The following is a 55,985-nucleotide window of genomic DNA, read 5'->3' on the forward strand; positions in this document are numbered from 1 at the left end:
CCTGCTCGGCCGCGCTGCGCTCGCTGGGCCGTGCGCGCGGCGCCCGCCGCAGCAAGGCCAGGCCCAGCAACAGGCCCAGTGCCAGCGCCGCGCTGGTCCAGGCCATGCCGAGCAGCGAGGGCAGCAGGCTGGCGCTGATCACACCGACCAGCGCCAGGCCCTCGCGCCAGGCGACGACGCGGGTCTGCTGCAGGCCGTCGCCGCCCAGCCGCGCGCCCCAGGCCTGGTGCATCACGGCCAGCACGCTATAGCCCAGATAGCTCAGCACCAGCGTCGCCGCGCACCAGCCCAGATAGCCGGCCTGGCTCAGCGTCGGCGGAAAGAACAGCAGCACGAAACCCAGAGCCAGCAGCAGGGCCGCCACCGCCATTGGCGCCAGCGCGCTGCGCCGATTCAGCCAGCGGTCGGCCAGCCGGCCTATCCAGGGGTCGACCAGGGCATCGAACAGCCGGGCGCCCAAGAGCACCGCGCCCAGCGCGGCCAGCGCCACGCCGTACTGCTGCGCATAGTGGGCCGGCAGGGTCACGTACAGCGGCAGCGCGACAAAGGCCAGCGGGAAGCCCAGCGCCCCGTAGCGCAGGCCGTCGAGCGGCTTCATGAGCCGGGCCCTAGCAACCGGCTGCGCAGCGCCGGCTCCGAGGTCTGCGGCGCCAGCCAGATGCCGAAGAACAGGCGGCTGAACAGCGGGTCGGCGATGCGCCGCGACAGCGCGCCGTTGACGAAGAAGTCGGCCCCGACCTCGGGCTCGTGCCGGCCGCTGATGCGGTCGCCGGCCTTGACATCGGGGAAGGCGGCCTCCATCTCGGTCAGCCAGCGCTGGGCCGTGGTGTCGTCGATCGTCTGCTGGCGGCGCATCTCGAGCAGCGAGCGTTTGGCGATCTCGGCACCCTTCAGGCTGCGCGCGTATTGCAGCTCCAGCGCCAGCGGCGCGGTCCACCACTGCGGCCCCGGCCGGCTCGTGGCCCAGAGCCGGATGTCATAGACCAGCAGGCCGAAGAAGCGCATCTGCCCCTGGCCTTGTAGCTTCCAGCCGGGCAGCTCGGCGGGCTGGGCCTGGGCGGCCAGCGGCAGCGCGATCAGGGCCAGTGAGGCAAGGCGGCGGTCCATCTCAGTCCCTGATCAGGGTGAACTGCATCACATCGGTGCTGCCGGTCGCAAAAGCCGCCTCGCAATAGGCGAGGTAGAACTCCCACAAGCGTATGAAGCGGGTGTCGAAGCCCTGCTTGCGCACCTCGGCATCGCGCTGCATGAAGTCTTCGCGCCAGCGCCGCAGCGTCTCGGCATAGTCGGCGCCGAAGGCCAGCTCGTTGACGACGCGCAGCCCCGCCTTGGCCGCCTGGGCGCGGAACTGGCTCGGGCTGGGCAGCATGCCGCCGGGGAAGATGTACTGCTGGATGAAGTCGCTGGAGCGGGTGTAGCGCTCGAACAGATCGTCGCGGATCGTGATGCTCTGGATGCAGGCGCGGCCGCCGGGCTTGAGCTTGTCGTGCACGCATCTGAAGTAGCCCTCCCAGTACTCGCGGCCGACCGCCTCGAACATCTCGATCGAGACGATGGCATCGAAGGCCGGGTCGGCGATGTCGCGATAGTCCTGGAAGCGCAGCTCGGCGGCCAGGCCGGCGCGCTGCAGCCTGTCCTGTCCCCAGGCCAGCTGTTCGCTGGACAGCGTGACGCCGGTCAGCTTCGCGCCGAAGTCACGCGCCGCACACTCGGCCAGCGCGCCCCAGCCGCAGCCGATCTCCAGCACGCGCTGGCCGGACAAGACCTGGCACTCATTGAGCGCGCGGCGCATCTTGGCCTGCTGCGCCTCGGGCAGCGGCCGGCGCCGGTCGCCCTCGAACCAGGCGCTCGAGTAGTTCATCGTCGGGTCCAGCCAGAGCCGGTAGAAATCGTTGCCGAGGTCGTAGTGGGCGTGGATGTTCTTGCGGCTGCCGGCGCGGTTGTTGCGGTTGAGCCAGTGCTTGAGCCGGTAGGCCAGCGCGCCCCACCAGCGACCATAGACCACGGCCTCCAGCGCCTCGCGGTTGCGGATGAAGAGTTCCATCAGCGCGCACAGATCGGGCGTGCTCCAGTGGCCGGCCACATAGCTCTCGGCGAAGCCGATGTCGCCGCTCTTCAGCGCGGCGCCGCAGACGGCCCAGTTGCGGATGCGCAGCGCGGCGCGCGGGCCCTCGGCGCCGCCGAAGTGCGCCGAGCTGCCGTCGGGCAGTTGCACATCCAGGCTGCCGTGCTGCAGCCGGGCCAGCAGCTTGAACACGGTGCGTGCGGCTGCGGGTGCGCTGCCCGGCAGGCTGAACGAGGAGGTGAGCGTGGAGGAGTTCATGGACGGGCTGCTTAGCGGGTCAGAAACCGGGTCGGTGCGGCGGGTTTGCCGAAGAAAGGGGTGCGCTTGAGCCACAGGCGCAAGGCCTGCCAGTGGATGCGGGCCATCAGCATCAGGCTGAAGGCCGGGTGGGCGAAGAAGGCCGCGCGCGCGCTGCAGCGGGTCAGCGGCTGCAGCTGGCCGGAGATGCTGGTTGTCAGCAGCGGCCCCTGCTCGTCCTCATGCGCGATGCGTGCAACCGTGCGCATGCCGGTGTGCAGGAAGCGGAAGCGGTAGCGGCCCGCGACCCGGCAAAAGGGCGAGACATGGAAGACCTTGGCGGCGCTCAGCTCGCGGCCATAGGCCAGCTCGGGCCCGGCCAGCAGATAGCAGTGGCGCTCGCCAAAGGTGTTGTTGACCTCGACGACGATGGCGGCCAGGCTCTCGTCCGCACGGTGGCAGTACCAGAAGCTGACCGGCTTGAAGGCATAGCCCAGCACGCGCGGGAAGCAATGCAGCCAGACCTCGCCATCGGCATCCGTGATGCCCTCGCAGGCCAGCAGCCCATCGAGCCAGGCCAGCGCGTCGGGGCCACCGTCGCCGTGGTCGGCATCGTGAAAGCTCAGCCAGCCCCAGCTGTTGCGGTTCAGCGCCGCGCAGGCCTGCGCGCGCAGCGCGCGCATCGGCAGCATCAGGAAGTAGCTGGCATAGCTGAAGCGGTGCGGCCGCGGGCGCAGTCGGCCGTGGTGCACCGGGCCGTGTGCTATCAGGGCCTGGGTCGGCCAGGTCTTCATGTGCCTGCCCTGGTGGTGGCGGCCCAACTGGCCATCAGGCGCTGCGCCACCGTCAGGCCCGAGAGCAGGCCGTCCTCATGGAATCCGTAACGCGTCCAGGCGCCGCAGAACCACAGCCCGCCCTGACCCTGGATCTCGCCCAGGCGTTGCTGGGCCCGGGTGGCGGCATGGTCGAAGACCGGGTGCGCATAGTCATACTCGCCCAGCACCTGCTCGGCCCGGGGCTCGCGCACCGGATTCAGCGAGACGACCACCGGCTGCTGCCAGGGCAGGGGCTGCAATCGGTTGAGCAGATAGTGCAGGCAGACGGCCTGCTGCTCTTGCCGGCCGCCGCCGTGTTCGTAGTTCCAGGCCGCCCAGGCGCGGCGGCGGCGCGGCAGTAGCGCGGTGTCGGTATGCAGCACAGCGCGGTTGCGGTGATAGCCGATGGCGCCGAGGATCTGGCGCTCGGCCGGCGCGGCCTCGCTCAGCAGGCGCAGCGACTGATCGCTGTGCGTGGCCAGCACCACCGCGTCAAAGCGCTCGCTGCCATGCGCGGTGGCCAGCTGCACACCGCCGTCGGGCAGGCGGCGCACCGCAGTGACGGGCGTGTTGAGGCGGCGGTCGGCGATGCGCGGCAGCAGCCGGTCCACATAGTGGCGGGCGCCGCCGCGCACCGTGAACCATTGCGGCCGGTTCGTCACCTGCAGCAGGCCGTGGTTGTGGCAGAAACGGATCAGCGTGCTGATCGGGAAGCTCAGCATCTGCGCGGTCGGGCAGGACCAGATGCAGGCGACCATGGGCAGCAGATACCAGTCGCGGAACTCGGGGCCGAAACGCTGCTCGTCGAGAAAGGCCGCGATCGGCTGGGCCAGCGCGGCCTCGCTGCCTTGCTCGGCGAGTGCTGTCGTCAGCTGATTGAAGCGCAGCAGGTCCTTGAGCATGCGCCAGAAAGCTGGCCGCGCCAGATTGCGGCGCTGCGCGAACACGGTGTTCAGATTGCTGCCGCTCCACTCGAGATCCTGTTTCGGCAGCTGCACCGAGAAGGACATCTCGCTGGCCGCCGTCTGCACACCCAGCTGCGCGAACAGCTGGATCAGCAGCGGATAGGTGCGCTCGTTGAAGACCAGAAAACCGGTGTCGACCGCGCAGTGCTGCCCCTGCAGCTCGACGTCGACGCTGTGGGTGTGGCCGCCGAAGTAGTCGCCGGCCTCGAACAGGCTCACCTGGGCCTGGCTGCTCAGCGCCCAGGCGGCCGACAGCCCGCTGATGCCCGAGCCGACCACCGCGATGCGTCGCTGCGACCCGGCCGGCGCGGCGCCCGGCTGGCTCAGGCCGGCGAGAAAAGGGGCCAGCGTCTCGGCGTGGGCGGCCGCGCCCAGCGGTTGGCGCCGCAAATGAAGAGGGCTTCCGCCTGCGACGGAAGCCCCGGACATAAAAGAGGTTGCAAGACGCCCCGAAGCCAACGAGGGAGGGAGGGAGGAGGAGGAGAAGGGCTCCGGGATTTCGACCTCTTCGCAGAGGCGATCTTGCGACCTAAATTCTGGTTTGACTTTAGCGCTTTGACGCGCGGCTGAGAACAGTTGTTTTGCAGACTCCTCCAAGACCTGCGGCCACAACGGTGTTGCCAAGCTTTTGTAACCGCTGAACGAGGGCTTGGCGGCGAGTTCCGCTGCACTGTCCCCGGTAGTGGGTACAAGTGCTGCGGGCGATACAACAGTCATGGACATGGGGCGGGTTCCGGCCATTTCAAGGCTTGGCGAGCAGGCGTTCGAGCTCGAGCGTGAAGGGCCGGCTCAGCGGATCGGTGGCCGAGGCATAGCTCAGCACCTCGGCGCCATCACGGGCCACCAGGTATTTGTGGAAGTTCCACTTCGGCGCCTGGCCGCTGCGCTTGGCGAGGTCGAGGATCAGACCGTTGCTGTCGGACTTGCCGGCGCTCAGGCTGGTCTTGCTGAACATCGGGAACTTGACGTTGAAGGTGTTCTCGCAGAACTCGGCGATCTCCTTGTTGCTGCCACCCTCCTGATTGAAGTCATTGGACGGAAAGCCCAGCACCACCAGACCGCGCGGGCCATAGCGCTGCGACAAGGTCTCCAGCGCCTTGTACTGGCCGGTGAAGCCGCAGAAGCTGGCGGTGTTGACCACCAGCAGCACCTTGCCGGCGTACTGGCACAGCGGCTGCGGCTTCTCATCCTGCAGGCGCGGCATCTCGCGCTGCAGCAGGGCCGGGCAGCTCTGGCCCCAGGCGCTGCCCAGGCCCAGCAGCAGGCCGGTGGCGATGGACAATGCGAGTCGTCTGTTCATTGTTTGTCCTAGTCAAATCGACTTGTTACGTCCATACTAAGCCAATATTTTGGTTTTGTCTCATGTTTGTCCAAGACAAATTATTCAATCGCAAGCAAATCCTCGGGATCACGCATGGCTGAGTCGCCGGTCTTGCTGGGCATCACCGCCGTCGAGCGGGATACCGGCATCAGCAAGGACAGCCTGCGCATCTGGGAGCGTCGCTACCAGTTCCCGCAGCCGCTGCGCGATGCGCTGGGCGAGCGCGCCTACCCGCCCGAGCAGGTGGCGAAGCTGCGCCTGATCAAGCGCTTGCTGGACCTGGGCCACCGCGCCGGGCGCCTGGTGCCGGCCGATGTCCTCAGCCTGCAATCGCTGCTTGACCAGGCGCAGCAGCAGGCCCGGCTGGCCGGCCCGGCGGCGGCCGAGCTGCAGCCTTTCATCGATGCCTTGCGAGTTCATGATGTCGACGGCCTGCGCCGCATGCTGGCGCAGGCGCTGCTGCGCTCGGGGCTGGGGGAGGGGGTGGTGTCACTCATCGCCCCCTTGACTACGCAGGTGGGCGAGCTTTGGATGCGCGGCGAGCTGCAGGTGTTTGAGGAACACATCTACAGCGAGTCGGTGCAGCTGGTGCTGCGCCAGGCCATCCAGGCGGTGCCGCAGCTGGCGCGGGCCGAGCGGCCGCGGGTGCTCTTGACCACCTTGCCGGGCGAACAGCACGGCCTGGGCCTGCTGATGGCCGAGGCCCTGCTGGCGCTGGAGGGCTGCCAATGCCTGTCGCTGGGCGTGCAGACGCCGCTGGGCGACATCGTGCTGGCGGCCGCCGCCCACCGCTCGGATATCGTGGCCCTGAGCTTCAGCGGCTATTTGGCGGCCGGCCCGGTGGCCGAGGCGCTGGCCGAGCTGCGCGGGCGCCTGCCGGCCGCGCTCGAGCTCTGGGCCGGCGGCAATAGCGCCGCGCTGCAAAAGCGCAGCCCCCATACTGGGCTGCTGCATATCGCCGATCTCGCGGCCATCGGGCCGCAGGTGCAGCGCTGGCGGGCGGGCCGGGCATAAAATCGGCCCCGACCAACCGAGGACGGATCATGCTTTATCCCGAACTTTTCAAGCAGTTGGAAGCGGTGCGCTGGAATATGGACACGGACATCCCCTGGGACAAGTTCGACACCGAGCGACTCAGCGACGATCAGGCGCGCACCATCAAGATGAACGCGATCACCGAGTGGGCGGCGCTGCCGGCCACCGAGATGTTTCTGCGCGACAACCGTGATGACAGCGACTTCTCGGCCTTCATGAGCGTCTGGTTCTTCGAGGAGCAGAAGCACTCGCTGGTGCTGATGGAGTATCTGCGGCGCTTCCGTCCCGATATGGTGCCCACCGAGGATGAGCTGCACGAGGTGCGCTTCGACTTCGACCCGGCGCCGGCGCTGGAGACGCTGATGCTGCATTTCTGCGGCGAGATCCGGCTGAACCACTGGTACCGGCGCGCGGCCGAGTGGCATACCGAGCCGGTCATCAAGGCGATCTATGAAACCCTGGCGCGTGACGAGGCCCGCCATGGCGGCGCCTATCTGCGCTATATGAAGCGGGCGATGAGCAAGTTCGGCGACGAGGCCCGGGCCGCGTTTGCCAAGGTGGGGGTGTTGATGGCCAGCGCGCGCCGCACGGCCCAGGCCCTGCACCCCTCCAATCTGCGGGTCAACGCCGCGCTGTTCCCGCGCGACACCATTCAGAGCCGCGTGCCCGACCCCGAGTGGCTGGAGCACTGGCTGGACAAGCAGATCCAGTTCGACGCGGTCTGGGAGAACAAGGTGGTGGAGCGCATCCTCCACAATATGAGCCTGCTGATGGAGCGCAGCTTCGCTAGCGTGCAGGAGCTCAACCGCTTCCGCAAGGAGATGGCGGCCAAGGTGGCCGCCGCAGCGGCCGGGCCGCAGACGGCCTGAACTCAGAAAGCCCGCAGCAGCGGGCTTTGTTTTTTTCGCGAGCCGTTCTTGATCAGGGCCGGCTGCGGCGCAGCACCAGCAGCCCGAAGCAGGCCGCCGCCACCAGCAGGCCGCCCAGCAGATGGGGCGACGCCAGGTTCTGCAGCGCCGCCAGCGAGTCCTGCAGCGCCCAGCGGGCCACGCCGCCGCCGAACTCGGCGACGCCGCCGCTCGAGTGGCGCAGCGCGTCGAGTTCGCCCTCGTGGTTGGTGAAGGCCGTCCCCGCACCCTCCGCCTGCGCGCCCAGCAGATTCCAGACGATGGGGTTGCCGTAGACCTTGTTCAGCACATTGCCGCCGATCACGACCGCGGCGATCACCACCGGCACCCCCCAGCGCTTGAGCCAGGCCGAGGCCGCCATCAGGATCATGAACAGCGGGGATAACCACAAGCTCATCAGCACCAGGCCCAGGGCCAGGCGCGCCAGGCCGGCCAGGCCGGCCGCCAGCAGGGCTACCCAGGACACATCGGCCAGCGCAGCGAGGCCGCCCAGCTTGACGACGACGCCGGCCGCAATCACCAGGCCCAGCACGCTGCCCACCAGCAGGGCCAGCAGCGGCAGCAGCAACACATGCATCACCAGGGTCGCGCCTATGCTCTCGCCATGGCCGGCCGGCAGCGAGAGCCAGAACTCGATCGAGCGGTCCTGCCTGTCGCGCCGCGCCAGGCCGGGCAGCTGCAGCATCACCGCGCCCCAGCTGAGGCCGGTGACGGCCACGGCGCACAGGGCGGTGGCCACGGCGGCCAGGGCCAGCGGTGAGAGCTCGGCCATCTCGAGCTCGACCTGGCCGAAGGGCAGCAGGGCCAGAAAGATCGCCGGCGGCAGCAGCATCACCAGCAGCCAGCCCTGGCGGTGCTGCATCCACTCGCGCAGCATCAGGGTTTGAAAGCGTGTCCACATGATTCTTGCTCCTCAGGCTTGGCTGCTGGATGACTGCATTTCGGGCTTGCGCGTCAGCGCCATGAACAGGTCGACCAGGCTGGGCCGAAAGCGCTGGCCCATCGCTTCGAGCTGAGGGGGCGGCGCGCCGTCGAACAGCGCCGCCGGCCGGCCCTGCTGGCGGTAGCGCAGCAGCGGATGGGCGGCGGCCACCGCGTCGGCGGCGGCCGGGTCATGGCTCAGCGCGACAAAGCGCGAGTCCATCTCCTCCAGGCTGATGTTCAGCACCAGCCGGCCCATGTCCAGCATCATCACATCGCTCAGCAGGGTTTCGATCTCCTCGACCTGGTGGGTCGAGATCAGCACGCTGCGCTCGCCGTCACACCACTCGTCGATCAGCATCTCGTAGAAGCTCTTGCGCGACATCACATCCAGGCCCAGCGTCGGCTCGTCGAGGATCATCAGCTTCGTGTCGATCGCCGCGATCAGCGCCAGATGGGCCTGGGTCACCATGCCCTTGGACAGGCTCTTGACCTTGTCGTTCAGGCCCACGCTGGTGCGCTTGAGCAGGGCGCGGGCGCGCTCGGCCGAGAAGCGCGGCTGCAGCCCGCTCATCAAGGTGATCAGCTCGGACACCTTGGCCCAGCGCGGCAGCACGGCCACGTCGGGGATGTAACTCATGTTCTGCAGCAAGGTCTCGCGCTGCCGGCCCGGGTTCAGGCCCAGCACCGTCAGCTCACCTTGCGCCGGCAGCAGGCCCACCAGGGCCTTCATCAGCGAGGTCTTGCCGGCGCCGTTATGGCCCAGCAGGCCGACGACGCGCCCCTTGGGGATCGTGAAGCTGATGTCGTCGATGGCGGTCTTGCTGCCATAGCGCAGGCTCAGTCCGCGCGCCTCGACGAGGGGGTTGTTGTGATCGCTCATTGCTGTTCTTCCCAGTTCAGATCCTTGGCGCTCAGGCCCAGGCGGCGCAGTTTGGCACGCAGAGCCGGCCACTCCTGCTGCAGAAACTGCTCGCGCTCGCTTTTCAGCAGGCGTGACCGGGCTCCGGGCTGCACATACATGCCCAGGCCGCGGCGCGGCTCGACCAGGCCGTTGTCCACCAACGCCTGCAAGGCCCGGCTGACGGTCAGCGGATTGATCAGGTACTGGCTGGCCAGCGCCCTCACCGAGGGCAGGGCCTCACCCTCGGGCGGGCTGCCGTCCAGCAGCTGCACCGCCAGACGGTCGGCGAGCTGTTGGTAAATCGGGCTTGAATCGTTCCAGCGCTGCATGGCGTGGGCCTTGTGTGTTGCTGATGTAGCACACCATAACAAGAGCCCAGCTGTCGCCCTAGTGCGGGCCGACAGACTGCAGCAGCGGCAGGATGAACTGCAGGGCCCGGCGACCTCCCGGTGCCGGGTGTCGGTTTGCGCTGAGTTTGGAACTGTTTGCGCTTAAGTTGGCGCTCCGCAGAAGACCGCTTTGGGCCGCGTGCGGCCTTCTGGATTGTGCTGTCGGGGCTTTCTACGATGAGCGATGCCCCTTTGACTGTGGCAGGCGTAAGTCGGTACCGCAATGAGCCAAGCGTAGGCCGCCAGGCTCTTCGGGGTGACTCAGCCGCGTATCTCTGAACTGATGCTCGGCAGGATCCACCTGTTTGGCCTCGATGCGTTGGTCAACATGGCTACGGCGGCGTGATTTCGCATCGAGATGCGAGTGCTCGAAGCGACCTGATTTCTCGAAGCTCGCAATCCATGGCCGTTTGAACTGAATTGCCCTGGTTCAGTAGATAGCCGAGGCGCGATACCCGACGAGAGGCGCGGACAGAGGGCGGTATGATTCCAATGCGGCTATGGGGGTCCTTCCTTCTAAAACCTCTGAACCTAGGGCCCCCGCTTCCCGCTCATCGCCTGCCTTTGAGCAGGCGATCTTGTTTCCAGGGACGGAACGATGAACGAAATCTACCTGCGCCGCCGCTCGCGGCTGCATGTGCGCCCCGGTACGGGCGGCGCCACACTGCAACAGATTGCCACGATGCTCAAGGAGATCGAGGTGCTGGGATTTGTGTTGGCCGATGAAGTGGTCTCGCGCCTGTCTACCCTTTCGCCCGAGGAAGCGGCGCGAATGTTGCGTGGTATCACTCAGGATATCCGTAAGCTCCTGGGGGCGCACCGTCAGCACGAGCCGTTGTATCCCGGGTTCCCCGCGCAGGTGATGGCGATGACAGAAGCCGAGCTCTATTTGAGCGCGCTGAGTCACTACGTGAGCCTGCGACGCATGCCAGCAACGGACGGACAACGCCCGCCGCTGCTGCACAACCGCGCCCCGCTGATCGTTGAACTGGGATCGGTGGAGGACTTCGAAGCCATCTGTACGCGGCTGGCGGGAGCGGGTGCATCGCTGTCCGCGCAAGATCAAGCTGACCTGACTTGGTTTGTGCGACAGTACCGCGCCGACGTGTTCCGCCTTCTGCCGGCCAAGTTCCCGTTCAAGGAGAATCTGGCGCTCATTGGTGCCCAACTGATGCTGCATGTGGGCGACGACGAGCGCACACAGCATTTTGTCGAAACACATTTCCGCACGGGAACGGACGTGCTGCGCCTGGCCGTGGGCCTGTCGGGTGGTGATGTGTCGCTGGCTGCATCTACGCGCTTCGCCCGGTTCCCGCGTCGCCAGCGCCGGCTGCTGCTGGCTTTGATGGAGGGCTGTGTTGGCCTGACAGAAGACATGCGCCGTCGGGCGGAGCCATTCAAGCGCCTAGGCGAGCGACTGCACCCGGGGGAGCATGCCGAGCGCTACCCGAAGACTGCCGCTGCGTTTGCCGTGATTCGCGATGGTCAGCCCTTCACGAGCTTCAACAGCCGTGTGGAACAGGCCTTGGCCGTGGGCGATGTTGCCGGCGCGGCGCAGGCCTTGCAGGCGCGTCCCGGCGAGTACGCCCGCCGGCTGGATTTGCTGTTGCGCAAGAGCGGCCATCCCGAGGCGTTGCTGAGCCGCTTTGCCGAGTTGGCGCCACGCGTATCAACCGCCGTGCTGCTGCAAGTGCTGGCGCACTTCAAGGCGCGCGCTGAGCAAGGGCGGCTGCGTGTCTTCTTTCCGAAGGGCGAAATTGCTAACGTGTTCGCCCTTAGTGACCATCGCGTTGCCATCGACGCGCGCGTCGCACAACAGGTGGTGCAGGGCTGCGAAGCAGCGTTGCTGGCACGCTTCGCGCAGTTGCCATCGCTGGGGCGCTGCTACGTGGACCCCGCATTGGCGAGCTACGTGGTGCCGCTGGCGCAGCGTGCTGCGTCCAAGACGCTGCGCACCTTCGCGCGTGGCAGCCGCATCCCGATGCCCGAGGTTGGCTTCGTCAGGCTCTTCCTTTGGTGGATGAACGGCCGTTCGCGGGTGGACATCGACCTCTCCGTGGTGCTGTACGGTGATGACTACCGCTACGTTGACACCATCGCGTTCTACAACCTGCGCAGCTGGGGGGCTTACCACAGCGGCGATATCGTCGATGCGCCGAAGGGCGCGGCTGAGTTCATCGATCTGGACCTGCAAATGCTACGTGCCCGTGGCGTGCGGTTCGTGATGATGAGCGTCAACAGCTACTCGGGCCAAGCCTATTGCGACCTGCCGGAATGCTTCGCTGGCTGGATGTCGCGTACGGACCTGAACTCAGGCGAGCCCTTCGAGGCTCGTACCGTGGTGGACCGGGTAGACCTAGCTTCCGACGCTCACATCAGTCTGCCGCTGGTGCTGGACCTGCAGCGTCGCGAAGTGCTTTGGGCAGATATAGCGCTGAGGGAGCACCCGCGCTTTGCCAATAGCGTTGCGGGCAACCTGGCTGGGGTGTCGCTGATGCTGCGCGCGCTGCATGAAATGGTGAAGCCCGACTTGCACACGCTCATGTCGCTGCACGCGCGTGCCCGCGGCTCGCTGGTGGACGACCCGACGAAGGCCGAAACGCGCTTCGGCACAGCTCGCGACTCCACAGTTACGCCGCTGGATGGTGATGCGATACGCGCCTACTACCTGCAGTAGCGGTAGCCATTGCGGTGGACCACACTACTCGTATCCAGAATTCAGTGGCCAAGGCTACGCAAACCAGGGTGTACTGTCAGTCGGGCAACCCATAGACGACCTTTGTGCCATCGACGGCTAGTACTCCGTGCTCGGCCAGCACGCCAATCAGGGTCATCACTTCCGACTCGTCCAATTTAGGCTGGAAGAGCGCGCTGATCGAGCCCCTGAGCGTCTTCAGCGAGGCAGGACGCTGAACGCCACGATTGATCAGGTACTCCATAGCGCGCGAAAGCTTCTCCTCTTTGGGGACATGCGGCGACGGCTTGATGAGGGGGATGTCGGCGACTGACTTGTGACGTTGGACCTTCATCCCGCGGTCCCGTAGGTGCTCCAGCAGCCTATCCATGCCGCCGTCGCCGGTCACCACGTGCAAGAAACTCTCTGGATCCTTGGCGACGAGCTCGCCCAGGTAGAACGACATGTGGAAGTCCAGCACATTGGGCCCGCTGGCGCTCATCTTGATGACCTTCGCGTCGGAGCCCTTCTTCTGAACTAGCTCAATCAGGTCGAACTTGACCTTGTTTTGCTGGGCACCGACAAATATCCAGACCTTGAAGACGGGTTGTGCGAGAAGGCGGGCTACATCGGGCTGGATGTTCTCGTAGTCAATCAGGACGTGGTTGTTCTTCATCATGACCATCATTGCACCGCCGGTGCGCTCCCTGAAGTTGTAGCTCGTTACCGACGCCCCTGGACTTTCGCCGGTCCAAGGTCATTCTCGTCTGGGGAGGGAGCACATCGTTGCGGCGCAACTCCGAGGCCATGTGTGGCTGGATGCACGGCCCGAGGCTGTTGCCGTCGTTCCGAGGGGCATGCTGGTCTGCGCCGACGTTCCGAACTCGCCAGCAACGCCGATCGAAAGTTCAAACTACAGCGAGACAAGAGCCCGTGAATTCAAACTTCAGTGAGACACGGATTCAGACTGCGGCGAGATAAACCGCGCCAAGCGATTGATGGTCAACAGGGCCCGGTTCAACATTCAGCGCAACCCGACAGCTGCGGCGTGTTTAGGCTTGGCGCTTTCTGCGCCGCTGAGCCGCGCCGACGATGAGCAGCAATCCTGCGCTCATCAGACCCCAGGTGGAAGGTTCTGGCACAGCGGTGACGGTGCGCACGAAGGCGCAATCCGGCTGGGCTGCTGGGCAGATGGAGGTCAATGGGACCGTAGCGCGCAGAGCGTTACCGCCTTGGTCGTACCCGGCGACATGCAGTCGGATATCAGCGCTGCTCAGTCGATACTGCCCTGGAGTCACTGCGCTGCCCGGGACGAATCGATAGCGATAGAAGTCAATGAACTCGACCTGCCGCAAAGACATTTGCGGCAGGTCGAGGATGCCAAGACGGGCAGGATCGCCGTCACCGCCAAAGTGCCATTCGGTCCGATACGGATTTGGTTCTCCAAGACCACAGGACGCATCGAAACTGTTGTAGCAGCGAAGGCTGGAACCGTACCGAGTCTGACTCCAGTCAATACTCGCGAATGCTGCCTGATGGCCCTGGCCGTCATCATCAATGTGCGTGCCCAGCGGCAGGTCGCTCAGACTCAGGTAATTCGCCGGATCTAGTGACATGCCCGCCTGCCCAGGTGCCAGCGACAGGCGCAAGCCGACATCGATGCTGTCCAGGGTGGTGGCCGTGCCGGTCCTCTGCACCCAGTCCAACTGGAAGCTGGGCAATTGCGCCACGGCGGTGGCGCTCGCCAGGAGCAGCCCGCAGGCTGCCAGCAGGCGCGTGAGCGCCTGGGTTTTTTGGATCATCGCTTTCCTCCCTGTTGTCGACGTGGTAGCGGCGCCCCTGGTTTTCTTGTCGGGCGCTGCGGCGGCAGTTTAGGGGGCGAAGATCGAGTGGCCGGCACCCTGAATGAGGGCCGTGCAAACCCTTGCCAGGTGGCGCAGGTTTGCACTGAAGCGCGTGTCAGCCGCGACGGCGGCGTGCGACGAAGCCGATCGCGCCCAGGCCGGCCAGCAGCAGCGCGTAGCTGCTTGGCTCGGGCACCGGGGCCAAGGTGGCGTTCAGGCTGAAGTTGTCGACGGCCAGGCCGTCGTCGGCGCCGCTGGCGTTGAAGTCGGTCCAGCGCAGCCACACGGTGGCACCCTGGGCCAGGCTCAGGCCGCTCAGGCTGCCGGAGACGGCGGCGCTGTTGCTGTTGCCGTTCAGGGCGCGGGCGCTGCCGGTGGTGACGACGGAGCCGAAGTCCAGCGCGCTGACGCTGGTCCAGTTGCCGGTGTTCAGCGAGCTGGCGTCGGTGCTGTACTGAAACTGCAGGCGGTCGGCGCGGCCGGTGGTGCCCAGGCGCCATTGCTCGCCGGTGTAGCTGATCGCCAGGCTGTCGATCGCGCGGCTGGCTTGGTTGGTGAAGGAGGCGCCGAACACCGTCAGCAGATTGCCGGATTGCAGGCTGCCCAGCGCGCGGTCGCTGCTGCCGGCGCTGCCGAAGCTGTAGGTGTTGCCGGCATTGCTGCCGCCATCACCGACGCCGTAGCTGGCATTGGCGTTGGCAAGGGTCTCGGCAAAGGCCCAGCCTGTCGGCAGTGCGGTGCCGGTGCTGCCGCTGCTGGCCAGGCTGTCGAAGTTCTGCTGATAGCTCAGAGCGCCTTCGCCCAGCTCGATGGCTGCGTTGGCGGACAGGCTGGCGGCGCCCAGGGCGACGATGGCGAGGAATTGTTTGGACACTGTGGGTTCTCCCGGATTGGATGGGCTGATGGATGCTGTCTGGCAGCATGGCGCCATCCTTCAGCAAGACCGTGAATCCTGCGTGTCACCGGGGCATGGCCGAACGGACTCCCCCGCGATTGCAGGGGGAGGGCAGGTTTCAGGCCTTGGCGAAGCGATCCTGGTCGGCCTTGCGGTCGGCCGCCACTTTCTGCGCGCTGGGGCGCTCGCCGATCCGCTTGATATAGGGCTTCCAGTCGACGCCGCCGGCCGCCAGCAGGTCCTCGCCCAGCACCGCCTTGGAGGCCATCGCGACCAGGGGCAGGCTGACCCAGGCGGCGCAGTCGGCCTGCGTGAAGCTTTCGCCGGCGATAAAGGGCGAGAACTTCGCCAGGCGCTTGAAACCGGCGATGTTCTTTTCCAGCAGCTTGCGGGCACGGGTCTGCGTGCCCTCGCTGACCGTGCCGCCGAAAAAGGCTTGCGGGTAGAGCTCGCGCGCCACCAGCTCCAGATGCAGCTCGACAAAGGTCACCAGCTCGCGCACCTTGGCCGCCTCGAAGGGGTCGGCCGGCAGCAGGGCCGGGGTCGGCTGGAGGGCTTCAAGATAGTCCATGATGACCTGGCTCTCGCACAGCGCGCCCTGCGGCGTGCGGATGAAGGGCACCTTGCCCAGCGGCGTGCAGCTCAGCACCGCCTCATCGGCCGAGTTGGTCATTACCAGCTCTTCCTCGAAGGGGATGCCTTTCTCCAGCAGGGCCAGCTTGACCTTGTTGTAATAGTTGGACAGCGAGAAGCCGCACAGCGTGATCGTCATGGTTTGTCTCCGGCAGGTCTGGGGGTGGCGGCAGTCTAAGCGGGCCGCCGGGCAGCGACTGCCGCGCTGGAGACAGACGACTATTTTCTGTTGACCAGGGCCACGCCGGCCGTCAGCGCCACCAAGGCCACGCCCAGGCGCAGGCTGATGCTCTCGCCCAGCAAGAGCGCGCCGGCCAGCAGACCGAACAGCGGCGTCGACAGCGTGAAGCTGGCCAGCCGGGTGGCCGGATAGTGGCGCACCAGCCAGAACCACATCAGATAGCTGGCAAAGCTGACGACCACGGTCTGGAACAGCATCAGGCCCGAGAGCCGCATCGACCATTGCAGCGGCAGCGTCTCGCCGATCAATGCCGCCGCCGCGACCAGGCCCAGACCCGAGACGCCCAGCTGGTAGAACAAGGTCTTCTCGGCGCTGGCCGCCGACAGCTTGGTCGCCCGTATCGCCAGGGTCGTGCCGCCCCAGAGCAAGGCGGCCAGCAGGCCCAGCGCATCACCCAGCCATTGGCGGCCGGAGTCGCTGGTCTGGCCGAAGCCTTCCGCAAAAGCCCAGGCCACCGCCGCGAAGGCCAAGAGCAGGCCGGCGCTCTGGCGCAGGCTCAGCCGCTCCGACTTGGCGATGAAGGGCATGCCCAGCGCGACGACAAAGGGGCTCAGATAGATGAAGACCACCATGCGCGAGGCGCTGGTGTACTGCAGGCCGGCGAAGATGCAGGCGAACTCCAGGCCGAACAGCCCGCCGGCCAGCAGGCCGCCGGCCAGCGTGCCGTCGCGCTCGAACAGCTTGATGCCGCGCGTTGTCGCCCAGGCCCACACCAGCAGGGCCGCGCCCAGCGAGCGCAGCCCCGCCTGCCACAGCGGCGAGATCTCGCTCAGCGCCGCCTTCACCGCCACCTGGTTCAGCCCCCACAGCAGGCAGCAGACCAGCAGGCTGCTGACGGCCAGGGTGTCGAGATGGGTTTTGCGCTGTGTGGGGTTCATGCCTTCATCATGCCGCCGGCCGGGCGCGGCGCGGCGACGCAAGCGCGCTGATCGCACTGCTGACGGCGCCAATGACGGCACCACTGACCGCCCCGCTCAGATGCGCGACCGGCGCGATCAGGATGTCCCAGCCGGGCAGCGCGCGCAGTGCCGGCCCGAGCGGCTGCTCCAGGCTCAGCTTGACGATCAGGCCCAGCGCGATGGCCAGCGCGATCAGGCGCTCGCGCCCGGGCCGGCGCAGCAACTCCAGCACCGCGACCGCGACGCCGGCATGCAGCACGCCCGACAGGCCGCCGTAGTGCAGCAGATCGGGCCGCAGCAGCAGGCCGGCCTGGGTCAGCGGCCAGGCCAGGGCCCAGGCCAGCGCGGCCCGCGCCGGCAGCCGCGCCGCCCAGCCCAGCAGGGCCAGCACCGCGCAGCCGGCCAGATTGGCCAGCAGATGCTGAGCGCTCCAGTGCACAAAGGCGGCGCTCCAGAAGCGCCAGGGCTCGGCCCAGGCCCGCGCCGGCTGCCAGTCGAGCCCGGCCGTCGGGAAGCTTTGGGCCAGCAGGGCCCCGAGCGCGAGCAGGGCGGCCAGCGCCGCCCAGGGGCTCAGCCGAACACCGCTTGCCACAGGGCCAGCACGGCGTCGCGCTGCTTGTCCAGGCCCAGCTCGGCCAGGCTGGCGGCGTCGACGGCGGTAGGCTGCTCATCAAGCCGGGCCCGGTGCTGGATGCGGCGCAACTCGCGGTAGGCATCGCCGGCCGCCTGGCCGATGCCCTGCGGCAGCAGGCCCACGCCTTCAGCGCGCTGCAGCAGCGCGATCGTGCCGGCGTTGTCCAGCAGCGTCGGGTGCTGGCCGGAGAACATCAGCACCAGGTACTGCAGCGCGAATTCGGCGTCCATCATGCCGCCGGGGCTGTGCTTGACATCGAACTGGCCGGCCCGCACCGGCTTGGCCTGGCGCACCTTCTCGCGCATCGCCAGCACCTCCTGGCGCAGCGCGGCGGGGTCGCGCGGCGCGGTCAGCACCGCGCGGCGCACGCCCTCGAAGCGCTGGCCCAGCGCCTCGTTGCCGGCGCAGAAGCGCGCCCGCGTGATGGCCTGGTGCTCCCAGGTCCAGGCGGTGTTGCTGCCGCGGCCGGTCTGGTAGTTCTCGAAGGACTGGATGCTGGTCACCAGCAGGCCCGAGTTGCCATTCGGGCGCAGCGCGGTGTCGATATCGAACAGCTCACCGGCGGCGGTGCGCAGGGTTAGCCAGGTGATCAGCTTGCGCACGAAGGCGCCGTAGATCTCTCCGGCATTCTCGTCCGCGTCGTCGAACAGGAAGACCACGTCAAGATCGCCGCCATAGCCCAGCTCCTTGCCGCCCAGCTTGCCGTAGGCGATCACCGCGAAGCCGGGGGCCGGACGATGCGCCTGCTTGAGCCGGGCCCAGGCCCATTCGATCACGCATTGCAAGGTGGCATCGGCCAGGGCCGAGAGCTCGTCGGCCACCTGCTCCACGGTGATTTTGGCCTCGACATCGCGCACCAGGGTGCGGAACACCTCGGCATGGTGGGCGCGCCGCAAGGTGTCCAGCAGTGCCTCCTCGTCGGCCTCGCCGGAGCGGGCCCAGGCGGCATGGCGGTCCTGCAGATCGCCGATGAACTCGCTGCCGCTGAATCGTTCGCCCAGCAGGCGGTTGTCGGCCAGCTCATCGATCACGCCCGGATGCAGCATCAGATAGCGCATCGGCCAGCGCGCCAGGCCCAGCAGCCGCAGCAGCCGGGTCTGCACCGAGGGCCGCTCGACCAAGAGGGCCAGATAGCTCTCGCGCCGCAGCAGCGGCTCGATCCAGTCGACAAAGCGCAGCGCCGCGTCGAGGCTGCATTCGCCGTCGCGCACGCCCAGCGCCGCCCGGCCCACCAGCTTGGCCAGGCGCAGCCGCGATTCCTCGCGCAGCGCCTGCACACGCGGCTGCTGGGCCCAGCGGCGCACCGAGCTGGCCAGCGCGGGCGGCAGTTTCTCCAGAAACTCCTCGGCATCGACCGGCAGCGCCGGCCCGCCACAGCCGCCGCTCTTGCAGCCGCCGGGCTTGGGCGCCTGGCCGTCGTGCAAGAGCGCATCGAACTCGGTGGCCACCAGCTCGCGCACCTCGCAGAGCTTGTCGAAGAGCTCGCAAGTGTCGCTGCGGCAGATCAGGCCAAGGCTGCGGGCGATCCAGCCCAGGTCTTCGTCGGCACCGGGCAGGCAGTGGGTCTGCTGATCGTCGAGAAACTGGATGCGGTGCTCGACCCGGCGCAGAAAGACATAGGCCTCGATCAGCTTGTCGGCGGTGGCCGGCTTCATCAGCCCTCGCGCCGCCACTCGCGACAGCGCCTTGACGGTGGAGCGGGTGCGGATCTCGGGGAACTGGCCGCCGCGCACCACCTGCAGCAGCTGCACGATGAACTCGATCTCCCGGATGCCGCCGCGCGACAGCTTCACATCATTGGCCCGCTCGGGCCGGCCGGCCGCGCGCGTTTGCGCCTCGTCGCGGATCTTGCGGTGCAGGGTGCGCAGGCCTGCGAACACGCCGTAGTCCAGATAGCGGCGGTAGACAAAAGGTGTCACCAGCGCGCGCAGCGCCAGCGCCCGGCCATTGCTGCGGCTGGCCAGCGGCGCGACCACCCGGCTCTTCAGCCAGGCAAAGCGCTCCCATTCGCGGCCCTGCACCAGGAAGTATTCCTCCAGCATCGCCAGGCTGACCACCGGCGGTCCGGAATTGCCATTGGGCCGCAGCGCCAGGTCGACACGGAAGACCTGGCCGTCGTCGCCGACCTCGCCGATCAGCGTGTACAGGCGCTTGGCGACCAGGCTGAAGTACTCATGGGCGCTGATGGACAGGGCGCCGTCGGTGGCGCCCTCGTCCTCGTAGACATAGATCAGGTCGATATCGGACGAGACATTGAGCTCGCGCGCGCCCAGCTTGCCCATGCCGATGACCCAGAACTCGATCACCTGGCCCTCGGCATTGCGCGGCGCGCCGTGGATCGCGTCCTGGGCGCTGCGCGCCTCGGCCAGCGCCAGGTCCAGCGTGGTCTCGGCCAGCAGCGTCATCGCCAGCGTGATGTCCTCCATCGCCGCGCCGGTCTCGATGTCCAGCACCGCCAGGCGCTCCAGAACCAGATGGCGGGCCACCCGCAAGGCGCTGGGCAGCGCCCGGCCGCCGGCCTGCAAGGTGGCCACCAGGGCCTCGATCACCGCGCGGTCCGGCAGGCCCGGCGGCAGCAGCGCCAGCTCGGCCTCGTAGCGGCGCCGGATGCGCTGCACAAAGCGGCTGTGCGCGGCGCTGACTGTTTCAGACTGCAAAGAATGCCCGGCCGTCGTCATGGCAGCTGGCTCGCTGTGCTAGATTCGGCGCCAACCTGGGAGCGCCGGGCTGCGTCGCTGGCATGGGCATGCAGCACCCAAGGAGATGCAAGCACGGTCATATTGTTTTCCGCTCCATCGCGAGCTACTCCCTCGTACATGTCGTTCATCGCAAGCTTTTCAGCCGCCGCAAGACGTGTTGCACAGCGACCCACCCGCTGGCTGCTGCGGGGGACCCGCTGGGCTCTCGGTCTGGTCTTGCTCGCCTGGGGCTTGCTCCTGTCGGCCTGGCTGGTCTTGCACTGGGCAATTCTGCCCCACATCAATGATTGGCGCCCCGACCTGGAGCGCATGGCCTCGCAAAGCCTGGGGCTGACGCTGCGCATCGGCCAGATCGAGGTGCGCTCGGGCGGCTGGATCCCGGCGCTGGAGCTGCGCGATGTGCGTTTGCTGGACCCGGCCGGCCGCGAGGCGCTGCGCCTGCCCAGGGTCTCGGCGGCCCTGTCGGCGCGCTCGCTGCTGGCCTTGGAACTGCGCTTTTCGCAGCTGCTGATCGACGGCCCCGAGCTGGAGGTGCGCCGCGATGCCCGGGGCCGGCTGTTCGTGGCCGGCCTGAGCCTGGACGAGGGCGCCACGGCGGCCGGCACCGGCGACGACATGGCCGACTGGTTCTTCTCCCAGCCCGAGTTCGTGATCCGCCAGGGCCGGCTGCGCTGGGTCGACGAGGGCCGCGCCGCGCCGCCGCTGGAGCTCAGCGCGGTCGACCTGGTGCTGCGCAACGGCCTGCGCCGCCACGATCTGCGCCTGGATGCCACACCGCCGGCGGCCTGGGGCCAGCGCTTCAGCCTGCGCGGTCGCTTCACCCAGTCGCTGCTGAAGCGGCCCGCCGAGCTGCAGCACTGGAGCGGCCAGCTCTATGCCGACCTGCCGCATGCCGATCTGCGCCAGCTCAAGCGCCATCTGGACCTGCCTTTCGAGCTGGAGGAGGGCGACGGCGCGCTGCGCGCCTGGGCCGAGTTCAAGGACGGCCAGCCGAACAGCGTCAGTGCCGATGTGGGCTTGCGCGCCGTGCGCCTGCGCCTGGGGGCCGAGATGGAGCCGCTGGACCTGACCCGCATCCAGGGCCGGCTCGCGGTGCAGCGGCGCGCCGACGGCTATTCGCTGAGCGCCACCCAGCTGGGTTTCGAGGGCGCAGACGGCCTGGCCTGGCCGCGCTCGGACTGGTCGCTCTCGCTCAAGCGGGCCGCCGCCAAGCCCGGCCAGCCGCTGCCGCCGATCAGCGGCGGCGAGCTGCAGGCCCAGCGCCTGGATCTGGCCCTGATGAGCCAGATCGCGACCCGTCTGCCGCTGGGCCAGGCCCAGCGCGACTGGCTGGACGAGCTGGCGCCGCAGGGCGTGATCAGCGCGCTGACGGCGCGCTGGGACGGACCGCTGGATGCGCCCGCGAGCTACCGCGTCAAGGCCAGGGTCGACGGTCTGCAGCTGGCGGCCCAGTCGGCCGAGCAGGGCGTGGGCCGGCCGGGTGTGGCCGGCGCCAGCCTGCAGCTCGAAGCGCATGAGGGCGGCGGCCAGGCCCGGCTGAGCCTGCAGGACGGGCTGCTGGACCTGCCCGGCGTGTTCGAGGAACCGTTGCTGCCCTTGCAGCGCTTCAACGCGATGCTGAACTGGCGCATCCAGCCCCGTGCCGGCAAGCCGCCGGCGCTGGAACTGCGGCTCAGCGAGGCCAAGCTGGCCAATGACGATCTGCGCGGCGAGCTGGAGCTGCTGTGGCGCACCGGCGAGGGCGGCCCGGCGGGGCAGTCGGTCAACGGTCGCGGCGGCCGCTTCCCCGGCCAGCTGGAACTCAACGGCCGGCTCGACCAGGCCAAGGCGGCGCGGGTGGCGCGCTATCTGCCGCTGGGTGTCGGCGGCGAGGCGCGCGACTATGTGCGGCGCGCGGTGCGCGGCGGCGAGGGCCGCCAGGTGCAGTTCCGGGTGCGCGGCGATCTGTGGGACTTCCCTTTCGACAGCAGCCCGGCCGGCCAGTTCCGCATCGCGGTCCAGGCCCATGATGTCGATCTGGCCTATGTGCCCGATTCCAGCTGGCCGGCGATGGAGCAGGTCAACGGCGAGCTGGTGTTCGAGCGCGGCAGCATGCGCATCCGCAATGCCCGCGCCAAGGTGCTGGGCTATGAGCTCAGCGCGGTCAACGGCGGTATCAAGGACCTGGTGCAGCACCCGGTGCTGGCGCTGGAGGGCAGCGGGCGCGGGCCCATGGCCGAGCTGCTGCGCTTCATCAAGCTCTCGCCGGTGGGCGAGTGGATAGGCAAGGGCCTGCAGGACGCCACGGCCAGTGGTGCCGCCACGCTGAAGCTGGCGCTGCAGATCCCGCTCGACGATGTCGAGCGCAGCACGGTCAAGGGCAGCGTGACACTGGGCGGCAACGATGTGCGGCTGGGGCCGCAGCTGCCATTGCTGGCCGGGGCCCGGGCGCGCATCGAGTTCGACCGCCGCAGCGTCACGGTGCAGGGCGGCGCGGCCCGGGTGCTGGGCGGCGACGCCACTTTCGAGGGCGGCAGCCAGCGCGACGGCAGCCTGCGCTTTGCCGGCCAGGGTCTGGTCACGGCCGAAGGCCTGCGGCGCGCCGGCGAGCTGGGCCTGGCGGCGCGGCTGGCCCAGCAGATGGGCGGGCAGACCGCCTACCGCCTGCAGCTGGGCATCAAGGAGGGTCAGACCGAGTTCACGCTGACGAGCAGCCTGCAAGGCCTGTCGCTGGACCTGCCGGCGCCGCTGCGCAAGGAGGCGGACGCGGCGCTGCCGCTGCGCCTGCAGAGCACGCTGCTGGCCGGCAAGCGTGACGAGCTGCGGCTGGAGCTGGGCAGCCTGGTGCTGGCCCAGTACCAGCGCGACATCAGCGTCGATCCGCCCCGGGTGCTGGCCGGCGCGCTGGCGCTGCAGGACAAGCTGCCGGCGCTGCCGGCTCAGGGCGTGAGCCTGCAGGCGACGCTGGACCGGGTCGATCTCGACGCCTGGCAGGCGCGCGTGCAAAGCCTGCTGGGCGGTACGGCCGCCGCGTCGTCCGCCCTGGGCGGGACTGCAGAAATGGGCGGCTATGTGCCGACCCAGATCGCGCTGCGCGCCCGCGAGCTGCAGCTGGGCGGGCGCACGCTGACCCGGCTGGTGGCCGGCATCACCCATGCGCCCGAGCAGCACAGCTGGCGCATCAATCTGGACGCCGAGCAACTCAACGGCTATCTGGAGCTGCGCAGCGCCCACGACAAGCAGCCCGGTCGCGTCTACGCGCGGCTGGCGCGGTTGTCGCTGCCCAAGAGCGAGGCCGACGAGGTCAGCACCCTGCTGGAAAAACCCAGCGACAGCGTGCCGACCCTGGACATCGTGATCGAGGACTTCGAGCTGCGTGGCAAGCGCCTGGGCCGGGTCGAGGTCGAGGCCTCGCTGCACGGGGCGCAGCGCGAATGGCGGCTGAACAAGCTGCAGCTCAAGCACCCCGACGCGCTGCTCAATGCCAGCGGCCGCTGGCTGGCCGACGGCACGGGGCGGCGGCGCACGCTGCTGGACTGGAAGCTCGATGTGGCCGACGCCGGCAATCTGCTGGAGCGCCTCGGCCAGGGTCGGGTCTTGCGCGGCGGCAAGGGCGAGCTGACCGGTCAGCTCGCCTGGCTGGGCTCGCCGCTGAGCCCGGACTATCCCAGCATGGGGGGGCAGCTGAAGGTGGCGCTGGATGCCGGCCAGTTCCTGCAGGCCGAGCCGGGCGTGGGCCGGTTGCTGGGCATCCTGAGTCTGCAGTCGCTGCCGCGCCGGCTGACCCTGGACTTCCGCGATGTGTTCAGCGAGGGCTTTGCCTTCGACGGCTTCGGCGGCGACATCAAGATCGAGCGCGGCGTGGCCAGCAGCGAGAACCTGCGCATGAGCGGGGTGCAGGCGGTGGTCGTGATGGAGGGCCATGCCGACCTGGCGCGCGAGACCCAGGACCTGCGCGTCGTGGTCGTGCCCGAGATCAATGCCGGTGGCGCCTCGCTGGCCTATGCGGCCATCAATCCGGCCGTCGGCCTGGGCACCTTCCTGGCCCAGCTGGTGCTGCGCAAGCCGATGATGGCGGCCAACACCCGCGAGTTCCATGTCACCGGCAGCTGGGATGATCCCAAGGTCGAGAAAGTGGACCGCAAGGCCGGCGCCGAGGCGGCGGCGTCGGCGCCCTGAACGGAGATTTGACGATGATGAAGATTGCAGCGATCCAGATGGTGTCCGGGCCCGATGTGGCCCTGAACCTGGCGCGGGCGCGCCACTGGCTGGCCGAGGCGGCCGCGCAGGGCGCGCGGCTGGCGGCGCTGCCTGAGTATTTCTGCCTGATCGGGCTGAAGGACGAGGACAAGCTGGCGATTGCCGAGGCCCCGGGCGCCGGGCCCATCCAGCAGGCGCTGGCCGACGCGGCGCGCGAGCTGGGCCTGTGGATCATCGGCGGCACGCTGCCGCTGCGCACGGCCGATCCGGCGCGGGTGCGCAACAGCTGCATCGTCTGGGCGCCCGATGGCACGCAGGCCGCGCGCTACGACAAGATGCATCTGTTTTGCTACGACAACGGCCGCGAGCGCTATGACGAGGGCCGGGTGCTGCAGGCCGGCGAGGCGCCGGTGGCGGCCCAGGTCGAGGGCCTGCGCGTCGGGCTGTCGGTCTGCTACGACCTGCGCTTTCCCGAGCTCTACCGCGGCCTCGGGCCGCTGGACCTGATCAGCGTGCCCGCCGCCTTCACCCACACCACCGGCCAGGCCCATTGGGAGCTGCTGCTGCGCGCGCGAGCGGTCGAAAACCTCGCTTATCTCATCGCACCGGCCCAGGGCGGCACGCATCAGAATGGACGCCGGACCTGGGGCCACACGATGATCGTCGACCCCTGGGGCGAGGTGCTGGCATGCCTGCCCGAGGGCGAGGGCGTGGTGCTGGCAGAGATCGACACGGCACGGCTGGCCCGGCTGCGGCAGCAGCTGCCGGCCCTGCAACACAGGCGTTTGTGATGGTGACGAGCAGGCGGAGTTTGTTGATCGCGACCGGATGTCTGGCCGGGCTGGCCGCCTGCGGCACGGCCTCGCAATCGCACAAGATGGCGCTGGCCCCGGCCGATGCGCTGCAGCTGCGCGGCTTCATGCCCGAGGGTCTGCGCGGCCAGGTGGCGCTGGCCGATGTCAGCGGCGGCGCCGAGACCGGCCGCTGGTGGGGCTCCAAGGTCAGCAGCCTGGCGCTGGAGCATGCGCTGGAGGAGTCGCTGCGGGCCGTCGGCCTGTGGGCGCCGAGCCCGCCGGCGGCGCGCTACCGGCTCAAGGCCCAGCTGCTGGCACTGTCGCAGCCGCTGGTGTCGCTGGACACCGAGGTCGCCAGCGCGGTGCATTTCAGCCTGGTCGAGCAGAGCGGCGGGGCCGTGGTCTACCAGCGCAGCGTGCGCACGGTGCACAAGGCCGAGTTCAGCGAGGCCCTGCTTTCGCATCCGGAGCGCCTGCGCCTGGCCAACGAGGGCGCGGTCCGCCAGGCCATCCAGCTGATGCTGCGCGATCTGGCCAATCTGCGGCCCTGACTCAGCCCGGGGTGGAGTGGCCGCTTGTCTCGTCGGGGCGGCGGGCCTGAGAATGAGTCACCCTCCGTCCGCAGGTCCCTCATGAGCCATTTGCCTGATGTTTCCATCTTGGCTGAGCAACTTGTGCATCGACGCCAGACCCTGCTGGTCGTCGACATGGTGGAGTCGGTTCGGCTGATGCATGAAAACGAGGTTGATGTGGTGTGGCGCTGGCGGACCTTGGTCGGCCAAGTGCGCGAGACCCTGCTGCCGGTTTACGGCGGCCGTATGGTGAAGAGCCTCGGGGATGGCTTGCTGTTGGTGTTTGCTGATATTGCCCCGGCTGTGGAGGCGGCGCTCGCGATCCAGCGCCTGCCCGAAGCGCTGAACAGGGATCGCTCAGCGCATGAGCTCTTGCTGCTCCGGGTCGGAGTTCACACCGCCGATGTGATGATCGACGAACTGGATGTCTACGGCTCCGGTGTCAATGTTGCGGCGCGTCTTGCCGCAATGGCCGGACCCGGCGAAGTGATCGTTTCAGTCGAAGTACGCGATTCATTGGCCGATGGCTTGAACGCCGATATCCAAGACTTGGGGGACTGCTACCTGAAGAACCTGCCCGAACCTCTGCGTGCCTTCAGGCTACGGCCGCCCGATTCAAGCCGGCTACGCCTGATGCCCGATATGGTGAGCCATCAAGTGGGGCTGGCTGTCATTCCGCCCCGGGTGCCATTCGGCACCAAGGCATCGGACCAGGCGCTGGGTGATGCACTGGCCGATGACATCATCACCTCATTGTCACGGTGTCCCGGCTTGCGTCTGGTATCGCGTCTTTCCTGCTCGGCATTGAGGCTGGGCCACTACAGCCTAGACGACTATCGTCGTCTGCTCGGCGTCAACTATGTTTTGAGCGGCAGTCTAATCAGCCATGGCGACAAGGTTCGGGTTCATCTGGAGTTGGTGGAACTGCGCAGTGCCGCTGTGCTTTGGTCCGGCACCGAGTCGGCGCTTGTGGACGCGCTTTTTGCTGGGCAGGATGAGATGGTGCCGGCCATTGTTGCCCAAGTGAGCCGTGCCATCGCCAGCCAAGAAACGCAACGTACACGGAGGCTGCCTTTACCCAGTCTGGAGGCATTCACGCTCTACATCGGTGGCGTGACCCTGCTCCATCGGTTGAATGCAAGTGACTTTGAGGCCTCACATGCCTTGCTGGATCACCTGGCCCAGCGCGTACCACGCAGCGCCGCTCCGCTGGCCATGCTTGGGAAGTGGCATTTGATGAAATTGCTGCAAGGTTGGACGAATGACGCACGTCACGAGGGGCTGCAAGCCCAAGCGATGGCGCGGCGCGCCTTGGATCTGCAGCCAGATCATGCCTTTGCGTTGGCTACCGATGCCCTTATCACCGCTCATTTCGGAACCGATCTGCTGGCCGCCCGGCAGCGCGGCGAGTTGGCTATTCAGGTGGATCCGCAGGAACCGCATGGCTGGCGGGTCCTGGCCGGCATTCATAGCTATTTGGGTGACGGTAGTGCTGCGGAACGGTGTGCGCTGCATGCCATCATGCTCTCCCCTCTGGATCCGCTCCGTTTCCAGTTCGACACCATGGCTGGGGCTGCCATGCTCGCTAGCAAAAAGTACCAGGACGCCGAACAGTGGGCGCGGCTGTCATTGCAGCGTAATCGGATGCATGTTGCCTCCCACCGCTTGCTGACGATCTCTCTGGCCTTGGCCGGCAAACTTTCGCAGTCGAGGGCCGCCGCTGCCGACTTACTACGCATCAGCCCCGAGTTTCGGCTTCGGACCTATGCCCAACAGTACCCTGGCCGCGACCAGCCTCATGCCCGGGCCTATCTCGAAGCTCTGCGCGTTGCGGGCCTGCCAGAGTGAAGCCCCCAAACCTCTAGGACCTCGCAATGGACACAGAAGACCGGTCGTTTGAGTCAATCCACTGGCCGCCTTATGGGGAGATGCATGCCGAAATGCTGAGCTATCTGGCCAGCAACGCCCAACCGAAGGGGTTTCGGTTGACACCGCAGAGCAGCACCGATGCGACACCCCAGGAATGGCTGTCCTGGCTCGAAAATCTGACCAACACGATCGCCGGCTTTCTATGGCCGCGTTACGATGACAGGGGCTGGCATGGTGCATCACAGCAACACATGCTGGCACTGACTCGTGCTGACTTGCAGGTAATGGATGGTCTGCGTCCTTGTCTGACTCAGGCTATCAGCCATTGCCGCAGCGGTCATTGCACGGCCCAGCATCTGGCGCTGTTTGAACAAGAGGATCAAAACGCGCCTGTGGCAACTTTGGCGGAATACGACGCCAGCTTCTATGCGCACCACGGCAGTCGCTTTCGCGCGGCTGTGGTGACCGGCGGCGCGGACATCGCGCGACCTTTGTCGCTTCATTTGAAGAGACGCTTGCAGCGCCCACGTCCCTATCAGGCCAGTTGTTTGCTCGGGCAGGTCGGGTTTTCCTATCGTCTGGCCAAGTCAGGTGTGACACCTTCGATGGTCAGTGGTCACTGTCTACAAGGTGTGCTGGCTCTCTGCCAGGTGTTGATCAGTCTGTCATCTGAGTTGGCATCGGACTCGATAGCACAGGCCTGCGTGCGTCAGTTCCTGATTGACACCGGTGATCGACGCGTCTTTGCCGGTGTCCACTACCCCTCAGACAATCTGGGCTCCTGGTACGCAGCGCTCTGTCTGTGTCCGCATGTATTCGGTGTCGATGCCCAGCGGGTCAAATCGGCGTTGTGGGACGCGATCAATTCACACAGCCTGGTTCTCCGCGCCATGCGGGCGGCAGGGGATCCGGTCTACCTGCCCTTGCTGGCAGAACTGCAAGCAGAGGCGGCCCGTCAGGTGCCCAGTTGAAGTGCTGAATTTGCTTATTGCGATTCCGTTCTTGGAAATCTAGGGTTTTCCACTAGCATCGCGGGCTGCGAATTTGACGGGGCCAGGCCCCGCCGTCCCCGGTGATAGAACTCGACGACATCCACAAATCCTTCCGCCTTGGCGAGCGCCAGGTGCCGGCGCTGCGGGGCTTGAGCCTGCGGGTCGAGCCTGGCGAGGTGTTCGGCATCATCGGCGCCTCGGGCGCCGGCAAGAGCACCCTGCTGCGCGTGATCAATCTGCTGGAGCGGCCCGACAGCGGCGCCGTGCGGGTGGCCGGTGCCGAGCTGCTGGGCCTGGATGAGGCGGGTCTGCGTGCCGCGCGCCAGCGCATCGGCATGATCTTCCAGCACTTCAATCTGCTGTCCAGCAAGACCGTGGCCCAGAACGTGGCCTGGCCGCTGGTGATCGCCGGCCGGCCGGTTGCCGAGATCGTCCCGCGCGTGGCCGAGTTGCTGGCCCGCGTCGGCCTGAGCGCCCACGCCGACAAATACCCGACCCAGCTTTCCGGCGGGCAGAAGCAGCGTGTCGGCATCGCCCGCGCGCTGGCCACGAAACCGCAGGTGCTGCTGTGCGACGAAGCCACCAGCGCGCTGGACCCCGAGACCACCCGCGATGTGCTGGACCTGCTGGCCGAGATCAACCAGGAGCTGGGCCTGACCATCGTGTTGATCACCCATGAGATGGAGGTGGTGCGGCGGGTCTGCGACCGGGTCGCGGTGCTGGAGGCCGGCCGCATCGTCGAGCAGGGCGAGGTGGCGCGGGTCTTTCTTCATCCCCGCGAGGCGGTGACGCGGCGCTTTGTGCTGGAGGCCGAGCATGTCGACGAGCAGGCGCAATTGGATGATTACACCCATGTGCCGGGCCGGCTGCTGCGCCTGACCTTCCGGGGCGAGCGCACCTATGAGCCGCTGCTGGGCGAGGTGGCGCGGCGCGCCGGCATCGACTTCGGCATCCTGTCGGGCCGCATAGCCCGCATCAAGACCGTGCCCTATGGCCAGCTGACGATCTCGGTGACCGGCGGCGATCTGGCCGCCGCCGAGGCGCTGCTGAGCGAGCGCGGTGTCACGGTGGAGGTGCTGCGCTGATGTTGGATATCTTCATTGCGATGGACTGGGCCGAGATCGGCCTGGCCGGTGTCGACACCCTCTTGATGCTGGGCGGCGCGCTGCTGTTCACCTTGCTGCTGGGCCTACCGCTGGGCGTGCTGCTGTTCCTGCTGGATCGGGGCCAGCTGCTGGCCGCGCCGCGCGCCTATGCGCTGCTCTCGCTGGTGGTCAATGTGCTGCGCTCGCTGCCTTTTGTGATCCTGCTGATCGTGCTGATCCCCTTCACCTTGCTGGTGGCCGGCACATCTCTCGGCGTGGCCGGCGCGATCCCGCCGCTGGTGGTCGGGGCCGTGCCCTTCTTTGCCCGCCTGGTCGAGGGCGCGCTGCGCGGTGTCGATCGCGGCATCGTCGAGGCCGGCCAGGCCATGGGGGCCAAGACCTGGCAGATCGTCTGGCAGGCCCTCTTGCCCGAGGCCCGGCCGGCCATCGTCTCGGCCGCCACCGTCACCGCGATCACCCTGGTCGGCTACACGGCCATGTCGGGCGTGATCGGCGGCGGCGGCCTGGGCGACCTGGCGATCCGCTTCGGCTACCAGCGCTTCCAGACCGAGGTGATGGTGGTGACGGTGGTGTTGCTGCTGCTGCTGGTGCAGCTGCTGCAGATGCTGGGCGATTGGCTGGTGCATCGCTTCACCCGTCGTTGATTGCCCGCCGTTGATTTTTCTGTTGTACCTAGAGGAGTAGACCCATGAAGAAGATTGCAATTGCCCTGGCCGCCCTGGCCATCAGCGGTTTCGCCGCCGCCGAGAAGCTCAGCGTGGCCGCCACCGCGGTGCCGCACGCCGAGATCCTGGAGTTCGTCAAGCCGGGCCTGGCCAAGCAGGGCGTGGAACTGGAGATCAAGGTCTTCACCGACTATGTGCAGCCCAATGTGCAGGTGGCCGAGAAGCGCCTGGACGCCAATTTCTTCCAGCACAAGCCCTATCTCTCCGAGTTCAACAAGGGCAAGGGCGCGAACCTGCAGGCCGTGGTGGCCGTCCATGTCGAGCCCTTCGGCGCCTACTCGGCCAAGCACAAAGCCCTGGCGGAGCTGCCCAGCGGCGCGACGGTCGCGATCCCGAACGACCCCAGCAATGCCGGCCGCGCGCTGCTGCTGCTGGACCGCGCCGGCCTCATCAAGCTCAAGAGCACCGACAACATCCTGGCCACGCCGCGCGACATCGCCGACAACCCCAAGCAGCTGAAGTTCCGCGAGATCGAGGCCGCGACCCTGCCGCGCATCCTGCCCCAGGTCGACCTGGCCCTGATCAACACCAACTACGCGCTCGAAGCCAAGCTGAACCCGGTCAAGAACGCGCTGGCCATCGAGGACGCCCGCTCGCCCTACGCCAACTGGCTGGTCGCCCGCGCCGACAACAAGGACGCGCCCGCGCTGAAGAAGCTGGCCGCCGCGCTGAACAGCGCCGAGGTCAAGCAGTTCATCGCGAGCAAGTACAGCGGTGCGGTGGTGCCGGCGTTCTGAGCACATCGCCCGGTTTCAGCTGCCGTTCATGCGGGCGTGGTCGAATCGTGCGCCATGACCATCCACATCCTGCTGCTGGAAGACGATCTGGACCTGGGCGAGGCCGTGCGCCTGGCCTTCGAGGCCGAGGGCTATCGCACCGTCTGGGTGCGGCGCCTGGCCGATGCGCTGCAACAGCTGAGCGCCGCCCGCCCCGATCTGGTGGTGCTGGACCTGGGCCTGCCTGATGGCGACGGCCATGAGTTGCTGGCCTGGCTGCGACGCGAGGGTCAGGTCTTGCCGACGCTGATCCTCAGCGCCCGCGATGCTCTGAGCGAGCGTCTGCGTGGCCTGGACGGCGGGGCCGACGACTTCCTGCTCAAACCCTTCGCGCAGCAGGAGCTGCTGTCGCGCGTGCGCGCCCTGGCGCGGCGCAGCTATGGCCTGCAAGGCAGCGGGCTGAGCCTGCGCGGTCTGCTGCTGCACGAAGGCTCGATGCGGGCCAGCATCGAGGGCCGCGAGCTGGAGCTCTCGCCGAGCGAGTTCGCCTTGCTGGCGGCCTTGCTGAAGCGGCCCGACCGGGTCTTGACCCGCCACTACCTGGAGGAGCAGGTGCTGTGCTGCGCCGATGCGCAGAGCAATGTGCTGGATGTCTATATCTCCAGCCTGCGACGCAAGGTCGGCGAGGGCTATATCCGCACCGTGCGCGGTGTCGGCTATGTGATTGACCGCCAGCCGGCCGGGCCTGGTCCGTGAGCCTGCTGTTCAAGCGGCTGATGCGCCGGGCCCTGGAGCCTTCGGTGCTGCGGGGGCTGCTGCTGGCGCAGGCCGGGCTGATCGTGCTGATCTGGCTGGGTCTGGTGCTGAGCGCCGTGCTGGAGCGCGAGATGGTCACCGAGTCCGATCTGGCCGAGGCGGTGCCGGCGCTGGAGGCGGTGGTGCTGGCGGCGCAGGCGCTCAGCGATCAGCCGCAGGCGCTGCAGCAGTTGCTGCACAAGGTCGACCAGTGGAATCGCTTTGGTGACGGCGAGCAGGACGACCCCCATCTGCGCACCGCGATGGTCGTCTGGCGCGATGGCCACGAGCTGTTCCGTACCGAGCGGCTGCCGGCCGCGCTGGGCGATGCCAGCCAGCTGGGCCTGCGCAAGCGCGAGCTGGCGGGCGAGGTCTGGCATCTGCTCACGGTGGCCGGCCAGCCCGCAGAGGGCAAGCCGCCGGTGGTGATCAGCTTCGTGTACAACACCACCGGGCTGCAGGCCCTGCTCTCGTCGAACAGTCTGCGCCTGGTGCTGCTGCCCCTGATGGTCAGCCTGCCGCTGCTGATCCTGCCGGCCTGGCTGTCGGTCTACCTGTCCCTGCGCCCCTGGCGACAGGTGGCCGGCGAGCTGGCGGGGCGCGGCGCCAATGAGCTGCAGCCGCTGACCCTGCCGGCGCGGCAGCGTGAGCTCCGGCCGCTGATCGAGGCCATGAATCGCCTGCTGGCCGAGGTGCGCGAGGCGCGCGAGCGCGAGCGCCAGTTCGTGGCCGATGCCGCGCATGAGCTGCGCACGCCGCTGGCCGCGCTGCAGCTCTATGCCGAGTCGCTGCAGCCGCTGGTGCAGGACAGCCGCGCCGCGCCGGTGCTGGCCGGCATGCTCAAGAGCACCGAGCGCTCGGTGCATCTGGCCCAGCAGCTGCTGGCCCTGATGCGCAGCGAGGCCGGTCTGCCGACCCAGCCGCAGCGCATCGAGCTGGGCGCGCTGATCCAGGATGTGCTGGCGGAGGTGGCCTTGCGAGCGCACCGGTGCGGCATCACGCTGGACTGCGAGAGCCCGGGCGGGCTCTGGACCCTGGGCCAGCTCGACGGGCTGACCTCGCTGTTCACCAATCTGGTGGACAACGCGCTCAAGTACAGCCCCGGTGGCGGTTGCGTGCGGCTGCGCCTGAGCCGGGCCGAGGCCGAGCTGTGCATCGAGGTCTGCGACCAGGGGCCGGGCATCCCGCCGGCCTGGCGCGAGCAGGTGCTGCAGCGCTTCACCCGCGTGCCCGACCAGGCCGAGCGCGGCAGCGGCCTGGGCCTGGCCATTGTCAGCACCGTGCTGAACCGCCATCGCGGCCGCCTGGCGCTGGACGATGCGCCCGGCGGCGGCCTGCGGGTGAGGGTCTGGCTGCCCGCTGCGGCCGCCTGAGCTCAGCGGCCCAGCTGCTGGCGCAAGAAGCTCAGCACCTCCTCGCGCCCGTTGTCGAAGGGGGCGCCGTGGTCGCCCTCGATCTCCTCATAGCGCAGGCTGGTGCCGGCCGCCTGCATGCGGGCCGCCAAGCGGCGTGCCGCGCCCAGCGGAGTCTGGCCATCGGCCTTGCCCTGGATCATCAGCACCGGTGCCGCCAGGCGGGTCTGCCCGGGATTGTTCTGCTGCAGCAGCGGCAGCACGCCCGGGATGTTCAGCAGATCGCGGCGCGGCAGGCCGGGGAAGTTGTCCAGGCGCCGCTGGGCCTGGCCGTGGGCCAGCATGGCCTGTGCCAGCCGCTCCTCCAGTTGCTCGCAATTGCCGTCCTCCAGCGCCAGCCGGGCCAGCGGCAGGGCGGCCGGGTCCAGCAGCAGCTCGGGCGTCAGCGTGGGCTGCTGGGCCTGCAGGCCCAGCACCAGCATCAGGCCGTTGTAGCTGGTGCTGAACACATCCATCGCCAGCTGCTCGCCCAGGGCCTCGATGGCGGCTTCATCCCCGGCCGCCGCCGCAGCATCGAAACGCTGTTGCAGCGCGTCGATCTGCGCAAACAACTCGGGCACGGTGTGCTCGAACTCGGCGCCGGGGGCCAGTGCCACCACGGCGCGCAGCGGGTGTGCCGCTGCGATGGCCGGCGCATGCTCGGCCGCCGCCAGCGCCGCAAAACCGCCTTGCGAGTGACCGACCACGGCCCAGCCGGGGCTGAGCTTGTGCTGGCTCTGGCCATGGGCGGCCTGCACCGCTGCGGTGATCGAGCGGCCCTGGCTGGCCAGGCTCAGATAAGGATGCACGCCGGGCCCGCCCAGTCCCTCGTAGTCGGGGGCCAGCACCGCAAAGCCCTGTGCCAGCAGGGCGGCGGGGTAATCCTTGTCCTGGTCGTCGTCGTAGTCGCGGCTGGGTGCACAGCCGTCGGACACACCCTTGGTGCCATGGGCCCAGACCACCAGCGGCCAGCCGCCAGCCGGAGCCTGGCCCTTGGGCAGCAGCAGCAGGGCACTGGCCTCGGTGTCGCCGCCGCGCACGGCCTGCATGCGGTAGCGCAGCAGCAGGGCCGAGCCGGGGGTCAGGCTTTGCGCGCCGGCGTAGGCCTGGCTGCCGATCAGCGGTGCGCGCAGCGGGGCGCTGTTGTCGTCGTTGCTGCCGCCGCCACCACAGGCGGCGAGCAGCAGGGCGGTCACCAGTGGCAGCAGGGCCAGCGGTTGGCGGGGGAGGGCGTAGCGGTTCTTGCGCATCGGGAGGGTTGGCAGCATGGCGGCTGCGCGAGTGGAAGACCCGGCCATGCTGCGGGGCGTGCCTGAGTGGGAGCTGAGAGGAGGCTGAGAGCGGGATGAAAGCAGTGCGCTCTGTCATTCCATCCTGCGGTCTGTCAGAGTCGTGTCACCGCCCCTCGCATGCCGGTGGTGGGATCAGCGGCCCGCCGCGAAGATGCGGCTTTCCACATATGCCAAGGCAGACCGATGATCGCTCGACTCCAGCGCACCCTCGCGTTCGTCCTCGCCGGCACCGCCATGGCGGCCCAGGCGGCAGATACCCCCTCGCCCGAGACCGAACTCGCGTCCACGATTGCAGCTCTGGATGCGGCGGCCTTCGAGGCCTTCAACCACTGCGAGGTTCCCGGTCAGTTGGATCGGTACGCGAGTTTCTTCGACCCCCACGTCGAGTTCTATCACGACCTCGGGGGCGTTACGTGGGCGCGCGACATCATGCTTGCGCAGACCCGGGCCAATGTCTGTGGCAAGTTCCAGCGCGAGCTGGTCCCGGGCACGCTGAAGGTGTGGCCGATCAAGGGCTACGGGGCGCTGGCCCGTGGCGAGCACCGCTTCTGCCACTACAAGCCGGGCGGAACGACGCACCCCTGCGAGGGGCTGGCCGAGTTCATGATCGTGTGGCACCAGCAAGAAAAGGCGTGGAGTATCACCCGTGTCTTTAGCTACGGGCATGGATCGAACTGAGGTCAGGCCCAGCACCGGCGCAGAGGCCGCACACACCATCGATGCCCACATCTGACCGAGGCCGGGGATCCCCACCGGGGTCCGCACTGAGCCGATCAGGCCGGGCGGCCTCATCCAGCGGACATTACCTGGCATTGGGGCAACAACCCTGGGTTCCGCGCTCTGGCGATGGTCGATCTGAGTTCCAAGGATGCGGTAGTGGTTCTTGCCGTCCCCGAGAATGGGATGTCCCAGGCCGAGGATGAGCTTCGGAAAGTACTGCCCGGCCCTCATCCAGCACTCGACTTCAATCTCGTCCAGTAGGGGCGGGGGAACGTCCGTTTCCGCTGTGCAGCGGCGGTCGAGCTTGTGAGCCCATGGTTCGCCACGAGCCGAAAGCTGCCCGCCACCGTCCCGCTGATTGACGGACACGTCCCGCCCATCACCCCCGGGTATCCCGCCCCCCTCAAGCTGGCATGGCGCTTGATCGCGCAGCCGGAATAATGGGCGCCTTTCTTGGCCAACCCTGACCGTCCCGCGCATGGTGCTCAACTACATCTGGATCGCCTTCTTCCTGATCGGCTTTGCCGTGGCGCTGGCGCGGCTGCTGCAGGGCGATCTGCTGATCTTTTCGCAGATCCTGACCGGCATCTTCGACACCGCCAAGACCGGCTTCGACATCTCGCTGGGCCTGGTGGGGGTGATGTCGCTGTGGCTGGGCATCATGAAGATCGGCGAGCATGCCGGCGTGATCCAGTTGTTCGCGCGCGGCATGGCGCCGTTCTTCAAGCGCCTGTTCCCCGAGATCCCCAAGAGCCACCCGGCCGGCGGTTCCATCGTGATGAACTTCAGCGCCAATATGCTGGGCCTGGACAATGCCGCGACGCCGCTGGGCCTCAAAGCGATGAAGGAGCTGCAGGAGATCAACCCGCAGAAGGACACGGCCAGCAACGCGATGATCATGTTCCTGGTGCTCAACACGGCGGGCATCACCCTGATCCCGACCTCGGTGATCGCGATCCGCCAGGCGTTGGCGGTGGATCAGGGCCTGGTCGGCTTCAACGCCGCCGACATCTTCCTGCCCACGCTGATCGGCACCTTCATCTCCTTCTCGGCCGGCCTGGTCGCGGTGGCCGCCTACCAGCGCATCAATCTGCTCAGCGCACCGATGCTGGCCTTCTTCGGCGGCTTTATCGCCATCATGGCGGCGCTGTTCGGCTGGCTGCACCGCTACCCGCCCGAGCTGATGGCCAAGTACATCGGCCTGCTGGGCAGCCTGGTGATCCTGTCGGTCATCGTGATGTTCATCGCGGTGGGGGCCTGGCGGCGCATCAATGTCTACGAGGCCTTTGTCGAGGGCGCGAAGGAAGGCTTCGGCGTCGCCATCACCATCATTCCCTACCTGATCGCGATCCTGGTGGCGATCTCGGTGTTCCGCACCACCGGCTGCATGGACTATGTGGTGGGCGGCATCGCTTGGGGCCTGGCGGCGGTGGGCCTGCCGACCGACTTCGTGCCGGCCCTGCCGGTGGGCTTGATGAAGACGCTGTCGGGCAGCGGTGCGCGCGGGCTGATGGTGGACGTGATGAAGACCTACGGCGTCGACAGCTTCGAGGGCAAGCTGGCCGCCATCATCCAGGGCTCGACCGAGACCACCTTCTATGTGCTGGCGGTCTACTTCGGCAGCATCAATATCAAGAAGACCCGTTACGCGCTGACCTGCGGCCTGATCGCCGATGTGGTGGGCGTGGTGGCGGCCATCCTGGTGGGCTACTGGTTCTTCAAGTGAATGGCTTGAGTGTGGGCTAGCGCACCGATGCCCCGACGCGGCTGAGCGCACGATGGGCCATCGCCTGCCAGGACCCACGATGAGCACCAAGGACCATTACGCGCGGCTCGAAGTCGGCGCCGACGCCTCGCCCGCCACCATCAAGCGGGCCTACCGCCGGCTGGCGCGGCGCTACCACCCGGATGTCAGCCAGCTGCCCGACGGCGAGGCCCAGTTCAAGGCGGTGGCTGAGGCCTACGAGGTGCTGGGCGACGCCGGCAAGCGCGCCGCGCACGACCTGGCGGCGCATCGCGAGTCCGCTGAGTCCGCCGCCGCCTTTAAGCCGGCCAGCGACTGGGCGCCGGGGTCCACCAAGCCCGATGACTTCTTCGAGGGCCTGTTCGCAAACCGCAGCGACCGTGCCCCCGGTGGCGATCAGCACGCAGGGCTGAAGATAGCGCTGAAGGATGCCTATCTGGGCGCCCATCACGGCATTGTCTTGAGCCAGGCCGGTGCGCAGCGCCGCATCGAGGTCGACATCCCCAAAGGCGTGCGCGACGGCCAACGGCTGCGGCTGGCCGGCCTGGGCCTGCCGGGCCGCGGCGGCCAGCCGGCCGGCGATCTGTATCTGCAGATCGAACTGCTGCCGCATGCATTGTTTCAGGTCCATGGCGCTGATGTCAGCTTCGAGTTGCCGCTGGCGCCATGGGAGGCCGCCTTGGGCGCGAGCCTGACCGTGCCGACGCCGGCCGGCGGCACCCTGCAGCTGACGGTGCCGGCCGGGGCCGCGCCGGGCAGTCGATTGCGCCTGCAGGGTCAGGGCTTGCCTGGCGCGACGCCGGGCGACCTGTTCGCCCGTCTCTCGCTGGTGCTGCCGCCGGCCGCCACGACGCCGTCGCGCGAGGCCTATGAGAGGCTGGCGCGGGCCTGTAGCGGCTTCGAGCCGCGCCCACTGCTGCACGGCGTCTGATCGGTGGGCTTGCCCATCCGTTAGCATCGGGCGCTGTCAACCCAATCCAGGAGCTCCCGATGGCCTCAATCCATATTGCCGTGCTGGTCGGCAGCCTGCGCCGCGATTCGCTGAACCGCCAGCTCGCCAGCGCGCTGGCCAAGCTGGCCCCGCCGGAGCTGAGCTTCGGCCAGGTCGAGATCGGCGAACTGCCGCTCTACAACCAGGACGATGACGCCAGCCCGGCCGAGCCGGTGCAGCGCTTCAAGGCCCAGATCAGCGCGGCCCAGGGCCTGCTGTTCGTCACGCCGGAGTACAACCGCTCGATCCCCGGCGTGCTGAAGAATGCGCTGGACCATGGCTCGCGGCCCTATGGCCAGAGCGTCTGGGCCGGCAAGCCGGCCGGGGTGCTGGGGGCCTCGGTGGGCGTGATCGGCACCGCGCTGGCGCAGCAGCATCTGCGCAATATCCTGGCCTATCTCGATGTGCCCACGCTGGGCCAGCCCGAGGCCTTCATCCATGCCGGCAAGGGCTTCTTCGATGCCGACGGTGGCATCAACGAGGGCAGCAGCGCCTTTGTGCAGACCTGGGTCGATCGCTATGTGGCCTTCGTCAAGGCGCGGGTCTGATCGGGCTGGCACAGCAATGGCGTCGGACGGCTTCGAGCCCGAGGACCTCGATGCGCTGCTGAATGACTTCAGCGAGCGCCTGCGCGAGCGCGACAAGCCGATCGACCTGACGATCTCGCTGGCTCGGCTGGAAGCCTCGCAACGCCGCGCGCCGGCCGGTATCCCGCGCCGATCCGGTGCCGGCCGCTGGAATATGGACGACGTCAGCGACGCCGAAGACCTCAGCGAGCGCCGCCGTGCGCTCGATGCCCGGGCCGCGCGGCAAGCAGCTGAACGCGCTGCAGCTGAACGCGCTGCGGGCATCGAAGCCCGCCGGCGCGCCGCTGCGGCTGAGTCGGCTACGCAGGCCCAACCACGCATCGCGCTGGCGCGAGCGAGCGAACCGGCCGCGCTGAACCTGGCCAGCATCCGGCTGCCCGAGGTCGCGGCTCCCGGCGCATCGAGCTTGCCGTCGCTGAGCCTGCCCGCAGCGGCACCACAGGCCGCGCTGGATCTGTCCTCGGTGGGCAGGATGCTGGGGCGGGTCGCGCGTCAGGCGGCCGAGCATGCGGCGCATAGCGAGGTCGCCGGGACCCCGCCGGAGCCACCATCAAGACCTGACCCCTCTTGAATCCTCGTCTACTTGCCGCGCTTCTTGGTGTCGCTGGCTCGGCTCGCATTCGCTTCAGGCTTCCCCTTCGCCGGCTGGTCGCCGATCACGCTTTTCAGCGGGCAGACCGAGAAGGCCGGGCATTTCTTGCAGCCCACGGCAAGGGCAATCGGGCACAGCGTCATGATGGGCGGTCTCCGGCCGGCTGGCTGCCCCGGGGTTCGGGGTCGTGGCTGGCTGGCGCTTGTGCAATGTACTCCTGCGCACAGGCCTGAGACCGTTGGCGCAGCCGCCGCACCGCCGCCCGCATCGTGAGCGACACCGCGAGGCAGTAGCCGCCCAGCGCCAGCAGCAGGGCCGGATAGCTCAGCCCCAGGTCGATCAGCAGGCCGGCGCTGCCCGGCCCGACCGCCGATACGAAGACCAGCACGGCAACGATCATTGCGCGGACGGCGCCCAGATGAGCCAGGCCATAGATCTCGGGCCACAGGGTGCCAAACAATGCCAGCGAGCAGCCATTGGACAGACCGAACAAGGCCATGAAGACCCACACCACCCAGCCGCCCTCGGCGCCGCCAAGCAGAAGGCAGCCCAGCCCCATCGGCAGCAGGTAGACGGGCAGCAGCGCCGTGGCCGAGCTGCGATCGACCCGGCGCCCGGCCAGCAGCGAACAGAGCACGGTCATCGCTGCCATCAACGCGAAGGCCGAGGCGAACAGCTGTGCCGGCCAGCCGCGCAACTCGGCCAGGTAGAGCTGGTGAAAGAACACGGTGTTGCCGATCAGCGCCGGCGGGATCATCGCCGCCATCACCCAGTAGAACAGCGGGTCGCGCAGCACTTCGGCACGGGTCCAGTCGCGTCCTGCGGTCCGGCGCGTGCCGAGCTCGGCCCTTGCCGGCTGTCTCTCCACGGCGGTCAGTGCCGCGACCAGAGGCAGCGCCAGCAGCAGCAGACCCAGCGCGCCCGCGCCCCAGGCGCCGCGCCAGCCCAGCACGGCGGCCAGCGAGACGAAGGCCAGTGGGAAGAGCGCCTCGCCGGCGTTCATGCCCAGGGTGGCCAGGGACAAGGCCTGACCTCGCTGTGCCAGGAACCAGCGGCTCAGTGCGGTGAAGGCGATATGGGTCATCAGGCCCTGGCCGAACAGCCGCAGCAGGTAGAGCGCCACGAGCAGCAGGCCGATGTGGGTGGACAGCGCCATCAGGCCAGCGGCCAGTGCCAGCATCGGGACGGCCAGGCGCACCAGCCGCGTGGCGCTGTGACGGTCGGCCACGGGCCCGAGTCGCGGCAGCGTCAGGGCGCTCAGCAGGGTGGCCGCCATATAGAGGGCCGCAAAGCCGCCGTGCGACAGCCCGTACTCGCGCCGGATGTCACCGGCCGACAGCGCGATGAAGAAGGTCTGACCGAAAGAGGACAGGAGCAGCAGCACGAAGCCACCGCCGATCCAGCGGGCATTGCCGCGCAGCAGGGTCAGCAGCGTCATCCCTCGTCTCCCTCGGCGTTGATGGTTGGCGCGATGCTAAGGGTCGGTGAGTGGTCAAAACTGTTTCGCCTGGTTTTTGGTAACCCGAAAGAACCCGGCGCTGCCCCGCCTTGTAGTCCCCCGCCGACAGCAAGACCCTGTCTTGGCCGGTCGACAGCCGGCGGTGCCGCGCCCAGCATGACAGCACATCCACTCGCAGGAGGCCCTCGCGATGAACGCTCCCACACCCCATCCCACCAGCTTCGGCAGTTTCAATCCGGTCGGCCATGTGGTGCTGGCCCTGCCGCGCGGGGCCGATCTCGCGGCGATCCGGGCGGCGCTGGCCGAGGCCGGCCGCCCCGTGGTGCGCACGCTGACGCCCGCCGAGATGCAGGCCCAGGCCGAGGCCGATCTGGCCAACCCCAGCCCGCTGGCCGCGTTCGGCCAGGAGATGAATATCGTCAAGGCCCATCGCGAGCTGGCGCTGCAAGGCCACAGCTTCATGGTGGTGGAGGCCGCGCATGAGGCCCAGGTGCAGCGGGTCGCCGAGATTGCCCGCAGCCACCGCGCGACCCGGGCCCAGCACTATGGCCGCTGGGTGATCGAGGAACTGGTGCCGGTGGGCAGCAGCGCGCAGCAGACCACCGAGACGCCGGCGCGCGGGCTCGACGCGCAGACCGCCTCCGGTCAGGAGCGCGCGCCGCTGCGCTGAGCGCGGTCATGACGCGAGCCGCGCTGCCGTGCAGTCCTGCACGCGCTGCGCTGCGGCGGCCGCAGCGCGCGACTTACACTGCCCCCGGTAGCAGCCGCCAGCGAGCGGTGGCGCCGCGTCGCGGCGCTCTTCGGTTTTTGCTATGGGACGGATGGCAGCACATGGGCAGCGGCACGAGCAGGGGCGAGTCAGAGGCAGGGAGTGCGTGGGCCCAGCCGCTGTTGCGCTCCGTCGCGCAGACCCTGGACGGTCTGGAGATCGGTGCCTGCCTGTTCGACGAGGCCGATCGCACCCTGCTGTGGAACCGCAGCTTCCTGACGCTGTTTCCAGAGCATGCGGCCCATATCCAGATCGGCGAACCCTACAGCGCCAATCTGCGGCGTTTCTACGAAGGCCGGCTGAATGCCTTCGAGATGCCGCTGATCGAGCGCTATATCGAGAAAGGCGTGGCCCGCCACCGGCTGCAGAACCGGCCCTTCGCCTTCGAGCATGGCGGCCGCTGGCTGACCGCGGCCTCGCTGCCGCTGCCGGGCGTGGGCCGCATCCGCCTGTGGCGGGCCGGCGAGCACGCGGTGCCGCAAGGCGGCCCTATCGCCGTGCCGGAAGCGCTGTTCAGCGACGGCGTGGCATTGTTCGACCATGTGGCCGACGGCGTGATGGTGACCGATGCCGACGGCCAGATCGCCTGGGTCAATCATCCTTTTGTGCTGATGTACGGGCTGCGCGATCGCGCGGTTGCCGCCGGCACCAGCTTCGAGTCGGTCTACCGCCGCGCCTGGCAGGGCCGTGAGGGCGGCGATGGCGAGGGGTTCCGGCGCGGCCTGTCGACGCTGGCCGACAATCTGAGATTCACCGGCGCACCCTTCGAGCTGCCGCTGCCCGAAGGCCGCTGGGCTCGCGTGATCGAGCAGCGCGGCCCCGATGGCAAGGGCTTCTCCGCCCATGTCGACATCAGCGCGCTGAAGCATCAGCAGCAGGCGCTGGAGCAGGCCGAGGCGCGGGCGCGCGCCAGCGAGGCGCGGCTGAAGGACAAATCGACCCTGCTCGAGGCCACGCTGGCGCGCATGGAGCAGGGCATCATGATGGTCAATGCCGAGCGCGTGGTCGAGGTGTGCAACCGCCGCGCGATCGAGCTGCTGGGCCTGCCCGAGGCACTGATGGCCAGCAAGCCCAGCTTCGAGGCGGTGCTGGCGCACCAGTGGGCCAGCGACGAATTCAGCCGCACGCCGCAGGACATCCAGGACTTCGTGCGCTCCGGCGGCATCCTGGACCGTGCGCATTGCTACGACCGCCAGCGTCCCGATGGCCGGGTGATCGAGGTGCGCAGCGTGCCCATCGAGGGCGGCGGCGTGCTGCGCACCTACACCGATGTGACCGAGCGCACGCGCAGCGAGGAGCGGGTGCGCCATGCGGCCCGCCATGACGGGCTGACCTCGCTGGTCAACCGCGAGACCTTTCTGGAATGCCTGGCCGCGGCGGTGCGCGACAGTGGCTGCGGCGCGCCCGGCTTCGCGGTCCACTACATCGACCTGGATGGCTTCAAACCCATCAACGATGAGCACGGCCATGCGGTGGGCGACAAGATGCTGGCGCTGGCCGCCGGGCGCATGCGCCAGATCGCCCGCGACGGCGATGTCGTCGCCCGCATGGGCGGCGACGAGTTCGCGATCCTGCAGTACGGTGTCGATGCCGCCGACCGCGGCCTGGGCCTGGCGCGGCGCATCCTGCAAGGCCTGGTCCAGCCGGCCGATATCGAGACGCTGCGGCTGCAGCTCGGCGCCTCCATTGGCATCGCCCTGTATCCCGGCGCCGGCATCGACCCCGACACGCTGCTGCGCCATGCCGACAGCGCGATGTATGAGGCGAAGGGCCTGGGCGGCAATCAGGCGCGGGTGTTTGGCGAGGGTTGCGCATGACGACGGACCCGGATGCACAGTCGATCCCCGACGAGCTGGACCCGGACCGTGAGCGGGTCAATCCGCATTACCTGAACCATATGGTCGAGACCGCCGCCAGCCGCGAGGTGCAGGCCAGCGAGGACATCGTCAGCGGCAGCGGCATCAAGCTGCTGGCCAAGGGCGCCCGCATCAGCGCGCAGGCGCGCGAGCGCCTGCTGCAGCACAAGCTGGCCAAGCCGCTGGAGGACTGCGTGCAGGTGGTCAACGGCGTGATGCCGCAAAGCCTCGCGCCGCTGGCCGAGCGTCTGCTGGAGCAGCAGCCGCTGCTGGCCCAGCTGTGCGAGCACCCGCGCGCCCTGCCGGTGCCGCAGTCGCTGGCGGGCCTGAGCCTGTCGGTGCCGGTGCAGTCGCTGCTGACCCTGTATGCCGACTACCAGGGTGACCGGCTGTCGCACAGCGTCGGCGTCGCGATGCTGAGCCTGGCGCTGGCGCGCCGCCTGCTGCCCGGCGACATCGAACGCCACCGGCAGTTGGCGCTGGCCGGGCTGCTGCATGACGTCGGCGAGCTCTATATCGACCCCGAGCATCTGCGCACCGACCGGCCGCTGCAGCCCGAGCAATGGCGCCATATCGCCAGCCATCCGGTGATCGGCTGGCGCGTGCTGCGCGAGATGAAGGGCGCCGGCAAGCAGGTGGCCGAGGCGGTGCTGAACCATCACGAGCGGCTCGATGGTTTCGGTTATCCGCGCGGCATCGCCGATGAGGAGTTCCCGCTGCAGGGCCAGATCCTGGCCACCTCCGAGTGGCTGATGGCCTTGATCGAGGCCGGCATCGCGCCGCTGGCGCGCGCCAGCGTGGCCAGCAAGCTGATGCCGGGCGAGTTCGGCAAACCGCTGCAGCAGGTGCTGAGCCAGCTCGGCGGCGTCGACACCGACATGGCCGACTGGCTGCAGGCCCAGCAGCCCCTGTCCGAGATGCTGCCCGAGATCCGCCGCGTGATGGCGACGCTGCGACGCTTTCGCGCGCTGCGCGCCGAGATCGACCGGCAGATCGAGCAGGCCGGCCCGCGCTTGCGCAAGGTCCTGCAGCAAAGCCTGAACCGCATGCTGCGCATCCAGGCCGCGTTCTCCAGCAGCGGCCTCGATGCCGACGCCGACCCCGAACGCATGCTGGCCGAGCTGGCCGCGCAGGGCGACCCCAAAGTGCAGCAGGAGGTGCAGGCCCTGGCGCGCGAATTCAGCTGGCGCATGCGCGAGTTGCAGCGCGAGTCACTGCTGCGCGCCGGTCTGCTGGGAGACGCGGATGCGGCGGTGATGCAGGGGTTGACGGACAGCTTGCGAAGGGATGAGGTGGTGTGACTAAACTTGCCTCATACCCAGCGATCAGGAGGGCTTCATGAGCGCGGAACTGGACAGCGTCACTGGAGATGCAATGAAACTCAGGCCCGAGGAGCGTGCCGAGCTGTTGGAGCGCCTGGTGGATTCATTGCGGCCCGAGCCGCCGCCGCTGCACCCGTCTTGGGAGGCCGAGCTTGAGCGCCGGGTGGCCGAATTGGATGCCGGTCTCGCCCAGTCCATTCCGGCCGATCAGGTTTTCGCCGAGATGCGCAAGATCATCGATGGGCGTTGACGCATGCACATGAGTTTTCGCAGGTACTGCCGGGAAAGCGTTCGTCCACACCCTGCGGCACCGAATTTGTCGCCTATAGCCTGGCCGCGATGTTCAAGCTGATGGCGTGGCTGTTGGTGATGGGTATGGCGCTGATGGGTATCTCGCCAGGACTCGCCATGCTGTGTTTTGCAGGCGGCTCCGTCGCGGCGCTGGTGGTGTTGCTGCGAGGGTGATTGCTGATCAACTGCGCCACGGCGAGTTCCGGTCAGAGCGCATATCCCAGTGATCTAGACTGCATTGCCCCGAGTGCGGCGCGCAGTACCAGTTCCGGTCAGAGCGCATATCCCAGTGATCTAGACTCATGCGCACCAGCTGGCCGAGCGTAAGGGTGTTCCGGTCAGAGCGCATATCCCAGTGATCTAGACTAGCGCCCGTGATCTTGATCATGAATTTTTCGTTCCGGTCAGAGCGCATATCCCAGTGATCTAGACTTACTCCTGCCGAAATGCGCGCCGCGCCCGAGTTCCGGTCAGAGCGCATATCCCAGTGATCTAGACTAGCAGCTCCAGCCACTCGTGTGATTCGGTGGTTCCGGTCAGAGCGCATATCCCAGTGATCTAGACTTATACCTATTCCAACAGCCCGCGCGACATGGTTCCGGTCAGAGCGCATATCCCAGTGATCTAGACTGCACTCTGTAGAGCTTTCGGCGGCCACGCCGTTCCGGTCAGAGCGCATATCCCAGTGATCTAGACTCGCGCTCACCCGCTTGCGCGGCTCCAGCGGGTTCCGGTCAGAGCGCATATCCCAGTGATCTAGACTGCTGACGACCAAGCGCGGCAAGGTGGTGACGGTTCCGGTCAGAGCGCATATCCCAGTGATCTAGACTCCTTGGGGTGCCGTAGGCGCGCCACCAGCAGGTTCCGGTCAGAGCGCATATCCCAGTGATCTAGACTCGCCCCCCTCCGCGCCAGTGGGCGAGACAAGTTCCGGTCAGAGCGCATATCCCAGTGATCTAGACTCGCGCCAATGCGCTGGAAAAGGCGGCCAAAGTTCCGGTCAGAGCGCATATCCCAGTGATCTAGACTTGGCGGGCTCCGCAATGATCGACGGCTATGTTCCGGTCAGAGCGCATATCCCAGTGATCTAGACTCCTGTAGCGGCTGGTGGCGGGCCCGGAGCAGTTCCGGTCAGAGCGCATATCCCAGTGATCTAGACTCGTGCAGCATTCGTTGTACTTGCCGTTTGAGTTCCGGTCAGAGCGCATATCCCAGTGATCTAGACTGACGAACCTAGCGTTCGATCGTAACGGGCAGTTCCGGTCAGAGCGCATATCCCAGTGATCTAGACTACGCATCAAACCTGGGAAGGCGACACACCGGTTCCGGTCAGAGCGCATATCCCAGTGATCTAGACTGACGACGCATCCGATCGACAGGCGTGTGAGCGTTCCGGTCAGAGCGCATATCCCAGTGATCTAGACTACGTAGATCGGCCGATCTGTGTAGAGCGTGGTTCCGGTCAGAGCGCATATCCCAGTGATCTAGACTCTTCCATAAGTTCATTAAGTACGAATTCATGTTCCGGTCAGAGCGCATATCCCAGTGATCTAGACTGGGCCCGTTCAACGAGCGCCTGGCGCAATCGTTCCGGTCAGAGCGCATATCCCAGTGATCTAGACTGCTTGAAGAACGCGGCCTTCTTGCCTGCGAGTTCCGGTCAGAGCGCATATCCCAGTGATCTAGACTCACAGCCGCGCGCGAGCGCCAGCATGCACGGTTCCGGTCAGAGCGCATATCCCAGTGATCTAGACTCTTCCTAGCCTCCAGGCTTACCCGGTTGCCGTTCCGGTCAGAGCGCATATCCCAGTGATCTAGACTAGCACATGACGATGCCAGCCATAAACCTGCGTTCCGGTCAGAGCGCATATCCCAGTGATCTAGACTCAGGCCGAGATCAACCGCTTCACTCGCTTAGTTCCGGTCAGAGCGCATATCCCAGTGATCTAGACTCCGGAGTTCAAGGAGCTTCTGACGGCCATGGTTCCGGTCAGAGCGCATATCCCAGTGATCTAGACTTCGGCATTTCGGCAATACCGGCCTCGTAGTGTTCCGGTCAGAGCGCATATCCCAGTGATCTAGACTGGCGCACCCCCATCAGTGCATCACCCTTATGTTCCGGTCAGAGCGCATATCCCAGTGATCTAGACTCGCGATTGGAAGTACGTCATCCAGGCCGGCGTTCCGGTCAGAGCGCATATCCCAGTGATCTAGACTAGGTCGGCACTAACCCCTTGATTCGTCAAGGGGTTTTTGCCTTCTGAGGCCAGAAAAACGAGCGGCATGGCTAGAACAGATCGAACTGGTCGGGGGTTTTATTGGGCGGCTGCTTGGCCTGACCCTGGAAGCTGATGATGCGTTCGTACTGCTTGTCGGTGAACTGCAGGATATTCACCTTGCCGCCGCTGGGCAAGGCGCTTTCGACTCTTTTGCAGTAGGTGTCGACCTGCGTGCCGCTGGTGCAAAAGCGCATGTAGACGCTGAACTGACTCATCTCGAAACCCATGTCCAGCAAGGCATTGCGGAACTCCGTCGCGGCGCGCCGTTCTGCTTTCTCGACCACCGGCAGATCGAACATCACCACCATCCACATCAGTCGGTATCCGGTGAGCATGGATGCTGCGGCCTCATTGTCGTAGTCATTCGTCTTGCAGCGCCGAAGCCAGCGAGAGCGGCAGGCCGGGCAGTGGCAGATCAAGCTTGTCGCGTTCGCCGAGATAGACCTGTGCCAGGGCCACGGCGAGCTTCTGCGCGCACACCATGACGGGCGTGGCACCGGCGGCAGTCTGCATATCGTCGTAGAGCGTGCGCACCAGGGCGCGCTTGGCTTCGGGCGTCACCAACTCCTCGCCATTGCGTTTGAGCTGCCAGACCTTCAGGTCGATGATGGGCCGGAACGGCTCCATCAAGTCATCGACCAGGCGCATCGCGTTGTTGTCATGGCTGTGATGCAGGCCGATGCTGGGATGAAGTCCCGCCGCGATGACAGCCCGTGCCGTGGTTGCCCGCAGCACGGTGTAGCCGTAGTTCAGCAGACCGTTCAGCCCCCCACCATCCTGATCACGCCGGAAGCCATCGCCGAACAGCAGGCTCCAGTAGCGCCGTGCCCCTTGTGCTTCAAGGTTGTCCGGGTCGCCGCTTTTGACCTTGCCGACCAGAGCGGTCAGTGGCGCGGTCGGGGCGCCCGCCGCTTCCAGTGCGGCGGCCTGCTGTTCCAGCTTGGAGCGCACGACGGCCGCCCACATGCGCTTGTGCGTTGGCAGGCTGGCCGCGATCTGGGCCTCGATGCGCTTGGCCTGTTCGAAGTTGCCTTCGATGGGCAGCAGCATTCCCACCGCATTGTGATTGGCGGCGCACAGCACAAAGGGCGCGCCGCGCTCGGCCAGCGCCACCAGCAGATTGTTGGTGTAGCTCAGGCCGTGCGCATTCGCGATCACGGCAGCGATGTCGTCGAGCGGAACCTGCCCCAACTCCTTGCCCTGGCCTTCGGTGTCCTTGACCACCATAAAGCCCCGGTTCATCGACAGGTGGCGCCGGTCATCGGCCACTTCAACGATGCGGCCGATCATCGGGCTTACTCTTTGAAGCCAGGGTCGCGGAGTTCGCCGATGGGCGAGACGGTGACGCGTCGTCCTCTGGCCGCTTTGAGCGAGCCGGCCTGCTTGTAGGTGTAGCGCCAATCCCCTTCCTTGTCGCGGTTACGGGCGTCGACGTTGGCCTCGTTGTGGTCGGCCAAGCTGAGGCGCCCCGCTGCGTTGATGGACGCGATGCGCATCAGCCGTGGGCGATCATCAACATCGAGTCGGATAAGGTCATCGATCATCAGGCGCATCAGCAGCGGCTTTCCACTCAGGCTGGTACGCATGTCCCGCAGCGCTGACTCACCACGCTCACGCGCAACCTCATAGGCTTGAAAAGTGGCTGTGACCTCACCGTGCCACTTGCCGGTTTCGCTGCCAACAATCTCGATGCAGAAATTGCCATCGGGCACATAGCCCTTATAGGCCCTGACCTTCCCCTTGTCGTCGAGCCCATGTCTGCCGATCTGCTGGGGCGCAGAAATCGGAACCACGTACTCATTGATACGACCCGTCTCGCCGTCAGCGTTGACCTTCTGCACCACAGATCCGTCCCGGCGTATGCCGAAGGCCGTTGCCTTGAACATGCTGCCCTCGTAGCCATGGTCAGGCTTGTGACTGACCCAGATGTTGCTCACCGCGCGCGCCACATGCTCGCGGTAGCTGTCCCAGGGCATGGGCATGTCGTCCACCAGTCGATTGATCTGCCGCTCACGCGCCGAGGCGCTGGCCTGCGCGAAGCGCTGCAGCAGGCCCTGGTCCGTTACCGCGATCACACAGGCATCGACGGCATGATGGCGATGGTCGTTGCGGTTCTTCTCGCCGTTGAGTCCCAGCACATCGTTGAGCCCGAACTTTGCGCGCAGCATCGCCGTCATCCGCCCCGGGATGACCCGCGTGCCTTGCGGGCAGATCAGGCTCAGATACTCGCGGGCCACCTTGCTCAGATAGCGCGTGTCGTTGAGCGCCCGGGCAAGAAAACCGGCGTCGTCGCGCAGCCACTGCTGGTAGCCGTCCTCGGCGAAGCGGTAGCGCTTGGCCTTGGGCATGCCCTCCGCGCGCGCAATGATGTCGGCATAGCTGTAGCCACTCACGGTGTTCTTGCCGAAGGCCTCCCAAGGCGTTCCATTGCCCTTTTGTCGGTTGGCCTGACGCATGGCCACGGTCTTGTTGTTGAGACTGTCGTCCAGCGTCTGCGAGAACGGCAGGATGTGCTCGATCTCCACCTCGTCACTGAGCAGCATGGCCAAGCTGATCTGCACACCGCTATAAGGGCAGCGGCGATCAGCGACGTTGAAGCTCAGTTCCTCCCACAGGATCATCTTCTGTATGTCCAGAGCCCTGACGCGCTCCTCGCTGGTGTGGAGTGCCTCGGCGATCTCGCGGCGCATGCGGGTATTGCGGCGCTGGTTGTCGGCTTGGCGCCGACTTTCTTCGTCGCGTTGCTCCTTGCTCTGCTTGAGATCGCGCGCCAACTCGACGATCACCTCGCTCGGATGGCCGTAGCGCTTGATCAGGGCATTGACCACCAGCCGCACCTGGTTCAGGCCGATATGGACGGTTGGGTTGGCAATACGGCCGTAGCGTTTCTCGTCCGGGTCGGAGGTCACGCCGGTGCCGAAGCCCACATGACGTTGCAAAGCCTGCCCGTAGTAGGGCAGCTCGGGCAGGATCTCGCCGCTGGCGCTCGGGCTGATATGGCTGTGATGCTCGAAGCCTGCGGCCAGCACTGCCTTGTCGTAGCTGATGACCTCGCGCCGCAGTGCTGGCAGGATGCGAGCCAGGGCCTTTCGGCTGAGGCTGCCATAGCCTTCCGGCAGCCCGGTGTTGGCGATGAGTTCAGCGCGTGCCTCATCAATGCCGGTGTGCTCTTGAAGCCAGCTCAGCAGCCGTGCCTCGTTCTCCTCGCCGACCAGTTGCGCGACGATCTCGTCCTGCCTGGCTTCGTCGAACTCAAACCACGCGGCGCCGAACAACTTGTTGCCGCTCAGGATGGCGCTCGTGATGTTGCCCTTGAGCTCCTGGCGTTTAGGGTCTTCAAAATTGAACTGCACCGTGCCCGAGAACCCGAGCAGCTTCTTGATCTGGGTGAAGCTGCGCTTGCTGTTTCGCTCCAGGGCCGAGACCAGCAGGTCGCGCTGCGTCAGCGACAGGGTCTCCTCACGCAGACCGCTGTTCAGGATACGAAGGTGGTTGACCTCCTGATAAATGCGGGCGCGCTGTGTGCTCGGCAGGGCCAGCGGGGCGCGCTCCTTGTCCGGCAGCAGGGTGCAGCGGCCAGGCTTTACCGGTTTGAGGGGGCGCTGATGCAGCAAGGCATCCTTGAGCTCGAAGCGAGCTTGTTCATGAAACAGGCCTGGGTTCAGTTCGGCCTGCTTGGCCCACAGCAGATCAAACTCCTGCTCGATCATGGCCCGGTCGATATAGAGGTCGTAGCTCTTGTCGATGCGAGTCTTGCCGTCCTCGCGCGCGACGCGCTCCTGACGGTATCGTGCCCGCACGGTCTGACCCTTTTCGGAGCGCCGCGCGAGCCATTCGCCCACCGTGCGGCAGCCCTCATCGCGCAAGGCTTGGCGCAGCTTGCTGATGGCTGTCTTCAGCGCGCCGCTGTCGTTGTCCTTCTTGTCGGTCTTGCGGTTGCTCTTGAAGCCGCGGCGCTGATTGATGTGGAACAGCGCGCGAGCGAACTCCTCGGGCGTCAGCGCGCTGTCAAGGCCCTTGGCCCGTAGCGCGTAGGGATTCAGTGTTTCGAGCGCGCGCCGCTCGTACTCCTCGGCCGGGAAGAAGCCGTGGGCGATCAGCGTACGCATCATGCGCGCCTTGCGCTTGAGCAGCCGGTCGCGCCGCCGTCGCATGGCGCGGGCCTCTCGCCGAGTGACGGCCAGCGACGAGCCGTCTTTGGGGTTGCGGCCATCGGAGAAGATGCGCAGACCCGCCTTGATGACGGCGCATGGCCGACTGTCGGCGTCAAGCCGCACCATGGCCCAGCCCAGCGATGTCGAACCCAGATCCAATGCAAGCCGATACCGCATGCGAGCCATGCCGCCCTCCCTTTGTGTGTCAGGCGTTTTAATCGTGTTAGAGTGAAAGTGCAAGATCACTGGGATATGCGCTCTGGACGCTAACAAGCTGAAAGATGCACCAAATGGAAGGCCGCTATATGCGGCCTTCGTCTTTGTGGGGTCAGCTCTTGCCCGGGCCTGCTAGCCTGCAGGCGCTGTGTTCACAGGCCCGTTCGGACCAATCCCCCCGGCGTCGCTGTCACACCACGCTGCTCGAATCCGGCGCTTGTCTCACTGCCCGCGAGCCCCACATGATCTCCATGGCCTTGTCTGCCCGGCGCCTGGTCCGCCGCGCCGCCGTCCTGCTGGGCGGCTTGATGTGCGGGGCGGCGGCGCTGGCCGCCGACCTCATGCCCTATCTGCAGACGCCCACCGCCAGTTCGATCTGGGTGAGCTGGAAAACGGAGCAGGGCAGCGAGTCGGTGGTCGAGTACGGTCCGGATGGCGGGCCGCTGCTGCGCCGGGCCACCGGCTCGTCCCAGGTGCTGGCGGCCAATTACCGGCTGCACGGCGTGCAGCTGACCGGCCTGCAGCCCGAGACGGTCTACAGCTACCGCGTGCGCAGCGGCAGCGAGGTGTCGCCGGTCTATCGCTTCCGCACCCAGCCCACGGCTGCGCGCAAGAGCGGCCATTTCCGCCTCCTGCTGACCGGCGACCACCAGCTGCGCAATGACGACCGCCACACGCCGCTGCTGAAGGCGGCCAAGGCCAAGATCGAGTCGCTGACCGGCCTGCCGCGGGAGGAGTCGGTGCAGCTGATGCTGAACAACGGCGACCAGGTCGATGTGGGCACGCTGGACCACTATGAGTTCGTGCACATGAAGCCCTCGTCGGTGGTGTCGGGCAATCTGGCCATCATGATGGCGCTGGGTAATCACGAGACCTATTACGACCCGGGCCTGGCCAACTGGCGCGCGCACACCGAGTACGACAAGATCAGCTATCAGGGCATCCCGGCCGCAGCCGACGAGAGCTACTACGCCCACCAGGTCGGCCGCGTGCTGCTGGTCTATACCAACTCCGAACACAGCTTTGCGGCCCAAACCGAGTGGCTGCGCAAGGTGGTGGCGGCGGCCAATGCCGACCCCGATGTGGACTGGGTGATCAGCGTCGTGCACCGCCCCTACCAGGCCGAGCAGTATGTCGGCGATATCTCCAGCTGGTTCCGCGATACGGCCATGCCCATCCTGGCCGGCACGCGCAAGCATGTGCTGAACATCGGCGCCCATCACCATCTCTATGCCCGCGGCCAGACCCGTGACTGGCCCATCTATCACCTCATCAGCGGCGGCACCGCCTGGGACCAGTTCTGGGGCCAGTCGAGCGAGCGCGATATGGATGATGTGCAGAAGACCATCGCGAACTGGACCTGGCAGCTGATCGACTTCGATCTCGGCGCGCGCACGATGAAGGTCTCCTCCTATGCCGTGGGCCACCCCAAGCTGGGCTTTGCTTATGACAACCGCCTGGTGGACGAGTTCGAGCGTCATCTGGACGCCGCGCCGCCGCTGCAGCCGGTGCTGGACGGCGTGGTCGACGGCGCCGTGCTGAGCCTGCCGCATGCCTTCGCTCTGGCAGGCTACCAGTCGCCCTCGGGCATGGCGCTCAACAGCACGCAGTTCCAGATCGCACGCGACGCCGCCTTCTCCAGCAAGGTGCTGGACCTGATACGCGATGTCGAGAATCTCTACGGCGACAGCGGTGCGCCGAACTACGAGCCGGTGGACATCCATGCCGGCCTCGACATCGAGCGCTATGCCGTCGGCCCCAATGGCCTGAACAACGGCCGCTACTACATCCGCGCCCGCCACCGCGACGCCAACGCCGAGTGGTCGCCCTGGACGCAGACCCACAGCTTCACCGTGCAGGGCAGCTCGGACGGCGACCCGGCCCTGCGTCTGGCAAAGAAGGTCTGGCCGGCCGGCGAGCCCGTGGTGGTCGAGCATCTGAACGGGCGTGGCAAGCCCAAGGACTGGGTCGGCATCTACCGCAAGGGCCAGACGCCCGGCGCGGCCACGCCCGCAGTGAAATGGGGCTATGTGGCGGGCGCCAATGGCAAGCTGAGCTTCAGCGGCCTGGCCGCCGGCGTGGAGTACTACGCCGCCTTCTTCACCGACGACAGCTATGCCGAGATCGCCCCGCGTGCCGCCTTCTATGTCGGCAACACGGCCGAGCTGGCGATCAACAAGACCCAGTTCAATGCCGGCGAGCGCCCCAGCTTCACCTGGAGCGGCGCGCCCGGCGGCGCCAAGGACTGGATCGGCGTCTACCGCGTCGGCCAGGAGCCCGGCGGCGTCGGCTCCACCAGCTGGGCCTACACGCCCAGCAGCGCCGGCACCGTCACCCTGGGCGCCTTGAACAAGGGCTATTACTACGCGGCCTTCATGATCAACGACGCCTATTTCGAGATCTCGGAGCGCCTGCCCTTTGCCGTGGGCACGGAGATCGCCAGCGTCAGCCTGGTCAAGACCGCGCTGAGCAGCGGCGAGCGCCTGGACATCCGCTTCGCCGACGGCCCGGGCACGGCCAAGGACTATATCGGCGTGTTCCGCAAGGGTGCCACGCCGGGCATCGATCTGCTGGTGAGCTATTACTACGTCGATGGCCGCGCCAGCGGCAGCCTGTCGCCCACCGAGCCGCTGCCCGACGGCGAGTACTTCCTGGCGCTCTATATCAACGACTCCTACACCGAGGTCTCCAACCGGGTGGCCTTCACCGTCGGCGCCGGCAGCGAACCCGAGCCGCGCGTGCTGGGTGTGGCCCGCAATCTGATCCGCAGCGGCGAGGCGCTGAACGTCAGCTGGTCCGGCATGCCGGGCCAGGCCAAGGACTGGGTCGCCGTCTACCGCGCCACCCAGACGCCGGGCAGCGGCAGCCCGGCCGTGCAATGGCGCTATGCCTCGGGCGCCGCCGGCAGCACCACCTTCGCCGGCCTGGCCGCCGGCGAGTACTACCTCGCCTTCCTGCTCAACGACGGCTACCAGGAGGCCGCGCCCCGCGTGCCCTTCGCGGTGCGCAAGCTGGGCGACATCAATGGCGACGGCGCGATCAATGCGAGCGACCGCGATCTGCAGCGTGCCGCGATGGGCAGCTGCGAGGGCGATGCCCGCTACCAGCCGCTCGCCAATTTCGACGCCGACAAATGCATCACCCAGGCCGACTACAAGCTCTGGTACGCCCTCTTCACCCGCCAGTGAGCGTCTGCTCAAGGAACCAAGCCATGAAGATCAAATCTGCCCTCGCCGCGCTGCTTGCCGGCCTCTCCCTGTCGGTGGCTCAGGCCGCCAGCATCTCGCTGTCCGGCACCACCACCGCCACGGTCGGCCAGAGCTTCAGCCTCGATGTCGCGCTGCTGCAGCCCTTCGACGGCGAACGTGCCGGTGACGAGCTGCTGGCCTTCGGCATGGGCCTGAGCTTCGACACCAGCCTGCTGGCGCTGACCGGCGTGAGCCTGGCCGAGGGCTGGGCGGACGACTCGGCGCTGACCGGCGTGGTCCTGTCGGGCTCGGCCTTCCCGGGCGTGGCCGACGCCGGCCAGGCCTCGCTACGCCTGGCCACGCTGTCCTTCAAGGTGCTGGGCGCCGGCAGCGCCAGCATCGGCCTGTTCAGCGACGACGCGGCCGGCAACCTCAACCACGGCCTGATCTATCTGATGGCGCCGACGCTGGACGTGCAGGCCGGCCACAGCCTGGCGCTCAGCGTGCCCGAGCCGGCCAGCCTGGCGCTGATGCTGGCCGGGCTGGCGGGCGTCGGGCTGATGGCGCGGCGGCAGCGGGGCTGAGCCGGCCGTATCCTGAGCCGATCCCGCGACCCAAGGGCGGCGTTGGCGATATTGTCCTGGCTGGAAAGGCGTCTTGTCCTACCCGGGCAGGGCTGCGCTTGGGCGAGGATGGGCTTCAAACCATTTTCGGAGCCCATCCCATGACCGACCCGCGCAATATCGCCCACGACAAAAAGGTTCAGCAGGCCAAGAAACATCAGGGCGAAGAAATCGCCCCGGGCTCGGAGCAGACGCCGCAGCCCGGCAAGAAGACGCCGATGGACCACCATGCCAGCGATGAGCCCAAGCTGCCGGACGAGGCGGCGCCGGTGCCTAGCGAGGAGAAGCCCTTGAAGTAGGGCTTTCTTCGTTGCGTCAGCTAGCCCTCGGCTTGATGGCAGACCGCTTCGATGTTGTGCCCGTCCGGACCAATGACGAAGGCGGCGTAGTAGTTCGCGTGGTACTGCGGGCGCAGGCCCGGCGCACCGTTGTCCTCGCCTCCTGCCTCAAGAGCGGCGCGGTAAAAGGCGTCGACCTGCCCGCGGCTCTCGGCCGTGAAGGCCAGGTGAAGGTGCGTGGCCTTCGCTTCGACCCGGCGGATGCACAGCGAAGATTGGCTGTCGGGGCGGCAGAGCTCGATGCCCAGCGGCCCTTCCGAGACGAGCACGACGCCGAGCGGCTCGAGTGCCTTGAGGAAGAAGGCCTTGCTCGCGGCATAGTCGCTGACGCCGAATACAACGTGAT

Annotated in this window: 49 protein-coding genes, 1 pseudogene and 1 CRISPR repeat array (1 of these 51 running past the window's edge); of the genes and pseudogenes, 27 read left to right on the plus strand and 23 right to left on the minus strand. The window is 67.3% G+C overall.

All coding sequences use genetic code 11. The features are described from left to right. From PO768_RS06155 to PO768_RS06180, 6 genes are all read right to left on the minus strand, one after another. On the minus strand, positions 1 to 598 hold a 598-nt coding region (locus PO768_RS06155; protein WP_272645350.1), incomplete at its 3' end, for an MFS transporter. After that, the gene (locus PO768_RS06160) at positions 595 to 1,107 is read right to left on the minus strand and encodes a chalcone isomerase family protein (protein WP_269839188.1); all 513 of its coding nucleotides are present in this window, start codon (positions 1,105 to 1,107) and stop codon (positions 595 to 597) included. The genes PO768_RS06155 and PO768_RS06160, both read right to left, overlap by 4 nt. A gap of 1 nt (position 1,108) precedes the next feature. Beyond that, complete coding sequence (locus PO768_RS06165) at positions 1,109 to 2,323, minus strand: SAM-dependent methyltransferase (RefSeq protein WP_272645351.1); 1,215 nt, start codon at positions 2,321 to 2,323, stop codon at positions 1,109 to 1,111. Between the two features lie 11 nt (positions 2,324 to 2,334). After that, a complete protein-coding gene (locus PO768_RS06170) occupies positions 2,335 to 3,096 on the minus strand; it encodes a DUF1365 domain-containing protein (RefSeq protein ID WP_137945671.1) in 762 nt (253 codons plus the stop codon). Continuing rightward, positions 3,093 to 4,409, minus strand: coding sequence for an NAD(P)/FAD-dependent oxidoreductase (locus PO768_RS06175; protein ID WP_272645404.1), 1,317 nt, complete (start codon positions 4,407 to 4,409; stop codon positions 3,093 to 3,095). Before PO768_RS06175 ends, PO768_RS06170 begins: the two co-directional genes overlap by 4 nt. Before the next feature lie 415 nt (positions 4,410 to 4,824). Continuing rightward, positions 4,825 to 5,382, minus strand: a complete 558-nt coding sequence (locus tag PO768_RS06180; RefSeq protein ID WP_442953185.1) for a glutathione peroxidase — start codon at positions 5,380 to 5,382, stop codon at positions 4,825 to 4,827. 114 nt (positions 5,383 to 5,496) lie between these two features. Between PO768_RS06180 and PO768_RS06185 the strand changes: the two genes are divergently transcribed. After that, a complete protein-coding gene (locus PO768_RS06185; protein ID WP_272645352.1) occupies positions 5,497 to 6,417 on the plus strand; it encodes a MerR family transcriptional regulator in 921 nt (306 codons plus the stop codon). A 29-nt stretch (positions 6,418 to 6,446) separates the two neighbouring features. Continuing rightward, the gene (locus PO768_RS06190) at positions 6,447 to 7,307 is read left to right on the plus strand and encodes a ferritin-like domain-containing protein (protein ID WP_272645353.1); all 861 of its coding nucleotides are present in this window, start codon (positions 6,447 to 6,449) and stop codon (positions 7,305 to 7,307) included. Between the two features lie 52 nt (positions 7,308 to 7,359). Here the strand turns inward: PO768_RS06190 and PO768_RS06195 are convergent, their stop codons facing one another. Genes PO768_RS06195 through PO768_RS06205 form a run of 3 tightly spaced genes read right to left on the minus strand, consistent with a single transcriptional unit; the run spans position 7,360 to position 9,500 of the window. After that, positions 7,360 to 8,247 carry a hypothetical protein gene (locus PO768_RS06195; protein ID WP_272645354.1) on the minus strand — a complete coding sequence of 296 codons (888 nt, stop codon included), beginning with the start codon at positions 8,245 to 8,247 and terminating at the stop codon, positions 7,360 to 7,362. Positions 8,248 to 8,259: 12 nt separating this feature from the next. Continuing rightward, positions 8,260 to 9,150 (minus strand): ABC transporter ATP-binding protein, encoded by an 891-nt coding sequence (locus tag PO768_RS06200; RefSeq protein WP_272645355.1) that lies wholly within the window; start codon positions 9,148 to 9,150, stop codon positions 8,260 to 8,262. Next, positions 9,147 to 9,500 carry a GntR family transcriptional regulator gene (locus PO768_RS06205; RefSeq protein WP_272645356.1) on the minus strand — a complete coding sequence of 118 codons (354 nt, stop codon included), beginning with the start codon at positions 9,498 to 9,500 and terminating at the stop codon, positions 9,147 to 9,149. Before PO768_RS06205 ends, PO768_RS06200 begins: the two co-directional genes overlap by 4 nt. A gap of 298 nt (positions 9,501 to 9,798) precedes the next feature. Here PO768_RS06205 and PO768_RS06210 point away from each other — a divergent pair. Next, positions 9,799 to 9,906, plus strand: a pseudogene (locus PO768_RS06210) (XRE family transcriptional regulator); the annotation flags it as partial. A gap of 252 nt (positions 9,907 to 10,158) precedes the next feature. Beyond that, the gene (locus tag PO768_RS06215; protein WP_272645357.1) at positions 10,159 to 12,237 is read left to right on the plus strand and encodes a TerD family protein; all 2,079 of its coding nucleotides are present in this window, start codon (positions 10,159 to 10,161) and stop codon (positions 12,235 to 12,237) included. 76 nt (positions 12,238 to 12,313) lie between these two features. Here the strand turns inward: PO768_RS06215 and PO768_RS06220 are convergent, their stop codons facing one another. The 7 genes from PO768_RS06220 to glnE all read right to left on the minus strand — a co-directional run bounded on the left by PO768_RS06220 (position 12,314) and on the right by glnE (position 20,058). Further along, entirely contained in the window at positions 12,314 to 12,910 is a 597-nt protein-coding gene (locus PO768_RS06220; RefSeq protein WP_272645358.1) for a PIN domain-containing protein, read from the minus strand. A 376-nt stretch (positions 12,911 to 13,286) separates the two neighbouring features. Next, positions 13,287 to 14,036: a PEP-CTERM sorting domain-containing protein gene (locus tag PO768_RS06225; protein WP_272645359.1), complete on the minus strand. Its 750-nt coding sequence runs from the start codon at positions 14,034 to 14,036 to the stop codon at positions 13,287 to 13,289. A gap of 157 nt (positions 14,037 to 14,193) precedes the next feature. Continuing rightward, positions 14,194 to 14,952, minus strand: coding sequence for a PEP-CTERM sorting domain-containing protein (locus PO768_RS06230; protein WP_272645360.1), 759 nt, complete (start codon positions 14,950 to 14,952; stop codon positions 14,194 to 14,196). A 139-nt stretch (positions 14,953 to 15,091) separates the two neighbouring features. Continuing rightward, entirely contained in the window at positions 15,092 to 15,745 is a 654-nt protein-coding gene (locus tag PO768_RS06235; protein ID WP_272645361.1) for a glutathione S-transferase, read from the minus strand. 80 nt (positions 15,746 to 15,825) lie between these two features. Beyond that, positions 15,826 to 16,725 (minus strand): DMT family transporter, encoded by a 900-nt coding sequence (locus tag PO768_RS06240; RefSeq protein WP_272645362.1) that lies wholly within the window; start codon positions 16,723 to 16,725, stop codon positions 15,826 to 15,828. A gap of 7 nt (positions 16,726 to 16,732) precedes the next feature. Next, positions 16,733 to 17,338 (minus strand): rhombosortase, encoded by a 606-nt coding sequence (gene rrtA / locus PO768_RS06245; protein ID WP_272645363.1) that lies wholly within the window; start codon positions 17,336 to 17,338, stop codon positions 16,733 to 16,735. Continuing rightward, entirely contained in the window at positions 17,317 to 20,058 is a 2,742-nt protein-coding gene (gene glnE / locus PO768_RS06250) for a bifunctional [glutamate--ammonia ligase]-adenylyl-L-tyrosine phosphorylase/[glutamate--ammonia-ligase] adenylyltransferase (protein ID WP_272645364.1), read from the minus strand. Before glnE ends, rrtA begins: the two co-directional genes overlap by 22 nt. A 138-nt stretch (positions 20,059 to 20,196) precedes the next feature. Here glnE and PO768_RS06255 point away from each other — a divergent pair, with 138 nt between their 5' ends. From PO768_RS06255 to PO768_RS06300, 10 genes are all read left to right on the plus strand, one after another. After that, complete coding sequence (locus tag PO768_RS06255; protein WP_272645365.1) at positions 20,197 to 24,237, plus strand: YhdP family protein; 4,041 nt, start codon at positions 20,197 to 20,199, stop codon at positions 24,235 to 24,237. A gap of 17 nt (positions 24,238 to 24,254) precedes the next feature. Continuing rightward, positions 24,255 to 25,049 (plus strand): carbon-nitrogen hydrolase family protein, encoded by a 795-nt coding sequence (locus PO768_RS06260; protein ID WP_272645406.1) that lies wholly within the window; start codon positions 24,255 to 24,257, stop codon positions 25,047 to 25,049. 23 nt (positions 25,050 to 25,072) lie between these two features. After that, entirely contained in the window at positions 25,073 to 25,603 is a 531-nt protein-coding gene (locus tag PO768_RS06265; RefSeq protein WP_272645366.1) for a hypothetical protein, read from the plus strand. Between the two features lie 81 nt (positions 25,604 to 25,684). Further along, positions 25,685 to 27,472, plus strand: coding sequence for an adenylate/guanylate cyclase domain-containing protein (locus PO768_RS06270; protein WP_272645367.1), 1,788 nt, complete (start codon positions 25,685 to 25,687; stop codon positions 27,470 to 27,472). Between the two features lie 26 nt (positions 27,473 to 27,498). Continuing rightward, positions 27,499 to 28,464 (plus strand): phosphatase PAP2 family protein, encoded by a 966-nt coding sequence (locus PO768_RS06275; protein ID WP_272645368.1) that lies wholly within the window; start codon positions 27,499 to 27,501, stop codon positions 28,462 to 28,464. Between the two features lie 101 nt (positions 28,465 to 28,565). Then, entirely contained in the window at positions 28,566 to 29,570 is a 1,005-nt protein-coding gene (locus tag PO768_RS06280) for a methionine ABC transporter ATP-binding protein (RefSeq protein ID WP_272645369.1), read from the plus strand. Beyond that, positions 29,570 to 30,235, plus strand: a complete 666-nt coding sequence (locus PO768_RS06285) for a methionine ABC transporter permease (protein ID WP_262969037.1) — start codon at positions 29,570 to 29,572, stop codon at positions 30,233 to 30,235. The genes PO768_RS06280 and PO768_RS06285 overlap by 1 nt, the downstream gene beginning before the upstream one ends. 44 nt (positions 30,236 to 30,279) lie before the next feature. Then, positions 30,280 to 31,053 (plus strand): MetQ/NlpA family ABC transporter substrate-binding protein, encoded by a 774-nt coding sequence (locus PO768_RS06290; protein ID WP_272645370.1) that lies wholly within the window; start codon positions 30,280 to 30,282, stop codon positions 31,051 to 31,053. Between the two features lie 60 nt (positions 31,054 to 31,113). Continuing rightward, entirely contained in the window at positions 31,114 to 31,788 is a 675-nt protein-coding gene (locus PO768_RS06295) for a response regulator transcription factor (protein WP_272645407.1), read from the plus strand. Next, a complete protein-coding gene (locus PO768_RS06300) occupies positions 31,785 to 33,200 on the plus strand; it encodes a sensor histidine kinase (protein WP_272645371.1) in 1,416 nt (471 codons plus the stop codon). The genes PO768_RS06295 and PO768_RS06300 overlap by 4 nt, the downstream gene beginning before the upstream one ends. A gap of 2 nt (positions 33,201 to 33,202) precedes the next feature. Here PO768_RS06300 and PO768_RS06305 read toward each other — a convergent pair whose 3' ends face one another. Then, positions 33,203 to 34,486: an alpha/beta hydrolase family protein gene (locus PO768_RS06305; protein ID WP_272645372.1), complete on the minus strand. Its 1,284-nt coding sequence runs from the start codon at positions 34,484 to 34,486 to the stop codon at positions 33,203 to 33,205. A gap of 207 nt (positions 34,487 to 34,693) precedes the next feature. Here PO768_RS06305 and PO768_RS06310 point away from each other — a divergent pair, with 207 nt between their 5' ends. From PO768_RS06310 to PO768_RS06330, 5 genes are all read left to right on the plus strand, one after another. Next, the gene (locus PO768_RS06310; RefSeq protein WP_272645373.1) at positions 34,694 to 35,188 is read left to right on the plus strand and encodes a nuclear transport factor 2 family protein; all 495 of its coding nucleotides are present in this window, start codon (positions 34,694 to 34,696) and stop codon (positions 35,186 to 35,188) included. Positions 35,189 to 35,708: 520 nt separating this feature from the next. Next, positions 35,709 to 36,956, plus strand: coding sequence for a nucleoside recognition domain-containing protein (locus PO768_RS06315; protein WP_272645374.1), 1,248 nt, complete (start codon positions 35,709 to 35,711; stop codon positions 36,954 to 36,956). Positions 36,957 to 37,035: 79 nt separating this feature from the next. Beyond that, positions 37,036 to 37,905 (plus strand): DnaJ C-terminal domain-containing protein, encoded by an 870-nt coding sequence (locus PO768_RS06320; protein ID WP_272645375.1) that lies wholly within the window; start codon positions 37,036 to 37,038, stop codon positions 37,903 to 37,905. A gap of 59 nt (positions 37,906 to 37,964) precedes the next feature. Beyond that, positions 37,965 to 38,513, plus strand: coding sequence for an NADPH-dependent FMN reductase (locus tag PO768_RS06325; protein ID WP_272645376.1), 549 nt, complete (start codon positions 37,965 to 37,967; stop codon positions 38,511 to 38,513). Positions 38,514 to 38,529: 16 nt separating this feature from the next. After that, entirely contained in the window at positions 38,530 to 39,123 is a 594-nt protein-coding gene (locus tag PO768_RS06330; RefSeq protein WP_272645377.1) for a hypothetical protein, read from the plus strand. Between the two features lie 8 nt (positions 39,124 to 39,131). Here the strand turns inward: PO768_RS06330 and PO768_RS06335 are convergent, their stop codons facing one another. Both PO768_RS06335 and PO768_RS06340 read right to left on the minus strand, forming a co-directional pair. Further along, on the minus strand, positions 39,132 to 39,287 hold the full coding sequence (locus PO768_RS06335) for a hypothetical protein (RefSeq protein ID WP_272645378.1): 156 nt from the start codon (positions 39,285 to 39,287) through the stop codon (positions 39,132 to 39,134). Continuing rightward, positions 39,284 to 40,582 carry an MFS transporter gene (locus tag PO768_RS06340; RefSeq protein WP_272645379.1) on the minus strand — a complete coding sequence of 433 codons (1,299 nt, stop codon included), beginning with the start codon at positions 40,580 to 40,582 and terminating at the stop codon, positions 39,284 to 39,286. The genes PO768_RS06335 and PO768_RS06340 overlap by 4 nt, the downstream gene beginning before the upstream one ends. 211 nt (positions 40,583 to 40,793) lie before the next feature. Between PO768_RS06340 and PO768_RS06345 the strand changes: the two genes are divergently transcribed. The 5 genes from PO768_RS06345 to PO768_RS06365 all read left to right on the plus strand — a co-directional run bounded on the left by PO768_RS06345 (position 40,794) and on the right by PO768_RS06365 (position 45,015). After that, complete coding sequence (locus PO768_RS06345; protein ID WP_137944252.1) at positions 40,794 to 41,273, plus strand: hypothetical protein; 480 nt, start codon at positions 40,794 to 40,796, stop codon at positions 41,271 to 41,273. 221 nt (positions 41,274 to 41,494) lie between these two features. Continuing rightward, entirely contained in the window at positions 41,495 to 43,189 is a 1,695-nt protein-coding gene (locus PO768_RS06350; RefSeq protein ID WP_272645380.1) for a PAS-domain containing protein, read from the plus strand. Continuing rightward, on the plus strand, positions 43,186 to 44,529 hold the full coding sequence (locus tag PO768_RS06355) for an HD-GYP domain-containing protein (protein WP_272645381.1): 1,344 nt from the start codon (positions 43,186 to 43,188) through the stop codon (positions 44,527 to 44,529). The genes PO768_RS06350 and PO768_RS06355 overlap by 4 nt, the downstream gene beginning before the upstream one ends. A 37-nt stretch (positions 44,530 to 44,566) precedes the next feature. Continuing rightward, positions 44,567 to 44,800, plus strand: coding sequence for an addiction module protein (locus tag PO768_RS06360; protein ID WP_272645382.1), 234 nt, complete (start codon positions 44,567 to 44,569; stop codon positions 44,798 to 44,800). Beyond that, a complete protein-coding gene (locus PO768_RS06365) occupies positions 44,797 to 45,015 on the plus strand; it encodes a hypothetical protein (RefSeq protein WP_272645383.1) in 219 nt (72 codons plus the stop codon). The genes PO768_RS06360 and PO768_RS06365 overlap by 4 nt, the downstream gene beginning before the upstream one ends. A 25-nt stretch (positions 45,016 to 45,040) precedes the next feature. Beyond that, positions 45,041 to 47,058: a CRISPR direct-repeat array (repeat unit 36 nt; unit sequence GTTCCGGTCAGAGCGCATATCCCAGTGATCTAGACT). A 70-nt stretch (positions 47,059 to 47,128) separates the two neighbouring features. Here the strand turns inward: PO768_RS06365 and cas2 are convergent. Genes cas2 through cas9 form a run of 3 tightly spaced genes read right to left on the minus strand, consistent with a single transcriptional unit; the run spans position 47,129 to position 51,460 of the window. Beyond that, positions 47,129 to 47,455: a CRISPR-associated endonuclease Cas2 gene (cas2, locus tag PO768_RS06370; protein ID WP_272645384.1), complete on the minus strand. Its 327-nt coding sequence runs from the start codon at positions 47,453 to 47,455 to the stop codon at positions 47,129 to 47,131. Positions 47,456 to 47,480: 25 nt separating this feature from the next. After that, entirely contained in the window at positions 47,481 to 48,410 is a 930-nt protein-coding gene (gene cas1, locus PO768_RS06375) for a type II CRISPR-associated endonuclease Cas1 (protein ID WP_272645385.1), read from the minus strand. A gap of 5 nt (positions 48,411 to 48,415) precedes the next feature. Continuing rightward, positions 48,416 to 51,460 carry a type II CRISPR RNA-guided endonuclease Cas9 gene (cas9, locus tag PO768_RS06380; protein WP_336297751.1) on the minus strand — a complete coding sequence of 1,015 codons (3,045 nt, stop codon included), beginning with the start codon at positions 51,458 to 51,460 and terminating at the stop codon, positions 48,416 to 48,418. Positions 51,461 to 51,741: 281 nt separating this feature from the next. Between cas9 and PO768_RS06390 the strand changes: the two genes are divergently transcribed. The 3 genes from PO768_RS06390 to PO768_RS06400 all read left to right on the plus strand — a co-directional run bounded on the left by PO768_RS06390 (position 51,742) and on the right by PO768_RS06400 (position 55,600). Next, complete coding sequence (locus PO768_RS06390) at positions 51,742 to 54,678, plus strand: fibronectin type III domain-containing protein (RefSeq protein WP_272645388.1); 2,937 nt, start codon at positions 51,742 to 51,744, stop codon at positions 54,676 to 54,678. Positions 54,679 to 54,701: 23 nt separating this feature from the next. Continuing rightward, positions 54,702 to 55,262, plus strand: coding sequence for a cohesin domain-containing protein (locus tag PO768_RS06395; protein ID WP_272645389.1), 561 nt, complete (start codon positions 54,702 to 54,704; stop codon positions 55,260 to 55,262). Between the two features lie 140 nt (positions 55,263 to 55,402). Further along, positions 55,403 to 55,600 carry a hypothetical protein gene (locus PO768_RS06400; protein ID WP_272645390.1) on the plus strand — a complete coding sequence of 66 codons (198 nt, stop codon included), beginning with the start codon at positions 55,403 to 55,405 and terminating at the stop codon, positions 55,598 to 55,600. Positions 55,601 to 55,620: 20 nt separating this feature from the next. Here PO768_RS06400 and PO768_RS06405 read toward each other — a convergent pair whose 3' ends face one another. Continuing rightward, a protein-coding gene (locus PO768_RS06405; protein WP_272645391.1) for a VOC family protein crosses the window boundary here: on the minus strand, positions 55,621 to 55,985 show its 3' portion. It continues 7 nt past the right edge of the window; 365 of the gene's 372 nt are visible here — the last part of the coding sequence; its start codon lies beyond the right edge, outside the window; it ends in the stop codon at positions 55,621 to 55,623.

The organism is Paucibacter sp. XJ19-41 (assembly GCF_028462495.1).
Classification (GTDB): Bacteria; Pseudomonadota; Gammaproteobacteria; order Burkholderiales; family Burkholderiaceae_C; genus Roseateles_E.

Bases quoted from the DNA above. Each gene is read 5' to 3' on its own strand.
- PO768_RS06200 (WP_272645355.1), bottom strand. From the start codon at position 9,150: ATGAGCGATCACAACAACCCCCTCGTCGAGGCGCGCGGACTGAGCCTG.
- glnE (WP_272645364.1), bottom strand. From the start codon at position 20,058: ATGACGACGGCCGGGCATTCTTTGCAGTCTGAAACAGTCAGCGCCGCG.
- PO768_RS06355 (WP_272645381.1), top strand. From the start codon at position 43,186: ATGACGACGGACCCGGATGCACAGTCGATCCCCGACGAGCTGGACCCG.
- PO768_RS06400 (WP_272645390.1), top strand. From the start codon at position 55,403: ATGACCGACCCGCGCAATATCGCCCACGACAAAAAGGTTCAGCAGGCC.
- PO768_RS06195 (WP_272645354.1), bottom strand. From the start codon at position 8,247: ATGTGGACACGCTTTCAAACCCTGATGCTGCGCGAGTGGATGCAGCAC.
- PO768_RS06395 (WP_272645389.1), top strand. From the start codon at position 54,702: ATGAAGATCAAATCTGCCCTCGCCGCGCTGCTTGCCGGCCTCTCCCTG.
- PO768_RS06320 (WP_272645375.1), top strand. From the start codon at position 37,036: ATGAGCACCAAGGACCATTACGCGCGGCTCGAAGTCGGCGCCGACGCC.
- PO768_RS06235 (WP_272645361.1), bottom strand. From the start codon at position 15,745: ATGACGATCACGCTGTGCGGCTTCTCGCTGTCCAACTATTACAACAAG.
- PO768_RS06190 (WP_272645353.1), top strand. From the start codon at position 6,447: ATGCTTTATCCCGAACTTTTCAAGCAGTTGGAAGCGGTGCGCTGGAAT.
- PO768_RS06305 (WP_272645372.1), bottom strand. From the start codon at position 34,486: ATGCTGCCAACCCTCCCGATGCGCAAGAACCGCTACGCCCTCCCCCGC.
- PO768_RS06260 (WP_272645406.1), top strand. From the start codon at position 24,255: ATGAAGATTGCAGCGATCCAGATGGTGTCCGGGCCCGATGTGGCCCTG.
- PO768_RS06360 (WP_272645382.1), top strand. From the start codon at position 44,567: ATGAGCGCGGAACTGGACAGCGTCACTGGAGATGCAATGAAACTCAGG.
- PO768_RS06335 (WP_272645378.1), bottom strand. From the start codon at position 39,287: ATGACGCTGTGCCCGATTGCCCTTGCCGTGGGCTGCAAGAAATGCCCG.
- PO768_RS06345 (WP_137944252.1), top strand. From the start codon at position 40,794: ATGAACGCTCCCACACCCCATCCCACCAGCTTCGGCAGTTTCAATCCG.
- PO768_RS06205 (WP_272645356.1), bottom strand. From the start codon at position 9,500: ATGCAGCGCTGGAACGATTCAAGCCCGATTTACCAACAGCTCGCCGAC.
- PO768_RS06390 (WP_272645388.1), top strand. From the start codon at position 51,742: ATGGCCTTGTCTGCCCGGCGCCTGGTCCGCCGCGCCGCCGTCCTGCTG.
- PO768_RS06315 (WP_272645374.1), top strand. From the start codon at position 35,709: ATGGTGCTCAACTACATCTGGATCGCCTTCTTCCTGATCGGCTTTGCC.
- PO768_RS06340 (WP_272645379.1), bottom strand. From the start codon at position 40,582: ATGACGCTGCTGACCCTGCTGCGCGGCAATGCCCGCTGGATCGGCGGT.
- PO768_RS06165 (WP_272645351.1), bottom strand. From the start codon at position 2,323: ATGAACTCCTCCACGCTCACCTCCTCGTTCAGCCTGCCGGGCAGCGCA.
- PO768_RS06255 (WP_272645365.1), top strand. From the start codon at position 20,197: ATGTCGTTCATCGCAAGCTTTTCAGCCGCCGCAAGACGTGTTGCACAG.
- PO768_RS06285 (WP_262969037.1), top strand. From the start codon at position 29,570: ATGTTGGATATCTTCATTGCGATGGACTGGGCCGAGATCGGCCTGGCC.
- PO768_RS06170 (WP_137945671.1), bottom strand. From the start codon at position 3,096: ATGAAGACCTGGCCGACCCAGGCCCTGATAGCACACGGCCCGGTGCAC.
- cas9 (WP_336297751.1), bottom strand. From the start codon at position 51,460: ATGGCTCGCATGCGGTATCGGCTTGCATTGGATCTGGGTTCGACATCG.
- cas2 (WP_272645384.1), bottom strand. From the start codon at position 47,455: ATGCTCACCGGATACCGACTGATGTGGATGGTGGTGATGTTCGATCTG.
- PO768_RS06330 (WP_272645377.1), top strand. From the start codon at position 38,530: ATGGCGTCGGACGGCTTCGAGCCCGAGGACCTCGATGCGCTGCTGAAT.
- PO768_RS06220 (WP_272645358.1), bottom strand. From the start codon at position 12,910: ATGAAGAACAACCACGTCCTGATTGACTACGAGAACATCCAGCCCGAT.
- PO768_RS06180 (WP_442953185.1), bottom strand. From the start codon at position 5,382: ATGAACAGACGACTCGCATTGTCCATCGCCACCGGCCTGCTGCTGGGC.
- PO768_RS06290 (WP_272645370.1), top strand. From the start codon at position 30,280: ATGAAGAAGATTGCAATTGCCCTGGCCGCCCTGGCCATCAGCGGTTTC.
- PO768_RS06275 (WP_272645368.1), top strand. From the start codon at position 27,499: ATGGACACAGAAGACCGGTCGTTTGAGTCAATCCACTGGCCGCCTTAT.
- PO768_RS06270 (WP_272645367.1), top strand. From the start codon at position 25,685: ATGAGCCATTTGCCTGATGTTTCCATCTTGGCTGAGCAACTTGTGCAT.
- PO768_RS06185 (WP_272645352.1), top strand. From the start codon at position 5,497: ATGGCTGAGTCGCCGGTCTTGCTGGGCATCACCGCCGTCGAGCGGGAT.
- PO768_RS06225 (WP_272645359.1), bottom strand. From the start codon at position 14,036: ATGATCCAAAAAACCCAGGCGCTCACGCGCCTGCTGGCAGCCTGCGGG.
- PO768_RS06325 (WP_272645376.1), top strand. From the start codon at position 37,965: ATGGCCTCAATCCATATTGCCGTGCTGGTCGGCAGCCTGCGCCGCGAT.
- PO768_RS06160 (WP_269839188.1), bottom strand. From the start codon at position 1,107: ATGGACCGCCGCCTTGCCTCACTGGCCCTGATCGCGCTGCCGCTGGCC.
- PO768_RS06215 (WP_272645357.1), top strand. From the start codon at position 10,159: ATGAACGAAATCTACCTGCGCCGCCGCTCGCGGCTGCATGTGCGCCCC.
- PO768_RS06310 (WP_272645373.1), top strand. From the start codon at position 34,694: ATGATCGCTCGACTCCAGCGCACCCTCGCGTTCGTCCTCGCCGGCACC.
- cas1 (WP_272645385.1), bottom strand. From the start codon at position 48,410: ATGATCGGCCGCATCGTTGAAGTGGCCGATGACCGGCGCCACCTGTCG.
- PO768_RS06240 (WP_272645362.1), bottom strand. From the start codon at position 16,725: ATGAACCCCACACAGCGCAAAACCCATCTCGACACCCTGGCCGTCAGC.